General features: G+C 74.5%; 33 protein-coding genes (1 of these 33 cut by a window edge). 22 read left to right on the top strand and 11 right to left on the bottom strand.

Annotation, left to right across the window (positions count from 1 at the left end; translation table 11 throughout):
• Positions 1 to 52: 52 nt before the first annotated feature.
• Together ACFVVL_RS29210 and ACFVVL_RS29205 are read right to left on the bottom strand one after the other, a co-directional pair.
• A complete protein-coding gene (locus ACFVVL_RS29210; RefSeq protein ID WP_387680468.1) occupies positions 53 to 1,831 on the bottom strand; it encodes a glycoside hydrolase family 3 protein in 1,779 nt (592 codons plus the stop codon).
• Complete coding sequence (locus ACFVVL_RS29205; RefSeq protein WP_387680465.1) at positions 1,828 to 2,586, bottom strand: tyrosine-protein phosphatase; 759 nt, start codon at positions 2,584 to 2,586, stop codon at positions 1,828 to 1,830. The genes ACFVVL_RS29210 and ACFVVL_RS29205 overlap by 4 nt, the downstream gene beginning before the upstream one ends.
• Positions 2,587 to 2,771: 185 nt before the next feature.
• Between ACFVVL_RS29205 and ACFVVL_RS29200 the strand changes: the two genes are divergently transcribed.
• On the top strand, positions 2,772 to 3,569 hold the full coding sequence (locus tag ACFVVL_RS29200; protein WP_380287568.1) for a GntR family transcriptional regulator: 798 nt from the start codon (positions 2,772 to 2,774) through the stop codon (positions 3,567 to 3,569).
• A gap of 4 nt (positions 3,570 to 3,573) precedes the next feature.
• On the opposite strand, the gene ACFVVL_RS29195 is transcribed toward ACFVVL_RS29200, so the two are convergent.
• The gene (locus ACFVVL_RS29195) at positions 3,574 to 4,206 is read right to left on the bottom strand and encodes a TetR family transcriptional regulator (protein WP_380287569.1); all 633 of its coding nucleotides are present in this window, start codon (positions 4,204 to 4,206) and stop codon (positions 3,574 to 3,576) included.
• 236 nt (positions 4,207 to 4,442) lie between these two features.
• Here ACFVVL_RS29195 and ACFVVL_RS29190 point away from each other — a divergent pair, with 236 nt between their 5' ends.
• From ACFVVL_RS29190 to ACFVVL_RS29160, 7 genes are all read left to right on the top strand, one after another.
• Entirely contained in the window at positions 4,443 to 6,017 is a 1,575-nt protein-coding gene (locus ACFVVL_RS29190) for an ABC transporter substrate-binding protein (RefSeq protein WP_387680462.1), read from the top strand.
• The gene (locus ACFVVL_RS29185; protein WP_387680459.1) at positions 6,014 to 6,985 is read left to right on the top strand and encodes an ABC transporter permease; all 972 of its coding nucleotides are present in this window, start codon (positions 6,014 to 6,016) and stop codon (positions 6,983 to 6,985) included. Before ACFVVL_RS29190 ends, ACFVVL_RS29185 begins: the two co-directional genes overlap by 4 nt.
• The gene (locus tag ACFVVL_RS29180; protein ID WP_387680456.1) at positions 6,972 to 7,835 is read left to right on the top strand and encodes an ABC transporter permease; all 864 of its coding nucleotides are present in this window, start codon (positions 6,972 to 6,974) and stop codon (positions 7,833 to 7,835) included. The genes ACFVVL_RS29185 and ACFVVL_RS29180 overlap by 14 nt, the downstream gene beginning before the upstream one ends.
• Positions 7,832 to 8,851, top strand: a complete 1,020-nt coding sequence (locus ACFVVL_RS29175) for an ABC transporter ATP-binding protein (protein WP_387680453.1) — start codon at positions 7,832 to 7,834, stop codon at positions 8,849 to 8,851. The genes ACFVVL_RS29180 and ACFVVL_RS29175 overlap by 4 nt, the downstream gene beginning before the upstream one ends.
• Positions 8,848 to 9,876 carry an ABC transporter ATP-binding protein gene (locus tag ACFVVL_RS29170; protein WP_387680450.1) on the top strand — a complete coding sequence of 343 codons (1,029 nt, stop codon included), beginning with the start codon at positions 8,848 to 8,850 and terminating at the stop codon, positions 9,874 to 9,876. The genes ACFVVL_RS29175 and ACFVVL_RS29170 overlap by 4 nt, the downstream gene beginning before the upstream one ends.
• Positions 9,877 to 10,003: 127 nt before the next feature.
• Entirely contained in the window at positions 10,004 to 11,125 is a 1,122-nt protein-coding gene (locus ACFVVL_RS29165; RefSeq protein WP_380287575.1) for a PucR family transcriptional regulator, read from the top strand.
• 186 nt (positions 11,126 to 11,311) lie between these two features.
• Positions 11,312 to 11,770: a hypothetical protein gene (locus ACFVVL_RS29160; RefSeq protein ID WP_387680447.1), complete on the top strand. Its 459-nt coding sequence runs from the start codon at positions 11,312 to 11,314 to the stop codon at positions 11,768 to 11,770.
• A 58-nt stretch (positions 11,771 to 11,828) separates the two neighbouring features.
• Here ACFVVL_RS29160 and ACFVVL_RS29155 read toward each other — a convergent pair whose 3' ends face one another.
• The gene (locus ACFVVL_RS29155; RefSeq protein WP_387680444.1) at positions 11,829 to 13,442 is read right to left on the bottom strand and encodes an FAD-dependent oxidoreductase; all 1,614 of its coding nucleotides are present in this window, start codon (positions 13,440 to 13,442) and stop codon (positions 11,829 to 11,831) included.
• Between the two features lie 50 nt (positions 13,443 to 13,492).
• On the bottom strand, positions 13,493 to 14,410 hold the full coding sequence (locus ACFVVL_RS29150) for a diiron oxygenase (protein WP_380287578.1): 918 nt from the start codon (positions 14,408 to 14,410) through the stop codon (positions 13,493 to 13,495).
• A 254-nt stretch (positions 14,411 to 14,664) separates the two neighbouring features.
• On the opposite strand from ACFVVL_RS29150, the gene ACFVVL_RS29145 reads away from it, so the two are divergent.
• Complete coding sequence (locus ACFVVL_RS29145) at positions 14,665 to 17,208, top strand: SpoIIE family protein phosphatase (protein ID WP_387680442.1); 2,544 nt, start codon at positions 14,665 to 14,667, stop codon at positions 17,206 to 17,208.
• A 100-nt stretch (positions 17,209 to 17,308) separates the two neighbouring features.
• Entirely contained in the window at positions 17,309 to 17,545 is a 237-nt protein-coding gene (locus ACFVVL_RS29140; RefSeq protein ID WP_380287631.1) for a chaplin, read from the top strand.
• A gap of 184 nt (positions 17,546 to 17,729) precedes the next feature.
• Here the strand turns inward: ACFVVL_RS29140 and ACFVVL_RS29135 are convergent, their stop codons facing one another.
• Positions 17,730 to 18,467, bottom strand: coding sequence for a TetR/AcrR family transcriptional regulator (locus ACFVVL_RS29135; protein ID WP_387680439.1), 738 nt, complete (start codon positions 18,465 to 18,467; stop codon positions 17,730 to 17,732).
• Positions 18,468 to 18,614: 147 nt separating this feature from the next.
• Here ACFVVL_RS29135 and ACFVVL_RS29130 point away from each other — a divergent pair, with 147 nt between their 5' ends.
• Both ACFVVL_RS29130 and ACFVVL_RS29125 read left to right on the top strand, forming a co-directional pair.
• On the top strand, positions 18,615 to 19,853 hold the full coding sequence (locus ACFVVL_RS29130; RefSeq protein WP_380287580.1) for a glycoside hydrolase family 1 protein: 1,239 nt from the start codon (positions 18,615 to 18,617) through the stop codon (positions 19,851 to 19,853).
• Between the two features lie 43 nt (positions 19,854 to 19,896).
• Entirely contained in the window at positions 19,897 to 22,158 is a 2,262-nt protein-coding gene (locus ACFVVL_RS29125; protein WP_387680436.1) for a glycoside hydrolase family 3 C-terminal domain-containing protein, read from the top strand.
• A 9-nt stretch (positions 22,159 to 22,167) separates the two neighbouring features.
• Here the strand turns inward: ACFVVL_RS29125 and ACFVVL_RS29120 are convergent, their stop codons facing one another.
• The 4 genes from ACFVVL_RS29120 to ACFVVL_RS29105 form a co-directional block, all read right to left on the bottom strand.
• Entirely contained in the window at positions 22,168 to 23,049 is an 882-nt protein-coding gene (locus ACFVVL_RS29120; RefSeq protein WP_387680478.1) for an ABC transporter ATP-binding protein, read from the bottom strand.
• A 44-nt stretch (positions 23,050 to 23,093) separates the two neighbouring features.
• Complete coding sequence (locus tag ACFVVL_RS29115; RefSeq protein WP_387680433.1) at positions 23,094 to 25,934, bottom strand: hypothetical protein; 2,841 nt, start codon at positions 25,932 to 25,934, stop codon at positions 23,094 to 23,096.
• A gap of 43 nt (positions 25,935 to 25,977) precedes the next feature.
• On the bottom strand, positions 25,978 to 29,313 hold the full coding sequence (locus ACFVVL_RS29110; protein WP_387680430.1) for an FtsX-like permease family protein: 3,336 nt from the start codon (positions 29,311 to 29,313) through the stop codon (positions 25,978 to 25,980).
• Positions 29,314 to 29,574: 261 nt separating this feature from the next.
• Positions 29,575 to 30,039, bottom strand: a complete 465-nt coding sequence (locus tag ACFVVL_RS29105) for a hypothetical protein (protein WP_380287584.1) — start codon at positions 30,037 to 30,039, stop codon at positions 29,575 to 29,577.
• Between the two features lie 307 nt (positions 30,040 to 30,346).
• Between ACFVVL_RS29105 and ACFVVL_RS29100 the strand changes: the two genes are divergently transcribed.
• The 8 genes from ACFVVL_RS29100 (at position 30,347) to ACFVVL_RS29065 (ending at position 40,747) form a co-directional block, all read left to right on the top strand.
• On the top strand, positions 30,347 to 30,787 hold the full coding sequence (locus tag ACFVVL_RS29100) for a peptidase inhibitor family I36 protein (RefSeq protein ID WP_380287585.1): 441 nt from the start codon (positions 30,347 to 30,349) through the stop codon (positions 30,785 to 30,787).
• Between the two features lie 112 nt (positions 30,788 to 30,899).
• The gene (locus ACFVVL_RS29095; protein ID WP_387680427.1) at positions 30,900 to 34,670 is read left to right on the top strand and encodes an endonuclease/exonuclease/phosphatase family protein; all 3,771 of its coding nucleotides are present in this window, start codon (positions 30,900 to 30,902) and stop codon (positions 34,668 to 34,670) included.
• A 132-nt stretch (positions 34,671 to 34,802) separates the two neighbouring features.
• Entirely contained in the window at positions 34,803 to 36,155 is a 1,353-nt protein-coding gene (locus ACFVVL_RS29090; protein ID WP_387680424.1) for an NAD(P)/FAD-dependent oxidoreductase, read from the top strand.
• 99 nt (positions 36,156 to 36,254) lie between these two features.
• Complete coding sequence (locus tag ACFVVL_RS29085) at positions 36,255 to 37,343, top strand: hypothetical protein (RefSeq protein WP_387680421.1); 1,089 nt, start codon at positions 36,255 to 36,257, stop codon at positions 37,341 to 37,343.
• A gap of 33 nt (positions 37,344 to 37,376) precedes the next feature.
• Positions 37,377 to 38,246 (top strand): DUF3592 domain-containing protein, encoded by an 870-nt coding sequence (locus tag ACFVVL_RS29080; protein ID WP_387680418.1) that lies wholly within the window; start codon positions 37,377 to 37,379, stop codon positions 38,244 to 38,246.
• A gap of 239 nt (positions 38,247 to 38,485) precedes the next feature.
• The gene (locus ACFVVL_RS29075; protein ID WP_387680475.1) at positions 38,486 to 38,947 is read left to right on the top strand and encodes a DUF2199 domain-containing protein; all 462 of its coding nucleotides are present in this window, start codon (positions 38,486 to 38,488) and stop codon (positions 38,945 to 38,947) included.
• Positions 38,948 to 38,949: 2 nt separating this feature from the next.
• Positions 38,950 to 39,960, top strand: coding sequence for a hypothetical protein (locus ACFVVL_RS29070; protein WP_387680415.1), 1,011 nt, complete (start codon positions 38,950 to 38,952; stop codon positions 39,958 to 39,960).
• Between the two features lie 301 nt (positions 39,961 to 40,261).
• The gene (locus tag ACFVVL_RS29065; protein ID WP_387680412.1) at positions 40,262 to 40,747 is read left to right on the top strand and encodes a hypothetical protein; all 486 of its coding nucleotides are present in this window, start codon (positions 40,262 to 40,264) and stop codon (positions 40,745 to 40,747) included.
• 243 nt (positions 40,748 to 40,990) lie between these two features.
• Here the strand turns inward: ACFVVL_RS29065 and ACFVVL_RS29060 are convergent, their stop codons facing one another.
• Positions 40,991 to 41,287 (bottom strand): helix-turn-helix transcriptional regulator, encoded by a 297-nt coding sequence (locus ACFVVL_RS29060; RefSeq protein ID WP_387680409.1) that lies wholly within the window; start codon positions 41,285 to 41,287, stop codon positions 40,991 to 40,993.
• 288 nt (positions 41,288 to 41,575) lie between these two features.
• On the opposite strand from ACFVVL_RS29060, the gene ACFVVL_RS29055 reads away from it, so the two are divergent.
• Both ACFVVL_RS29055 and ACFVVL_RS29050 read left to right on the top strand, forming a co-directional pair.
• Positions 41,576 to 42,322: a hypothetical protein gene (locus ACFVVL_RS29055; protein WP_387680406.1), complete on the top strand. Its 747-nt coding sequence runs from the start codon at positions 41,576 to 41,578 to the stop codon at positions 42,320 to 42,322.
• Positions 42,319 to 43,121: the start of a hypothetical protein gene (locus tag ACFVVL_RS29050; RefSeq protein ID WP_387680403.1), read on the top strand. 943 nt of this gene lie beyond the right edge of the window; 803 of the gene's 1,746 nt are visible here — the first part of the coding sequence; its start codon is at positions 42,319 to 42,321; its stop codon lies beyond the right edge, outside the window. Before ACFVVL_RS29055 ends, ACFVVL_RS29050 begins: the two co-directional genes overlap by 4 nt.

The raw sequence follows: 43,121 nt of genomic DNA, 5'->3' as shown, positions 1-43,121 counted from the left end.
GGGGCGGGACGTCGGCCGGTCCGACGTCCCGCCCCGGTTCGCGCGGCGCGGCTCAGGCCTCGCGCGGGGCGGTCGGGTGGCCGAAGCGGAACAGCGGGTCCGCGGTGTCGAAGGGCACGTCCTCGCGGGCGGCGTCGACGGCGGCGTCCGAGCGGGGCAGGTCGAACGGGAGCGAGCCGGTCAGCGGGGCGCGGCCGAACACCGCGTCCAGCACGACGTCGTCCGCCGCGCCGAACTCACCGACCAGCAGCGCCGCGTGGGGCGCCAGCGGGGTGAGCACGGCGGGGCGTTCCAGCTGGGCGACGACGGCGGTGGGGACGGCGTCGGCCAGGGCGGCGACGCGGGCCGCCTCGGCCGGCTCGAACTCCAGCGAGCCGCTGTGGAAGGCCTGCTCCAGCAGTCCCTCGCGCTTCTCGTACGGCGTGGCCAGGCGCAGCACCGCGACGTCGGCGTCCTCGGGGCGCTCGACGACGGTCCCGTAGCGGGCCGCCACCCCGGCGTCCACGCCCTCGACGTAGATCCGCCCGCCCGCCAGCGGTCCGCCGGCCAGCCGGACCAGCGAGCGGGTCTGCACCCGGCGGCCGAGTTCCCGGCCCTCGGGGGTGCCGACCAGCTCGACGGCGGCGTCCGCGTCCACGTACGGGTCGTCGAACAGGCCGAGGCGGAACTTGTCGCGCAGGATGCGGCGCACCGACTCGTCGAGGCGGGCCTCGGTGACGGCGCCGGAGCGGACCACGCCGAGGATCAGCTCGGGGTCGGTCTCGCCGCCGAGCTGGTCGGCCCCGGCGTGCAGGGTCATCGCGACCTGCTCGGGCACCGACAGCTCCTCGACGCCCCAGTGGCGCGGCGGCAGGCTGACGATGCCGGGGACGTCCATGCCGGTGATGGCGTTGAAGTCGGTGCAGACGACGCCGTCGAACCCGTACCTGCCGCGCAGCAGGCCGGTGATGACGTCATGGTTGAAGTTGGCGCCGACCTCGGCGAGCCCGGAGCCGGAGGGGATCGCGTAGGCGGGCATGATCTGCGCGGTGCCGGCCTCGAAGGCGGCCTCGAAGGGGCGCAGGTGCTGGTCCAGCGCGCCGCCCGGGTAGACCAGGCGCCGGCCGGCCGCGAAGTGCGAGTCCTCGCCCTTGTGCTGCGGGCCGCCGCCGGGGAAGTGCTTGGTCATGCAGGCGACACTGTGCGGGCCGACGGACTCGCCCTGCAGGCCGCGGATGTAGGCGGCGATGATCCGCGAGGCGCGCTCCGGGTCCTCGCCGAAGGTGCCGCTGATCCGGGACCAGCGGGGCTCGGTGGCCAGGTCGGCCATCGGGTGGATGGCGATCCGGATGCCGACGGCCCGCAGTTCGCGGCCGATCAGGGCGGCGTACTCCTCGACCAGGGCGGCGTCGTCGGTGGCGGCCAGGCCGATCGGCTCGGGGCCGGTGGAGAAGCCGCCGCCGGTGAAGGCGGTGGCGGGGTTGGAGACGAAGCCGTGCCGGGGGTCGGAGGCGAGGGTGACCGGGATGCCGAGGCGGCTCGCCGCGGCGAGATCCTGGACGTGGTTGTTCCACTCGGCCATCGTGCGGGCGTCGGGGACGGCCATCATGCCGAAGGCGGTGAGGCCGCGCTCGGTGATCAGGTGGGCGTTGGAGGGGAACGGGCCCTGGTCGCCGGGGAGCATCCGGCCGTGCAGCATCTGCGCGGCCTTCTCCTCCAGGGTCATCCGGGACAGCAGGTCCTCGACGCGCTCCTCGACGGGCAGCCGCGGGTCCTCGTAGGGCTCCATGGTGCCGTTGTGGTTGAGGTCGCGGAACGGCGTGCCGTCGGTGTGGTGCAGCACGGCCCTCATGCCGTCGCCCCGGCGGTCTCGGCGGCGCCGGCGGCGGCCTTGGCGCGGAAGGCCTCGATGGTCGCGGCGTCCACCCCGCAGTGGGCGAGCAGGCCCTCGGTGCCGCCGTAGCGGGCGTCGACCAGCTCCAGGAAGGCGGCCATCGCGCCGGCCGGGGCCTCCAGCAGCGGGCGGGGGACGGTCAGCGAGCCCGCGTTGTAGTCGTTCAGGGCGTTGCGGTTGCGCTCCGCCAGGCCCTCGAAGATCTGCGCCAGCGCCTCGGAGGTGCGGGCGTAGTCGGCGACGATCTCCTCGGCAGGGACCCCGAGCAGGTCGAGCAGCAGGGCGGTCAGCCAGCCGGTGCGGTCCTTGCCCGCGGCGCAGTGCACCAGCAGGCCGCCGGGGCGGGTGGCGGCCTCGACGGCGAGCTTGACCGCCTCCGGGGCGGACTCCACCATCAGCACGTAGAAGGCGCCGAGGTCCGCGTCGGTGACGATGTCCATGAGGGCCGCCTCCAGCTTCCCGTCGGTGGGCTGGACGCGGGCGGCGACCACCTCGATGCCGGCGGCCCGGGACTGCGCCCAGTCGGCGTCGTCCGCCTCGGCGGCGCCGCGCAGGTCGATGATCGTGCGGATGCCGGCGGCGTTCAGCTGCTCGACGATCGAGGCGTCGTCGGCCGGGAACGGCTGGGCCGAGCGGTGCAGCACGCCCGGGCGCACCCAGCGGCCCTCGGGGTCGGCGAGGGCGGCGGGGTCGCGGAAGTTGACCAGGGTCATGACGGGGCCTTTCGGTGCGGGAGAACGGGGGTGGGGAGAACGGGGGTGGGGGACGACTGCGGGGGTGGGACATCTAGACGTCTAGATGTCTACCTGCCGAGTGGGGCGCCGGGCAAGCGACGACGAGGTGAACTTCCGGACAACCGGGGACGGAAGGCGCCACCCGGCTCCGTAGGATCTGGCCCGTGGCGACGCACCGAACCGAGACCCCGCTGTACCGCCGGCTGGCCCGGCAGCTCCAGGAGCGCATCGACGCCGGGACGTACCCGGCGGGCTCCCGGCTGCCCAGCGAGCCGGAGCTGAGCGCCGAGTTCGGCGTCAACCGGCTGACCGTCCGGCAGGCGGTGGCCGAGCTGGAGCGGGCCGCGGTGCTGGAGATCCGGCGCGGCGTGGGGACCTTCGTGCGCCCGCCGGCGGTGCGGGTGTCGATCACCGTCGACCCGCGCAGCCAGCGCTTCGACCTCGGCAGCGTGCACACCGGGCTGCCACTCGGCGCGCAGGCGCCGGAGCAGGCGCAGGACGGCGAGTTCGTGGTGGCCGCGCCGCCGGTGACCGGGAGCCCGGAGGACGTCGAGGCGGCCCGTCAGCTGGGGCGCGACAGCGCGGAGCTGTCCCGGGTGGACACGGTGATCCGGCTCGGCGGCCGGCCCCGGGTGGTGAGCAGCTACTGGGTGCCGTCCGGACCGCTGCCGGCCGACCTGCTGCGGCCGGGCCGGCCCGGCAACATGGTGCTCGACCTGGCCCGGGCGGCCGGGGTGGAGCTGGAGTACGACTGGCGGGCGTTCGGCGCGGTCGGCGCGGACCTCGCCGACGCGGAACTGCTCGGGGTGCCGCCGGGCACGGCGCTGCTGGTCCGCGAGGGCGTCAGCTGCACGCCGGACGGCACGCCCGCGCTCTACCTGCGGCGGCGGATCGACGGCAGCAGCGCACGGTTCGTGCTGCACTACCGCGAGCCGGGCGGCGGATCCGGGCCGGCGCGGTAGGCGCTCACCGGACGGCCCCGGCCGCGGCCGCCCGGTCGAACGCCCCGAGCACGTCACGGAAGGCCGCCACCCAGTCGCGCAGCGCACGGACCTCCGCGCCCCCGACGATGCGCTGGCGGGTCATGCCCGCGAGCAGCGCCGCGAACGCCTGCGGCCGCAGGTCGACGGCCGGGTCCACGCCCAGCCGTTCGGCCGCGATCGTCACCGCCCGCTGCGAGAAGGCGTCGATCACGGTCAGCCCGAAGTCGTGCACGCTGCGGACCTCGATGAACCGGCGCCGCAGGGCCCGGCGCCGCACGCTGTGCTCGGCCGGCTCCTCCAACTCGCCGTCGGTGGTGGCCACCGCGTGGTCGAAGGCGGCCCAGAGGTCGAGCCCGGCGGGCGCGTCGGCGAAGGCGTCCAGGACGGCGGCGCCGAAGTCCATGCCGAACAGCAGCGCCTCCTTGCACTCGTAGTAGCGGAAGAAGGTGCGGTGGGCGATGTCGGCCCGCCGGCAGATCTGGTCCACCGTCGTGCTCTCGAAGCCCTGCTCCTCGAAGAGGTCGAGCCCCGCCGTGCGGATGGCCTGCCTGGTCCGCGCCCGCTTGCGGTCGCGCAGCCCGGGCTCCGCCACGGTGTCCGTCCCCTGCCCCTGCATCCTGCTCGCTCCTCGTCAACTGCTCTGCCGCGCACGGCCGTGGTGGTACCGAATCACGCCCGGCGTGGCCCGCTCAAGCCGCGCGCCAAGTCGTCGACATTTCGTCATCCGGAGTTTGCACAACTGCCAGTTGGCAGTTGTGCCACTTCCAAAAGGTGGTGTCCGGCGGCCACCGGTCCGGCTGCGCCCGCCGGTCTCCCCCCTCCCCCGTAGCCCCCGAATCCCCCCGAGGAATCATGAAGCGGCACACCCTCGTCCTGGCGTCCACGGTCTGCACGGCGGCCCTCGCCCTCACCGCCTCCGCCTGCTCCGCGTCCGACGACACGGTCTCCGGTGGCGGCGCGGCCACCGCCGCCGCCGAGGACGACGGCCCCGCCGTCGACGGCGGCACCCTGAGAATCGGCCTCGACCGCCCGTTCACCAGGCTCGACCCGGCCGAGACCACCCTCACCTCGATGCCGATGATGATCCTGGCCAACGCGCTCTACGACCCGCTGATGGTCAACGGCGACAACGGCGCCGTGCAGCCCTACCTGGCCAAGTCCTTCACCGCCGCCAACGCCGACGCCACCGCCTGGACGCTGGAGCTGCGCGAGGGCGTCACCTTCAGCGACGGCAAGCCGCTCGACGCCCAGGCCGTGGTCGACCACGTCAACCGGCTCGCCAAGCCCGAGGCCAAGTGCTCCTGCGCCACCGACGCCGCCACCATCGGTGCCATGACGGTGAACTCCCCGACCTCCCTCGGCTTCGCCCTCAAGTCCCCCAACGCCACCTTCCCCGGCCTGTTCACCCGCTCCCTCGGCTACGTCTCGCAGGCCCCCGCCGGCGCCGACACCCCCGCCGGCGGCTCCGGCCCGTACACGGTGGACAGCGTGCAGCCGGGCGTCTCCGTCACCCTCAACCGCAACCCCTCCTACTGGGGCGCCAAGGGCCACGCCGACAAGCTGGTCTACAAGGTCCTGCCGGACGCCGACAGCCGCTACCAGTCGCTGCGCTCCGGCGACGCCGACGCCATCTGGGCCGAGACCCCCGCCCAGCTCAAGCAGGCCGCCACCGACGGCCTGCGGGTGGCCGCCGGGCCCGGCGCCACCTCCACCGTGATCTTCAACACCAAGGTCGCGCCGTTCGACGACCCGAAGGTGCGCAAGGCGCTGCAGCTCGCCGTGGACCGCTCGGCCGTGGAGAAGGTCGTCTACCTCGACCAGGGCAAGGTCTCGGACGGCCCGATCGGCTCCGCCTCCCCCTACCGGGCCGCCGGCGGCACCTCCGGCTACCCCGCGCACGACCCGGCCAAGGCGCGCGCCCTGCTCGCCGAGGCGGGCCACTCCGACCTCTCCTTCGAGTACCTCGTCGACAGCCGCCCCGAGGGCCAGCAGCGGGCCACCGTGCTCCAGCAGATGTTCGCCGAGGCCGGGGTGAAGATGACCATCAAGCCGCTGGACCCGGCGGGCCTGGGCACCGCGATGTTCCAGCGCAAGTACCAGGTGATGGACTTCGTCACCAGCATGTTCGGCGACACCGACACCGCCATGGCCAGCCTCTACGTGCCCGACGGCCCGTACAACTTCACCGGCTGGAACAGCCCGAAGGCCGGCCAGGCGATCGCCGCCGGGCGCGCCACCGTCGACCCGGCCGAGCGCGCCCGCTCCTACCAGGAGGCCGCGCAGGAGGTCGTCGACGACGCCCCGATGCTCTTCCTGACCGAGAACAAGACCGGCCTGCTGGCCTCCACCAGGATCGGCGGCCTGCCCGACGTCTCCAAGCGGACCGTCGTCAACGTCTCGCCCGCCTCGCTGTGGGTGAAGAAGTGACGCCCACCGCCCTCCGCACCGCGGGACGCACCGCCGGACGGCTCGCACGGGCCGCCGCGGTGCTCCTGCTGGTCACCGTCGCGGCGCTCTCCCTGCCGCACCTGATGCCCGGCTCCCCCGCCCTCGCCGCGCTCGGCCCCACCGCCACCCCGGAGCAGGTCACCGCCTACGAGGCCAAGCTCGGCCTGGACGAGAACGTGCTCGCCGCCACCTGGCGCTGGATCGGCGACGCCCTCCAGGGCGACCTCGGCCACTCGCTCTCCACCGGCGTCTCGGTCACCACCGAGCTCGCCGACCGGATCCCGGTCACCCTCGAACTGTTCATCGCCGCCCAGGTGGTGGCGCTCGGCCTGGCCCTGCCGGTCGCGCTCTGGTCGGCCTGGCGGCCGGGCGGCGCCGTCGACCGGATCGCCACCGCCGGCGCCTTCGTCTGGCTGGCCGTGCCCGGCTTCGTCCTCGGCCTGCTGCTGATCTGGCTCACCGCCGTCCAGCTGCGGATCCTGCCGGCCACCGGCTGGACCCCGTTCACCGAGGACCCGCTGGAGAACCTGCGCCACCTGGTGCTGCCCGCGCTCACCCTCGGCCTCACCGAGGCCGCCGTCTTCACCCGCACCCTGCGCGGCCAGCTGCTCGACACCCTCGACCAGACCTACGTCGCCGCCGCCCGCAGCCGCGGCATGGGCACCGTGCGGCTGCTGCTGCGCCGGGCGCTGCGGCCCTCCTCGCTGCCGCTGGTCACCCTGGTCGGCATCGGCATCGGGACCTCGCTCGGCGGCTCGGTGCTCGTCGAGACGCTGTTCGCGGTGCCCGGCGTCGGCACCTGGGTCTCCGGGGCGATCAACGGCCGCGACTTCCCGGTGGTGCAGGGGGTGGTGGTGGTCAGCGCCGTCGCCGTGGTGGCGGCCACCTTCGCCGTGGACCTGCTGTACCGCACGATCGACCCGAGGATCGCCGATGAGCGCCGCTGAGACCGTCCCCGCCCCCGCCGCCGCGGCCCCGCGCAGGAAGGCGGCGCGCCGCCGCCCCTCCGCCGGGGTCCTGGCCGCCGGCACCTGGCTGGCCGTCGTCGCGCTCGCCGCCCTGCTGCTCCCGCTGCTGCCCGGCTTCGACCCGCTGCACGGCGACTTCGCCAACCCCGCCGCCGCCCCCGGCCCCGGCCACTGGCTGGGCACCGACGCCGCCGGGCGCGACGTCCTGCAGCGGACCGTGGCCGGCGCCCGTGCCTCCTTCACCGTCGCCGGGCTGACCATCGCCGTCGGCCTGCTCGGCGGCGGGGCGCTCGGCGTCGCGGCCGGCTGGTTCCGCGGGCCGGTGGACAAGCTGATCGGCTTCGCCACCGACCTGCTGATGTCCGTGCCCACCCTGATCCTGGTGATGATCACGGTCTCGCTGCGCGGGCCCGGCCTGACCCTGATCGGCTCGCTGATCGGCCTGTTCACCGTGCCGCACTTCACCCGGGTGGTGCGCGCCGTCGTGCTGTCGCTCAGCGAGCGCGGCTTCGTCCAGGCCGCCCGGATGATCGGCACCGCTCCGCTGCGGATCCTGGGCCGCGAGGTGGTCCCGCACGTCGCGCCCGCCGCGCTCACCTTCGCGTTCACCGCCACCACGGTCGCCATCGTCGCCGAGGGCTCGCTCAGCTTCCTCGGCTTCGGGCTGCGCCCGCCGGAGCCGTCCTGGGGCGGCATCATCGCCGAGGGCCGGACCACCCTCGGCAGCGCCCCGTGGATCTCGCTCGCCCCGGCGGCAGTGCTCTGCCTCACCGTCCTCGCCCTCAACTACCTGGGCGAGAAGCTCCGTTCGAAGGGAGGGCGAGGATGACCAGCCCGGTTCTGGAGGTCCGTTCGCTCGACACCACCCTGCACACCCCCGACGGCCGGGCGCTGCACGTGCTGCACGGCATCGACCTGACCATCGACGCCGGCGAGTGCCTCGGCGTCGTCGGCGAGTCCGGCTCCGGGAAGTCCGTGCTGGCCCGCACCGTGCTCGGCGTCCACCCGCGCACCACCCGGGCCACCGCCACCGGCGAGGTGCTGCTGAACGGCGAGGACCTGCTCACCGCCGGCGCCGCCCGGCGCGCCGAACTGCTCGGCACCGGCGTCGCCATGGTCCACCAGGACCCGATGACCTCGCTCAACCCGGTCGTCCGGATCGCCGACCAGGTCACCGAGTCGCTCACCAACCGGCGCCGCATCCCGCGCCGCGAGCGGCTGCGCACGGCCGCCGAACTGCTCGCCGCCGTCGACGTCCCCGACCCGGCCCGCCGGGCCCGCGCCTACCCGCACGAGCTGTCCGGCGGCCTGCGCCAGCGCGTCGGCATCGCCGCCGCACTGGCCGGCTCCCCCGCCCTGCTGCTCGCCGACGAGCCCACCACCGCCCTGGACGTCACCGTCCAGCGCACCGTGCTCGACCTGCTCGACCGCCACCGCGAGACCCGGGGCCTGGCCACCCTGCTGATCACCCACGACATCGGCCTGCTCTACGGCCGCGCCCGGCGGATCGCCGTGATGTACGGCGGACGGGTCGTCGAGACCGGCCCCACCGAGGCGGTCACCGAGAACCCCGCCCACCCGTACACCGCCGCGCTGCTGCGCTCGGTGCCCCGGGTCACCGGGCCGCTGCGCCGCACCCTGCCCGCCGTGGCCGGCTCGCCGCCGGACCTCTCCAAGCCCATCCCCGGCTGCCCGTTCGCGCCCCGCTGCGAGCGCGCCGAGGCGGTCTGCTCGACGGACGCGCCGCCGCTGCACCGGGCCGGGGCCGGGCACACCGCCGCCTGCCACTTCCCGCTCACGCCGTCGGCCGCGCTGCCGGCGAAGGCCGAGGAGACCGCCGCATGACCCCCACCCCCGCCCCGGACGCCGACACCCCCGTGGTGCTGCGGGCCACCGGGCTGTCCGTGGTCCACCGCACCCGCTCCGGGCCGCTGCACGCCGTCAGCGGCGTCGACGTGGAGCTGCGCGAACGCCGCACCCTCGCCCTGGTCGGCGAGTCCGGCTCCGGCAAGAGCAGCATCGCCAAGGCCCTGCTCCGGCTGCCCCCGCCCACCACCGGCACCGTCACCCTGGACGGCACCGACCTCGCCGCGCTCGCCCCGCGCGCGCTGCGGGCCCTGCGCCCCCGGATGCAGATGGTGTTCCAGGACCCGGTCTCCTCGCTCAACCCGCGCCGCACCGTGCGCGACCTGGTCGCCGAACCGCTGGACGCCCACCGGGACCCGTCGGTCGACCGCGAGGCCGTGGTCGAGCAGCAGCTGGAGGCCGTCGGCCTGCCGGCCGCGCTGTTCGGCGACCGCCGGCCCGCCCAGCTCTCCGGCGGCCAGGCCCAGCGGGTCGCCATCGCCCGCGCGCTCGCCGCCGGGCCGCGGGTGCTGATCGCCGACGAGGCCGTCTCGGCCCTGGACGTCTCCGCCCAGGCCACCGTGCTCAACCTGCTGCGCCGGCTCACCGAGGAACGCGGCCTGGCGAGCCTGTTCATCTCGCACGACCTCGGCGTGGTCCGCGCGGTCAGCGACGACGTCGCGGTGCTCCACCTCGGCCGGCTCTGCGAACAGGGCCCCACCGAGGAGGTGCTCGCCGCCCCCGCCCACCCCTACACCGCCGCCCTGCTGGCCGCCGTCCCCGAGCCCGGCCGCCCGCTCGGCGACACCGGCCTGCTGCCCGCCGACCCGCCGTCCCCGCTCGACCCGCCCTCCGGCTGCCGGTTCCGCACCCGCTGCCCGTTCGCCGACGACCGGTGCGCGAGCGAGGTGCCGGCGCTGCGGGAGGTCTCGCCCGGGCGACGGGTCGCCTGCCACCGGCCGCTGACGCCGCAGCAGCCGGGCGCCGCCGTGGACGCCGCAGCGGCCGGGGCGCCGACCGGATAGCATGCCCGGGCTGGGCAGCCGGCAGCCCGACCGACGGCGGAACGCACCGGCTGACCAGGCAAGGAGCCGATCGGCGGGCACGCCGGCCGGCCGGACCACACCGACGGACCGGGCGGGACACGACGACATGACGGTGGCCAACGGAAGCGGCGCCCCCGACATCCCCAACGAGCTGGCCCACCACTGCCTGGACCTGCTCACCGACGTCTCCCGCACCGGCCGCCTGCTGCGCCGCGCCGAACTGGAGCGGCTGCGCGACCTCGGCGAGCGCGGCGCCGAGGCCGGCCACGGCCTGCGCGACCTCGTCGGCGCCTGCCTCGGCGCCACCCGCGCCGCCTGGCAGACCCTCCCCGGCCTCACCTCCGCCACCGCCGCGGAGCTGCGGCGCACCGGTGACGCCCTGCTGGCGGGCATCCAGGCCGCCCTGGGCGCCCTCGCCGAGGGCCACGAACGCGCCCAGCGGATGGCCGTGCGGCAGGAGGAGGCCAACCGGCGCGAGCTGGTCAACGACCTGCTGCACGGCCGCTCCGACCTCGGCCGGCTCGCCGAGCGCGCCGAGCGGTTCGGCCTGCGGCTGGCCGCCGGGTACACCGTCGCGGTCGCCGTCGCCGCCGAGCCCTACCTGGAGGGCGCGCCCGCCGCGCACCGGGTGCTGCGCGAACTGACCGGCCGTTACGACGACCGCACCCTGCTGCTGGCCGCCCGCGACGGACGGCTGGTCTGCATCGCCTCCGACGGCGAACAGACCGTGCTGACCGCCTTCACCGAGCTGGCCCTGCGGCCCGGCCCCGGGTACCCGCCCGCGCAGCGGGTGGCGACCGGCCGGCGGCACGCCGGCACCGGCGGCATCGTCCGCAGCTACGAGGAGGCGCTCGCCACCCTGGAGTACGCGCAGCGCCTGGAGCTGCCGGCGCAGCGGCTGCGCGCCGAGGAACTGCTGGTCTTCCCGGTGCTGATGCGCGACCGGGCCGCGATGGCCGACCTGGTCACCACCGTGCTGGGCCCGCTCACCGCCGCGCGCGGCGGCGCCCGTCCGCTGCTGGAGACCATCACCGTCCAGGCGGAGGCCGGGTACGTGAACGCGGAGACCGCGCGGCGGCTCGGCCTGAGCGTGCGGGCGCTCGGCTACCGTCTGGAGCGCATCCGCGATCTCACCGGCTACGACCCCGCGGACGCGCTGCACCGCTACACCCTGGAGACCGCCGTGATGGGCGCCCGGCTGCTCGACTGGCCGGCTCAGCCGCTCTGACCGGGACGTTGCGTCTTGAACGTTTCAGCGGGCCCTGCGTTGCGTCGGGTTTCCGGATATTTTCCGGTGTCAAAGCACCGACAAGATTGCCAGGTCCTGGCAGTGTGCGGACGCTTTCGTCCTGACAGGATCACCACGGCGCCCGGGGGGTCCGGCGCCCGGAGGAAAGTCGGGGGGAACGGGCGGATGCGGGGGGAATTCAAGGCCGCGCCGGGCTTTCCGACCCTGGTGGTGACCGCCGAGTACTGGATGCTGGCCCTGCTCAGCGGCCTCGGAGCCGACGCCGTGTCCGGGGGGCACGGCGTCGTCCGGCCCACCGGCACCCGGAACGGGGGGCGTGGCGTCGGTCCTCACACCGACGCCGCGCCCGGGGAGCTTCCCGACGACCTGCCCGGTGACCTCCTCGCTTCCGAACCCTTCCCCCTGGTCGGCCGCGCCTGCGTGGTCCTCCCGGGCGGCGCCGGAGCCCACTCCGGCTGGGCCGAGACCACGACCGACGACGGTTCTCCCGCCCTGCTCGCCGTCCGCACCCCGCCCGGTGACCCCGCCGTCCCGGCCGGGCGCACCGCCCTGCTGCACGCCCACGACCCGGCCACCGGCGTCTTCTTCATCACCCCCCTCGACCTCGGCGTCCTCTTCAGCTGAGCCCGCCTCCCGCCGGGCCGGCCGTCCGGCCGGGGCGGGGGTCAGCGCCGGGCGGGGGTCAGCGCCGGGCGGCGGCGAGGAGGGCGGGGACGGTGGGGAGTTTGACGCGGGGCCGGCCGGTGGCCTCGCCGCGGGCGCGTTCGGCGCGGTCGATGGCGCGCAGCTGGCGCAGGCCGAGCGCGTCGGGGCGGCGGGCGCGGACCAGCCGCTCGAAGGACCTGCGGTCACCGGCGGGCACCGGCAGGACGCCCGCGACGGCGTCGTCCAGCAGGGCGTGGACGGTCTCCTCGGCACAGGCGCGGTTGGCGCCGATGCCGCCGGAGGGGCCGCGTTTGGCCCAGCCGACCAGGTAGCTGCCGGGCAGCGGGCGCCCGCTCGCCGGGTCGACGATCCGCCCGCCGGTGTGCGGCACGGTGCCGGCGGCCTCGTCGAAGGGCAGCCCGGGGACGGGCACGCCGCGGTGGCCGATGGAGCGGACCACCAGGGCCGTGCGCAGCAGTTCGCCGCTGCCGGCCAGGCGGACCGCCTCGACCCGGCCGTCGCCGAGGAAGCGCTCGGGCGCGGCGTGGAAGCGCAGCACGATCCGCCGGCCGGGCCGGGGCGGCGCGGCGCCGTCCAGGCGCTCGCGCGGGAGGCCGGCGAGCAGTCCGGTGGCGGCGGCCTCGGGGTCGTCGTCCACCACGACGTCCACGCCCGGCAGCCGGGTGAGGGCGAGGAACTCCGGCGGGCTCCAGGCGGCGTGCTCGGGCCCGCGCCGGGCGACCAGGACGACCTCGTGGACCGGGCTGCGGCGCAGGGCGGCGAGCGCGTGGTCGGCGATGTCGGTGGCGGCGAGCCGGTCGGGGTCGGTGAGCAGGATCCGCGCGATGTCGACCGCGACGTTGCCGTTGCCGATCACCACCGCCCGTCCGGCGCCCGGCCCCGGCCCGGCGTCGAGGGCGACCGCGTCGGCCGGCACCGTGGGTTCGGCGTTGTACCAGCGGACGAAGGTGGTGGCCGGCAGGCTGCCGGGCAGGTCCTCGCCGGGCACGCCGAGCCGGCGGTCGGCGGCGGCGCCGACCGCGTAGACCACCGCGTGGTGGTGGGCGGCGAGTTCGGCGTGACCGAGGTCGGTGCCGACCTCGACGTTGAGGTGGAGCCGCAGCCGCGGGTCGTGGAGGACGGACGCGAAGCTCTCGGCGATCCGCTTGGTGGACTGGTGGTCCGGGGCGACCCCGTACCGCAGCAGCCCGCCGGTCACCGGCAGCCGGTCGATCATGGTGACCTCGGCGCCGGTGGAGCGCAGCAGCGCCTGCGCGGTGTAGCTCGCGGACGGCCCGGTGCCGACGACGGCGACCCGCAGCGGGCCGGCCCCGAGGTCGAGGCCGGCGGGCAGGCTGCGGGGGAAGACCGGCGCGCCCCAGGCGTGGTCGGCGGGGTGGTCGCGGAACCAGTCGCGGTTGAGCGCGCCGTAGACGGCGTCGGGCCCCGTCAGCCGGTCGACCGGGAAGACCGCGTCGACCGGGCAGGCGTCCGCGCAGGCGCCGCAGTCGATGCAGGCGGCCGGGTCGATGTACAGCATGTCGGTGCGGCCGAAGTCCGGCTCGTCCGGGGTGGGGTGGATGCAGTTGACGGGGCAGACGGACACGCACGAGGCGTCGTTGCAGCAGGTACGGGTGATCGCGTAGGCCATGACGGGGGTGGGGTCCTCGCTGCGGGGGGTCGGGGGCGGGGAAGGGCCGGTCAGAGCATGTGGATGCGCCGGTAGATCTTCGCCGCGGCGCCGGTGAGCAGGCCGTTCTCGGCGAGGAACGCCATCAGGTGGCGGCTGCTGGTGCGCATCATGGCGCGCCGGTGCTCGCTGGCCCGGGCCTCGGCGAGCGCCCGGCCGACGTCCAGCCCGGCGGCCCGGTACACGGACGGGTGCACCATGCTGGTGACGATGACGTAGGCGCCGGCCGCGATGCCGAAGGCGGCGTTGCGGCGGCGCAGCGGGCCGGCGCCGCGCAGCCGTTCGCGGATCTCCTGGCGGGCGAACTTCATGTGCCGGGACTCCTCGACCACGTGGATCCGGGACGTCCCGCGGACGATGTCGAGGACGTCCTCGCCGCGCATCCAGTCGCGCTGCATGACGTCCAGTACCTCCTCGGCCACCAGGATGCCGCCGTAGGCGAGTTCGCCCCGGGCGAGCGACTTGTAGGCGCGTCCGGCCTGGGCGATCAGCCGGTTGGGCCGGTACTGGGGGACGCCCATCCGCTCGCAGGCGCGGGCGAACATGATCGAGTGGCGGCACTCGTCGGCGATCTCGGTGAGGGCGAAGCGGAACTCGGCGCCGGTGGGGTCCTTGAGGTACTGGTCGCGCAGCACCATCTGCTGCAGGATCATCTCGAACCAGATGCCGGTGGTCATGATCGAGCCGACCTCGTGGCGGGTGAGGGTGACCCGCTGCTCCTCGGTCATCTCCGTCCAGAGCGCGGTGCCGTAGAGGGTGCTCCACTCCGGGTTGAGCCCGTAGTGCCCGGGCGGGAGCGGGGCGTCCCAGTCGATCTCGACGGCCGGGTCGTAGGAGAGGAGCGCGGCGGAGTCGAGGAGCCGCCTGGAGACGTCGTCGTCGGCCGCGGTGTGGGTCCGGGTGGGGTTGCGTTCCGCCGGGTGAGCCATGGCTGCCTCCGTCAGGTGCGTGGCCTGCGCGGGAACCCGCACGCCCCGCTTATTGACGGAGATTACAATAAGAGCGGGTGTCCGAGAACCCCCCGCGCGCGGCCTCGTCGTCCCGCGCCCTCGACCGGCGCGCAGACTCGACGACCGGCGCGCACCGCCCGCCCGCACGCCGTCCGGGACTGGCGGGCCCGCCCGGCCGGGGGATGATGGAGGGGTCGCGGCAGCGAACCCGCGGACGGAGAGGAGCGGACCGGATGGACACGGCGGACGCCCTGTACCGCGGCCGATCCCCCTTCGTCGTCAACGCCATGGGCGCCCTGCTCGACGCGGACGGCCGCATCGTCCGCTGGACCCCGGAGGCGGAACGGCTGCTCGCCCTCGGCGCCGCACAGGTCCACGGCCGGCCCGTGCACGACCTGCTCGCCGACCCCGCGGAATGGCCGGCGATGTCCGAGCTCAGCGCGGAGCAGCGGAACGAGGGCTGGTCCGGCGAGGCGGTGGTGCGCTCCGGCCGGGGCGAGCGGCTCGCGCTCTCCTACCAGGTGCTGCCGCTGAACGCGCCCGAGGCCAGCGACCCCCCGGGGCCGGTCACCGGCACCCCCCGCTACTTCGTGCTCGCCGCCCCCACCCCGCTGATCGCCCGTTCGCGCCAGGACCAGGCCTTCACCCGCGAGCTGTTCCTCCAGGACCGGGTCGGCCTGGCCGTCTTCGACGAGCGGCTGCGCCTGGTCCGCACCAACACCCATCTGCTCCCCTACAGCGGACTGCCGCCGGACCTGCGCGGGCGGCGGCTCGGCGACTTCCTCCAGCCCCAGGACGCCGCCGCCGTCGAACGCGGGCTGCGCGACGTGCTGCGCACCGGCCGGCCGCTGATCGGCGCGGAGGAGATCGTCCGCACCATCGAGGACCCGGCGGGCGGTGCGGTGATGGCGATCTCCGCGTTCCGGCTGGCGGCCCCGGACGGCCAGGTGATCGGGGTGACCGCGCTGTTCACCGACGTCACCGAGCTGCACCGGTCCGGCGAACGGCTCGCCCTGCTGCACCGGGCCACCGCGGCCGTCGGCGGCTCGCTGTCGGTCACCGGGACGGTGGAGGAGCTGGCCGCCGTCCTCGCCGCGCCGCCGCCGGCGGCCCCCGGGGGCGGGGCGGAGGCGGACGGCGGGGCGGCGCCGGGGCTCGCCGACCTGGTGGTGATCGACGTCGCCGAGGCCGTGTTCACCGGCGCGGAGCCGTCGCCGGGACGCGACGGCCGGGTACCGCTGCGCCGCGCCGCCGTCGCGGCCGCCGGGCCGGGCGGCCGGGGGGCGCCGGAGCCCCCGCCCGCCGGGGTGACCGTGCACGCCGACCCCGGCGAGCAGACCGCGCACACCGACGTCCCCCCGTCGATGACCGTCCCGCTGCGGGCCGGCGGCAGCCTGCTCGGCCGGGTGAGCGTCCACCGCGCGCCGCACCGGCCGCCGTACCTGCCGGCCGACCTGGAGCTGCTGCGCGAGATCGCCGACCGCGCCGCCCTGGCCCTGGACAACGCCCGCCGCTACGCGCGCGAGCACCGCGCCGCCGTCGGGCTGCAGCGCAGCCTGCTGCCGCCCTCGCAGGCCGAGACCACCGCGGTCTCCACCGCCAGCGTCTACCTGCCGACCGACACGGCGAGCGGGATCGGCGGCGACTGGTTCGACGTCATCCCGCTGTCCTCCGCCCGGGTCGCGCTGGTCGCGGGGGACGTGGTCGGCCACGGGCTCGCCGCCAGCGCCACCATGGGGCGGCTGCGCACCGCCGTCCGGACGCTCGCCGACCTCGACCTGGAGCCGGACGAGCTGCTGGTCCACCTCGACGACCTGGTGGCCCAGTTGATGGTGGAGGCGGAACGGCCGGAGGAGGACGAGGACGGCCTCGACCCGGGCCCCGGGGCCGCGGCCGCCCTGCGGCCCCCGGTGAGCCACGGGGTGTGGAGCGACGCCGGGCACGACACCCCGGACGAGCAGCAGACCGTGCCCTTCGGCGCCACCTGCGTGTACGCGGTGTACGACCCGGTCTCGCGGCGCTGCGCGGTGGCCTCGGCCGGGCACCCGCCGCCGGCCGTCGCGGCGCCGGACGGCCGGGTGACCTACGTGTCCCTGCGCCCGGGGCCGCCGCTCGGCGTGAGCGGGCTGCCGTTCGAGGTGACCGAGGTGGAACTGGAGCCCGGCAGCCTGCTCGCGCTGTACACCGACGGGCTGCTCCTCGGGTACGCGGACGACCTGGACGAGGGCATGGACGAGCTCGCCCACCGGCTCGCCGCCGCGGCCTCCCCGCCGGACGGCGCCGTCCCGCCGGCCGGGCCGGCGCTGCGGGAGCTCGGGCGGGACCTCGTCGCCGACCTCCCGGCCCACCGGCTCACCGACGACGTCACCCTGCTGCTGGCCCGCACCCGGGAGGTGCCGCCGGAGGCCACCGCGGGCTGGACGCTGGACGCCGACCCGGCGGCCGTCGCCCGGGTGCGGGAGGCGGCCACCGCCCAGCTGCTGGCCTGGGGGCTGGAGGAGCTGGCGTTCACCACCGAACTGGTGCTCAGCGAGCTGGTCACCAACGCGATCCGCTACGCGGGCGGCCCGGTCGGCGTCCGCCTGATCCGCGCCGAACGGCTCACCTGCGAGGTCTCCGACCCCAGCGCCACCCAGCCCCGGATGCGCCGGGCCCGCCTCACCGACGAGGGCGGCCGCGGCCTCTACCTGGTGGCCCAGCTCACCACCCGCTGGGGCAGCCGCTACACCCGCCAGGGCAAGACCATCTGGGCCGAGCAGGACCTCCCGCCCGCCTGACGCCCGGACACGCCCCCGTTCCGACCAATGCGGGGCGATTCGGACTCTCCACCGGTGTGATTGGTGCTCTGATCTGCCAACTCATCTCTTAAGGAGAGACATGCGTACTCGTACCGCGCTCGCCGCCGGTGTCCTCGCGGCCGCCGCCCTGCTGGCCGGCGGCGGGACCGCCGTCGCCGACTCCGTCGCCGAGGGCGTGGCCGCCAACTCCCCCGGCGTCCTGTCCGGCAACCAGATCCAGATCCCGGTCCACATCCCGGTGAACGTCTGCGGCAACTCGATCAACATCATCGGCCTGCTCAACCCGGCCTTCGGCAACACCTGCATCAACAAGTAGCACCCCGGCACACCGCGACGCGGGTCCGCCCTCCCGGGCGGGCCCGCGTCCTGCCGTCCGCGCCGCACGTCACAGAACGGCGGGCCGTTCCGTCCGGCGACCGGTACCGCTTCGAAGGGGCGGAAACCGGCGTGAGCAAGGCCGAGGAGGCCGAGGAGCCGCGGCCGCCGCTGTTCCCGATCGCCTACCGGATCCTGGGCAGCGCGGCCGAGGCCGAGGAGGCCGCCCAGGAGGCCCGGCCGCGCCACGACGCCTCGTCCACCCGGCCGGAGTCGGTCACGGCGTTCCCGTCCACCACGGTCGGGCGGGCCCGCCGCGCCGGGTCGTGGCCCCCGCTCAGGCCGGCGGTCCAGTGCGGGCCGACCAGGAGCTCGCCGAGGCGCTCGATGTCGGCGGCCATGTCGATGTCCGGGTCGAGCAGCCACTGGAGCTGGATGCCGTCGGCGGCGGCGATGAAGATCCGGGCGAGCCAGGCCGCGTCCACGGCGGCGGGGTCGTCGACGCCCTGCTCGATGCGCTCGGCGAGCCGGATCCGGAACCGCTCGTAGCGCTGTTCGAAGAAGTCGCGCGCCGGGTGGTCGGGCTCGGCGGCCGCCGCCGCGAGGTCGACGAAGAGCTTCACCAGCCCCGGGGTGGACGCGTTGTGCCGCAGGACCGCCGAGTGCGGCGGCTCGGTGCTCCCGGACCCGGGGCCGAAGCGGTCCTCGGCCGCCGCGTCCCGGGCCTCCAGGACGGCCGTGAGCAGGGCCTCCTTGCTGCCGAAGTGGTGCATCACACCGGCGTAGGTCATCCCGACCCGCTGGGCGATGTCGCGCAGCGAGACATGACGGCTGCCGGCCTCCGCGTAGGCGGCGAGGGCGGCGTCGATGATCTGCTGCCGCTTCGCCGAGGTCTTGGCGTACGGCCCCCGAGGCTTGCTCATGGGGCGGAGTCTACCGGCCGCGACACAAAAACAGATCAGCGCCAGGTTTTCACCGGCGAAAGCATTGTGCTGTCAGGTTTTCGTGCTTATGGTGAGGCCACCCCCGCCTCCCGGGCGGCGGAACGCACCACGGAAGAGAGACCCGGCATGACCAGCTCGCCGATCACCCCCCTGCCCGAGGGCTTCCTCTGGGGCGCCTCCACCTCCGCCCACCAGACCGAGGGCGGGAACACCAACAGCGACTGGTGGCCGATGGAGCGCAGCGCGGGCGCGGGCGGCCACCTCCAGGAGCGCAGCGGCGACGCCTGCGACAGCTACCACCGCTGGCGCGAGGACATGGACCTGCTCGCCGGACTCGGCTTCACCGACTACCGGTTCAGCATCGAGTGGGCCCGCATCGAGCCCGAACCGGGCGTGTTCTCCCGCGCCGCCCTCGCCCACTACCGCCGGATGGTGGAGGGCGCCCGGGAGCGCGGCCTGCGGCCGATGGTGACCCTGCACCACTTCACCTCGCCGCGCTGGTTCGCCGATCGCGGCGGCTGGAGCGCCCCGGACTCCGGCGAGCTGTTCGCCCGCTACGCCGAGGCCGCGGCCCCCGTCTACGCCGACGGCGTGGACCACGTCTGCACCGTCAACGAGCCCAACATGATCGCCGTCATGGCGCCGCTGCTCGACCTGATGCTCGGCCGCGTCTCCGCCGCCGAGCTGGCGATCCCCCCGGCCGGCCTGCCGATGCCGGGCGCGCAGGTCACCGAGGCCCTGGTCCGGGCCCACCGGCTGGCCGTCGAGGCGGTCAAGTCCCGCGCGCCGCACGTGCGCACCGGCTGGTCGGTGGCCAGCCAGGTGAGCCACGCGCTGCCCGGCGTCGAGGGCGCCGAGGAGGCCCGCGCCGCCTACCTGCGCCCGCGCGAGGACGTCTTCCTGGAGGCCGCCCGCGGCGACGACTGGCTCGGCGTGCAGTCCTACACCCGCACCCTGATCGGGGCCGACGGCCCGCTCCCGGTCCCGGAGGACGCCGAACGCACCATCAAGGGCTGGGAGTTCTACCCCGCCGCGCTCGGCGACGCGCTGCGCCACACCGCCGCCACCGCGCCCGGCGTGCCGCTGATCGTCACCGAGAACGGCATCGCCACCGCCGACGACACCCGCCGCGTCGCCTACACCGCGGGCGCCCTGGAGGGCATGGCCGCCGCGATGGCCGACGGGGTCGACGTGCGCGGCTACTTCCACTGGAGCGCCCTGGACAACTACGAGTGGGGCAGCTTCGCCCCCACCTTCGGCCTGATCGCGGTGGACCGGGAGACCTTCGTCCGCACCCCCAAGCCGTCCGCCGCCTGGCTGGGCGCCGCCGGCCGCAACCGGGTGCTGCCCGTCGCCGGGGCCTGATCCGCACCGCCACCGCGACCCCCCGACCCGAAGGAGCCCGACCATGACCGACCGGACCCACCACCCCGCCCTGACGACCGCGCAGCAGGCCGCGCTGACCTCCGGCGGCGACTTCTGGCACACCCGTGCCCTGCCCGAGGCCGGCGTCGAGGGCATCATGCTCACCGACGGCCCGCACGGCCTGCGCAAGCAGCCCGAGGACGGCGACGCCCTCGGCATCGGCAGCAGCGAGCCCTCCACCTGCTACCCGCCGGCCTGCGCCCTCGGCTCCTCCTGGGACCCGGCGCTCGCCGAGCGGATCGGGCGGGCCATCGCCCTGGAGGCCGTCGCCAAGAACGTCTCGGTCGTCCTCGGCCCCGGCGTCAACATCAAGCGCTCCCCGCTCGGCGGGCGCAACTTCGAGTACCTCTCCGAGGACCCGCTGCTCACCGCCCGGATCGGCGCCGCCCTGGTGAACGGCGTGCAGTCCCGGGGCGTCGGCACCTCGCTCAAGCACTTCGCCGTCAACAACCAGGAGACCGACCGGTTCCGGGTGAGCGCCAACGTCGACGAGCGCACCCTGCGCGAGATCTACCTGCCCGCCTTCGAGCACATCGTCACCACCGCCCGCCCGACCACCGTGATGGCCGCCTACAACACGGTCAACGGCGTCCCGGCCGCCCGCAACCACTGGCTGCTGACCGAACTGCTGCGCGGCGAATGGGGCTTCGACGGCGTCGTGGTCAGCGACTGGGGCGCGGTCGCCGACCGGGTCGCCTCGCTCGCCGCCGGACTCGACCTGGAGATGCCGCCCTCCGGCCGGGAGGCCCTGGTCGTCGCGGCCGTCGAGGACGGCTCGCTCGACCCGGCCGCCCTGGACACCGCCGCCCGGCGGGTGCTGGACCTGCTGGCGCGCACCGCCGCCGCCCGGGTGCCCGGCGGCGGCTACGACGAGGACGAGCACCACGCACTGGCCGTCGCCGCCGCCGCGCAGTGCGCCGTGCTGCTCAAGAACGACGGCGGACTACTGCCGCTCGACCCCGACGGCTCCGCGAGGGTCGCCGTCGTCGGCGAGTTCGCCCGCACCCCGCGGTTCCAGGGCGGCGGCAGCTCGCACGTCGTGCCCACCCGCCTGGAGAGCGCGCTGGACGCGATCCGCGCGACCGTCACCGACCCGGAGCGGATCCGCTTCGCCCCCGGCTTCACCCTCGACGGCGCCGCCGACCCGGCGCTGGTCGCCGAGGCCGTCGAGGCCGTGCGGGCCGCCCGCCACGCGGTGCTCTTCCTCGGCCTGCCCGAGACCCACGAGTCCGAGGGCTACGACCGCACCGACATCGACCTGCCCGCCGACCAGCTCGCCCTGCTCGACGCCGTCACCACCGCCGCCGCGGCCTGCGGCACCGACGTCACCGTGGTCCTCTCCAACGGCGCGCCGGTGCGGCTCACCCCGTGGCAGGACCGGGTCGGGGCGGTCCTGGAGGGCTGGCTGCTCGGCCAGGCCGGCGGCACGGCGCTGGCCCGGCTGCTGTTCGGGCTCGACAACCCCTCGGGCCGGCTCGCCGAGACGATCCCGCTGCGGCTGGAGGACAACCCCAGCCACCTCCACTTCCCCGGCGCCGACGGCCAGGTCCACTACGGCGAGGGCCTGTTCGTCGGGTACCGCTACTACGACACCCTCGGCGTGCCGGTCGCCCACCCCTTCGGCCACGGCCTGAGCTACACCACCTTCGGCTACGACGGCCTGGAGGTGACGCCCGCCGGGGACAACCGTTTCGACGTCTCGTTCACGGTCACCAACACCGGCACCCGGGCCGGCGCCGAGGTCGCCCAGCTGTACGTGCACGAGCGCGCCCCGCGGCTGCGCCGCCCCGAGCACGAGCTGAAGGGCTTCGCCAAGGTCCGCCTGGAGCCCGGCGAGAGCACCCGGGTGACCATCGCGCTGGACGAGCGCTCCTTCGCCCACTGGTCGGTGCGCGACCACCGCTGGCGGGTCGAGGGCGGGGAGTTCGAGCTGCGGATCGGCGCCTCCTCGCGGGACGTCCGGCTGCGCGCCGCGGTCGAGTGCGCCGCCGACGGCCACCGCCCCGTGCTCACCGCGGAGTCCACCGTCGGCGACTGGCTGGCCGACCCGGTCGGCGCGCAGATCATCGGCGCGGCGATGCGGGCGATGGCGGACTCGGTCGGCATCGACACCGACGACCCGCTCACCGCCGCGATGGGCGCGAGCCTCCCGATCGGCCGCATCCCGGCGTTCGTGAGCAGCGTGACGCCCGAGGACATCGACCGGCTGGTCGCCGCCCACCGCGAGCCGACCGCCCGGGGCTGAGCGGCCCGCTCACCGGTGCGGCCGGTCCCGGTCCGGCCACACCTCGATGTGGTCGTCCTCCAGGACCAGCCGCACCCGGTGCGCCAGGCCCAGCGACTCGGTGAACTCCCTCGGCAGCTGGAGCCGGCCGACCCGGTCCAGGACGGTGTACTCCTGCGCCGCGAGCGCCCCGTCCGCGCCGGTGGCGTCGGTGCGGCGCAGCACCTCGGTGGCGGTGCGGCCGTCCCGGATCCGCACCGTGCGGCGGACCTGGTCGGCCACCAGGGCGTCATGGGTGACGATCAGCACGGTGGTGCCCAGCTCGCCGTTGGCGGTGCGCAGGGCGCCGAAGATCTCCTCCGAGGTGGCGGTGTCCAGCTCGCCGGTGGGCTCGTCGGCGAGCAGCAGCCGGGGTTCGTTGGCGAGCGCGACCGCGATCGCCACCCGTTGCTGCTCGCCGCCGGAGAGCGCGGCGGGGGTGCGGTCGGCGGCCGCGGCGATGCCCATGAGGTCGAGCAGTTCCCCGGCCCGGGCGGCCCGCCGGCGGCGCGGCACGCCCGCGTAGCCCATCGGCAGCTGCACGTTCTCCCGGGCTGTCAGGTACGGCAGCAGGTTGGCGGCGGTCTGCTGCTGGATCGTCCCGACGGTGCGGCGCCGGTAGGCGGTGCGCGCACGCCCCTTGAGCGTGCCCAGGTCGGTGCCGGCCACCTCGGCGGTGCCGGCGCTGGGGCTGTCCAGGCCGGCCAGGATCCCCAGCAGGGTGGACTTCCCGGAGCCCGACGCGCCCACCAGGGCGAGCAGTTCGCCCTCCCGCACGGCCAGGTCGAGCCCCTGGAGGGCCTGCACCTCGACGCCGTCGCGGCCCCGGGTGCCGGTGCGGAAGATCCGCACCAGGTTCTCGCAGAGCACCATGGGCCGCCCGCCCCCGGCGGCGGGCCCTTCGGTCGGCCGGACGCTCACAACGCCTCCCCCAGTCGTAGCACGGCGCCCAGTCCCCGGCGCCGGGCGATCGCCGCCTCCAGGGCGGCGGCCGTCGTCATCAGCACGGCCAGCGCGACGCCGAGCCCCGCGGTGACCGTCCAGTCGATGTGTGTCGCGGGCTCGAACGGCCCGCCGGTGACGGCCCCCAGCCGCAGGCCGGGGCCCAGCACGGAGGGCAGCAGCAGGCCGAACGCGGTGCCGCCGAGCGCCGCCGCCAGCACCAGCGGCAGCAGTTGGAGCAGCTGCAGGGCGAACACCGCGCGTCCGCCGGTGCCCAGGGTGCGCAGGCAGGACGTCGTCCGGGCGCGTTCGCCGGCCGTGAGCAGCAGGTCCAGGGCGAACGCGGCGAGCCCGAGCAGCAGGCCGAGCACCGTGGTGACCCGGAAGGCCAGGTCCAGCGCGTGGGCCAGCCCGTCCGCGCCCAGTGCCTCCAGCTCGTGCGCACGGTCCCGCAGTTCGGCCTGCGGCCCGGCCGCTCCGCTGGGCGCGAGCTGGGTGGCGGCGGCGGCCCGCACCGCGGCCGGGTCCACGGCCGGTCCGCCCGCGGCCGGGTGGAGCAGGACGGCGGACGGGTCCGTCTGGGCGGGCAGCCGCCGCGCCGACGGGCCGGTGAACACCAGGACCGCGCCGCGCTTCGGCGCGCTGCCGAGCACCGGTCCGAGCACCGGGTCGCGCATCGCCTCCCGGGGCAGGGCGCCGACCACCCGGACCCGCGCCCGGGGCATGCCCAGGGCGGAGAGCACGAAGTCGCCGTCGGGGGCCAGGGCGGCGAGGCCGGGGTCGGCCAGCGCGGTGAGCACCGGAGCGTCGTCGCTGCCGCCGACCGGCGCGTCGGCCCCGGGGGCGGCCGCCAGGGCGCGGGCCATCGGGGAGGACGGCCGGGCGGCGCCGAGGGCGGCGGCGTCCAGCCCGACCAGCCGGGTGCCCTCGAAGGCGGTGCCGTCGGACTGCGCGACGAGGTCGCCGGTCGCGCCGGTGACGGTCACCTGGTGTCCCACGGTGGGGACCTTCGACAGGTCGCCGGCCAGCCGCTCCTTCGAGCCGACCAGCGCGACGGGCGCCCCGCCGGTGCGCCAGTCGGCGAGCTGCTCCCGGCCGTCGGCCAGGGTGCGCGGGATCAGGCCGCCGTAGACGCCGTAGCCCATGGCCGGCACCAGGACCAGCAGGGCGAGCGCCGCCGCGCCGCGCCGCTGCCCGGCGCGGGCCAGCGCCACCAGCGGGACCAGGCCGCGCGAACGGCGCGCCCCACGGCTCGCCCGGCGCAGCGCCGGCGGCAGCAGGCGCAGCAGCAGGCCCACCACGACCAGCGCCAGGAGCACCGGGGCGAAGGCGAGTTGGGGGTCGATGCCGGAGCTCGCGAAGGCGCCGCGGGTGCGCAGCGCGGCCAGCCCGCCGACGGCCGACAGCAGCACCAGGCCCTCCAGGACGAGCCGGCGCGAGCGCGGCCGCGGGCGGCCCCGCCCGGTCCGGGCGAGCAGGACGACGGCCGGCGCGCACCAGACCAGCAGGGCGGCGACCAGGACCGGACCGGACGGACCGAGCCCGGCGCCCGGCGGCGCGAGCGCACGGCCGATCGCTTGGCCCACCGCGACGCCCGCGCCGACCGCCACCGCGGACTCCAGCAGCAGGCGGCCCGCGATGCCGGCCGCACCGGCGCCGCGCGAGCGCTGGAGCGCGAAGGCGCCGGCCCGGCGGTGGACCCCGAGCCTGGCGGCGGCGAAGGCGGTGGCCACCACCACGGCGAGCAGGCCGGCCAGCGCGAAGCCCTGGAGCTGTTCGGTGCGCAGCCGCTGGGCGGCGAAGGCGTCCAGCTCCGGGGTGAGCCGGTCGGCGACGGAGAGCGTGCGCACCTCCTGGCCGGCCAGCAGGCAGGGATCGCTGCGGGAGGCGTCGCAGAGCCGGTCCGAGGGCGTGGCGCGCCACGCGGCCAGGTCCTCGCGTGCCGCGGCGATCCCGGCCGCGGTGGCGCCCGGCCCGGAGCGGTCGACGGTCAGCGGCAGCTCCCAGGTGACGTCGAAGCCGTGTTTCTGCCGGGCGAGCAGCTCGATCCCCCCGGCGCTGGTGAGCAGTTGGGCGTCCATCTCCCACTTGGTGCCGTTGCCAGCCGCGGCCAGCACGGGCCAGGGCCGGACCAGGAGCGGGGAGCGCTGCCAGAGCCGTTGCGCGCCGCGGTCGGTGCGGAAGACCCCGACCAGCACCGCCTCGGTGGACCACTCCGCCCCGGTCAGCTCGAACGGCTGCCCCAGCGCCAGGTTGAACTTCTCCCGGGTCGCCTCGGAGGCCGCGACCTCGACCGGTGGCGGCTTCTCACCCGGGATGCCCGGGGCCAGGTCCTCGGCGGGCTGCTGCGGCGCGCGGCCCCGGAGGTACTCGACCGGCCCGTCCGGGCCGTCGTGCTGGGCGTGGACCAGGGTCACGCCCGGCGGGTCGTCGCCGTAGAACGTGGCCACCCCGGGCCCGCGCACGCTCGCCAGGCCGGTGGTCACCCGGGCCCACGGGGTGCCGAGTACGGCGGTCCGCCGCAGACCGGCGGCGGCGCGCACCGCCCCGCCGATCCGGTCCAGGTCCCGGTCGAGCGTGCCGGGGGCCGGTGCCGGCCGCCACGGCGCCGGAACGGTGACGACGCCGGCGGAGAGCACCGGCCGGGACGGCTCCGCGCGGTCCACCCGGTCCGCGAGCGTGCCCGCCGCCAGCCGGTCGAACCGGGGCGGCCAGCTCAGCGGGACCGCCGTCAGCAGGACGGCGAGCAGCGCCAGCACGGCCGCGACCGGCCAGGCGGTCCGCGCCTCGCGCCGGATCAGGCGCAGTGTCAGCATGCCGGGCTCCCCCCGTCGAAGCGTCCGTCCGCAGGTGCGCCGCTCATCCGTCCTCCCCCGCGCGCAGGGCGCGGACCAGGTCGACCCTGGCCAGCAGCCGGGTGAGGACGACCACCGCGAGGGCGAGCAGCAGCCCGGCGACCAGCGCGGTGAGCACGGCGGCGGGCCGCCCCGGGGCGGTGGCCATGACCGGGAAGAGCGGGCCCGCGTTGTCGTCCAGCACGGTGAACTCCGGCAGCAGCGCGGCGAGCACCAGGCCCAGCAGCCCCCCGAGCAGCACCGGGGGCACGGTCACCGCCACCTGTTCGGCGCGCAGCAGCGCGGTCAGCTCGCCGCGCCGCACGCCCAGCGCGCGCAGCACCGCGAACTCGCGGCGGCGGGAGCGGGCGGTGCTCACGGTGTGCAGGGTCAGGGCGGTCACCGCGAACAGCGGCGCGGTGACCAGGACCAGCAGCCAGGCGCAGCGCAGTCCGGTCCGGAACGGGCCGTCCGCCAGGGCGGCGGCCACCTCCGGGACGCTCTGCGGGCGGCCGTACGCGCCGTGATCGTTCACGGCCGCCCAGGTGGCCGCCGGATCGTCGCTGGCCAGCCACCAGCGGGTGGCGGTGGGCGGGGGCGCCCCGGTGAGCGACCGGGCGGCGGCGACCGCGCGAAGGTCCAGCAGCAGGTGGCCTTGGGTCCGGTCGTAGCCGGGCAGCGCGTCGACGACTCCGGTGATCCGGACCTTCTGGGTGCCGCTCCCGTCGTGCTCCCAGGCGAGGTCGACGGTGTCGCCGGCCCTGGCGCGGACGGCGTCGAGCAGCGCGCGGTCGGCGAGCACGGGCAGCACCGGGAGTTCGGGGGCGCCGGTGCCGGTGCCGGGCCGCACCGTCAGGACCACGCCCGTGCGGGCGGCCCCGTTCAGCTCCTCCTGGGAGCGCAGCACCGCGTGCAGCAGATCGGCGCCGTCCGACTCCAGGGCGCAGGCGTCGGCGTGGTGGCCCGAGGCCGACGGGCGGCCGTCACCCCTGGGCGCCCCGGTGCCGGGGCAGCCGAGTGCCGCGGGCTCGACGGGGGCCGTGTCGGCGCGGGCCCAGCTGCGCCCCGGTGGCAGGGCCAGGTCGGTGCGCTGCCCGCCGGTGACGGCGCCGATCCGCTCCACGCGCAGGTCGAGGGTGGTGCGGGTGCGCTGCCGGCCGGTGAAGTCGACGCCGAGCCGGCCCAGGGTCAGCGGGTGGGCGCGCGCCGCGCCGTCGGCCAGCGGGACGGTCACGGTGTGCGGGTACCCGTCGGCCGTCAGCGGGACGCTCAGCTGCTCGGTCAGCCCGTCGGCGTCCTGGAGCCACAGCCGGAGTTCCGGGCCGGGCGCCGGGAGCGGACGGTCGGCGCTCGCCGTCACGGTCACCTCCAGTGCGCCCGGCTCGCCGGGCACCGGGATCCCCTGGGCGGGGGCGGCGGCGGTCAGCGGGGCCAGCAGCTCGGGGACCGGGCGGTCGGCGAGGTCCCGGCGCAGGAACGGCAGCCCGGCGGCGGAGGCGGCCGCGGTGTCGACGGCGACCGTCTGGACCACGGAGGAGCCCACGAAGGCCGACTGCTCGGCGACCGGGGTGAGCGCCGTGACGCCCGGCAGGGCGGCCAGTGCGCCGTGCTGGCGCACCGGCGGGCCCGACACCCCGGTCAGCCGCAGATCGGCGCCGACCGTGTGGGTCGCCCGGTCGCGGTCGCCGGCCGGCAGCGCGGCCAGCACCCCGGCGGCCAGGCTGCCGGCGGCCACCGCCAGCAGGGTCACCAGCACCGGCACCGCCTGACGGCCGGTGTCGCGGCTCAGCCGCCAGGCCCCCAGCGGCAGCACCAGTCCGCGGGCCCGGGCGGCCGCCCGTTCCAGCAGCCGCCCGGCCACCGGCAGCACCCGCAGCAGCAGGACCGCGCCGGCCACCGCCAGGGCGGCGGGGGCGAGCACCAGCGTCGGGTCGGCCCAGGAGTCGAACCCGGCGTCCGCGCCGCCGGCCACCACGCCCCGGTAGCGCCGCAGTTGGACGAAGCCGAGGGCCGCCACGGCGAGCAGCGCCAGGTCCGCGCCGGCCCGCTGAGGCCCGAGCAGCCGCGGCCCGCGCCGGCGCAGCGCCCGCAGGGCGCCCGGGTCCAGCGCCTGCCGGGCGAGCGGCAGCAGCAGCGCCGCACCGTGCACCAGCAGCACGAATCCCGCGGCCCACCGGACGGTCCCGCCGTCGTCCGCGGCAAGGCCCCGGGCCCCGGCGGCGTGCAGCACCCCGGCGAGCAGCGGCCGGGCCAGCAGCAGCCCGCAGAGTGCCGCCGGCACCACCGCCACCGCCCACTCGCCGGCCGCCGCCGCGAGCAGCCGGACCGCGCCCGCGCCCCGGGAGCGCCGCAGCGCCTGGTCGGCGGCGAGGACGTCGGCCAGCCGGCGGGCCGTCAGCACCAGGACCACCGCGGCGAGCAGCGCGAGCAGGGCGCCCGGGACGGCGACCTCGGAGCGGACCGTCAGGGCCGGCAGCACCTGGCCGTCGACCGCGGCGGGCAGGGTGCTGAAGACCGCGGTGTCGGCCAGCGCCGGTTCGGCGCCCCGGTAGACCGAGCGGCCGGTGTCCGAACGGGTGAGGACGGCCACCCGGCCGCGCAGCGCGGCGAGTTCGGACAGGCTCGACCCGCCGGTGTCGGGCAGGGCCAGCCAGACGGCGAGCGCCCGGTCGCCGTAGCGGGGCAGCGCGGTCAGTGCGGCGCCGTCGGTCAGCATCAGCGGGCGGCCCGCGCCGTCGGCGCCGCCGAGGCCGGTCCAGAGCGCGGCGGCGTCCGGGTCGGGCCGGTAGACGCCGGTCACGGCGAGGGTGAGCGGTTCGCCGGTGCCCGGGTGCCGGACGGCCAGGGTGGCGCCGCTGTCCACACCGAGCCGGTCGGCGGCGTCGGCGGGCAGGGCGACGCGCAGCGCGCCGTCGGCGGCCGGGGCGGTGCCCGGGGCGTCCGGCCAACTGCCGCTGCGCAGACGGGCGTAGCGGTCGGCGCCGGGCAGCGAGACCGGGACGGCGGCGAGCACGGTGTCGTCGGCCCGCTGGCGGGCGGCGGGCGGCAGCGGCAGGTTGACCGCGGCGGCGCCGCGCACCGCGGTCTCGGTGCGGAACGGGGTGCCGGCCATCGTCCGGGCCAGCGCCGCGCGCACCGCCGGGTCGGCGGCGGGCAGCCCCTGCGCCGACCAGCGTCCGCTCACCTCGACCGCGTGGCCGGCGTCGGCGGCGAGCCGCTCGCGCACCCCGGCGGTGGCGGCCGACCGGGCCAGCCCGGCCACCGCGGCGAGCACCGCGGTGGCCACCAGGACGCTCACGGCCACGGCCGCGAGCACCGGTCCGCGCCGCCGGATCCCGCGCCCGACTCCCACCAGTAGCATCCGCCGCTCCCCTCGCCGCCCTCCCCACCGAAGGGGCGGACCGCGCCACGGTCCCCTCTGTGGCTCGGAGTTGAGGTTCTACCACAGTGACCCGCATGTGGTCTGTACCAATCCTGGCACGAGCCCGGATTCTGCCCGACGGACCGACAGGTCACCTACGGGAAGGGCGGTTTGTGTCCGTCCGGGCCGACTCCCTGCCCGGACGGACCGGCTGCGGACGGACAGGCTGCGGACGGACCGCGCTGCGGGCCGGCTGCCGGATCAGGGGGTGGTGGGGAGGGCCGGGTCGAGAACCGGCCCTCCCGGGACGAGAACAGGCCCGTTCGGGTCGACGACGGGCCCGGTCGGAACCACCGGCCCGCCCGGGTCGACGGTGGTGTCGGACGGGACGTAGTGCAGGTCACCGGAGAAGAAGATCTGCGCACCGGTCGCGAGGGTGGTCGGCGCGCTGAGGCAGACCTTCAGCTGGGTGACGGCGAACGGCCCGCCGCCGACCCAGTAGTTGACGTTGTAGGCGTTCCTGCACTGCTGCTGCCGCGAGAGCTGCAGCATCGAGGGGAACGACGGGAGGGTCGCGAAGCCGGGATCGGGCGCCTGGGCCACGTTCACGGGCCCGGGATCGGTGGCGGGCCCCTGTGCGGCCTGCGCGGTCCCGGCGGCCAGCGCCAGCAGCGGGGCCAGCACGGCCGCGGTGGCCGCCGCGGAGACCGATCGGCGAAGACTCATGGGAGAACGCTCCTTCGGGAGGACGGAATCGCCGGCGCCCGGCGCCCTCTCGGCGGCCGGCGCCACGGACCGAAATCCTCGCGGTCCCGGCCGGTTCGGCGGTATCCCATGTTTCTGGTCCGTTTCCCGGCGCGACGCATCACCGCCTCGGGCGCCTTGGCCGTCCGCAGTCATTTGACTGATGCCGCGGCCCGCGTCCGGGCGGCAGTCTCGTGGTGCGGCGAGCCCGGCCCGGGGCCCGTCGCGCCCGAGCACTGTCATCCGCCTGTGCCACAGCCGCAGGCAGACCCGGAAAGCGAGTCCCATCGTGGCCCTCAAGTCCTCCAAGCCGGCGACCGTCCTCGCGGGCGCGGTCGCCGCGGCGGCCCTGCTCCTCACGGCGACGCCGGCGTCCGCCGCCAACCCCCCGTACGACGGCTGCCCCGGCTGGGCGCTCTGCCTCTACCAGAACGGCGGCGGCACCGGCTCGAAGGCGATCGTCACCGCGCCGCCGGCCGGCAGCGGCTCGATCGTGCGGCTGACGCAGGTCCACTTCCTGAACGGGGACCTGGCCAACAACCAGGTGTCGTCCTGGATCAACAACACGCAGTGCGGGATCGAGTTCTGGGACGACCCCTACGGCGAGCTCCACCCCTCCATCCTGGACTACGCGCCGGCCTGGAGCTGGGGCTACAAGGGCGACTACGACGCCGGCACCAACCACAACTACCTCAACGACCGGATGTCCGGTCTGCGCTTCTCCTGCTAGCGACCGCGTCCGGTCCGCGGGCGCCGACCCGCCGGACCGGACCGTTCGCCACCCGCCCCCGTCCCGCAAGGAGCCGGGGGCACTTCCGTGACTCCCCCCGGAACGAGGTCCCGTGAAACGTCCACGTCCGACGGCCGCACTGCTGTCCGGCCTGCTGCTCTCCGCCGTCCTGCCCGCGCTCGTCCCCACGGCTCCGGCCGTCGCGGACCCGCTGCCGGCCGGCACCGTCACCGCCGGTCCCGGAGCCGAAGGCCCGGACCTGAGCTTCGCCAACCGCACCGGCCCGGCTCCGGGCATGCCCGACTGGTCCCGCGCGGGCTTCCGCGGCGGCCGGCAACTGCCCGGCAGCGGCGGCCTGACCGGTGACGCCGGCTGCCGCATCACCCCGGACAGGCTCGCCTCCCAGTACTCCGTCCGGCCCGACGACGGGGTCGACGACACCACCGGCCTGCAGCGGGCGATCGACGACATCAAGGCCAACTGCTCGCCCAACGCCAACTTCGACAGCCTCTCGCTGATCTCCCTGCCGGCCGGCCGGATCGACCTCTCCCGGCAGATCTACGTGGACGCCGACTACCTCGTCCTGCGCGGCCAGGGTTCCGGCGCCGGCGGCACCCGCCTGGTGTTCCGCCCCGACACCAACACCCGCTACGACACCCTGGTCAACGGCCGCTGGGACCAGGACAGCATGAAGGCCGGCAGCGGCAGCGACGTCGGCACCGGCGGCTGGATCTGGCCCGGGCGCGGCCTGTTCCGCGTCCAGACCCGGGACATCGCCGAGCGCTACCAGGACGACTGGGCCGCCGCCCCGGCGAACCGCAAGGACATCTTCGAGGGCAGCGTCAACCAGCACTGGGCCTCCGGCATCAAGGTCGCCGCCAAGGCCGCCGACCCCGGCTGGGCGGCCCGCCAGGGCCAGGACGTCGTCCAGCTGGACCCCAAGGCCGACATGAAGAAGTTCGCCCCGGGCGGCTACGTCTGGGTCGGCGCGGCCAACAGCGTCAAGTTCTACGAGCAGCAGGGCGTCTCCGACCGCAGCCAGATGGACAACCTCCACATGCGGCAGCAGATGTTCCGCGTCAGCGCGGTCGACGCCACGGCCAGGACGGTCACCCTGGACCGCCCGCTGGAGTGGGACCTGCCGGTCGACTCCACCTCGGACGGCTCCCCCGCGCTCGGCGACAAGCCGTACGCCAGCAAGGTCACCCCGCTGAAGGTCGTCCAGGGCGTCGGCTTCGAGGACTTCGCCTTCACCCAGGACATGAACGGCCTGCCCAGGCTCGGCGGCGGCAGCTACAACCTGACCCCCGACCAGGCCGTGCACAACTACGGCAACATGGCGCCCGAGTACGCGATGCACGGCATCGTCTTCAAGTGGGCCGCCAACGACTGGGCGCGCGGGCTGAAGGCCGAGATGACCGGCTCGCACCCGATCGTCACCGAGGACGCCCGCAACCTCCAGATCGAGCGCAACAGCTTCGACGGCGCCTGGAACAAGGGCAAGGGCGGCAACGGCTACCTGCGCGGCAGCCGGGTCTGGGACTCGCTGTACGCCTACAACCTCAGCCGCAACCTGCGCCACTTCACCTTCCAGTGGTCGGCCGGCGGCAACGTCGCCTTCCGCAACGACCTCGACTCCGACCTCAACCTGCACGGCGGGTGGGAGCACAACAACCTGTTCGAGCAGAACACCCTGCGGGTCCCCTACGAGCACCGCTCCGGCAACTGCCAGACCAACTGCGGCGGCGAGGGCGGCGAGATCGACGAGGGGACGTGGTACCCGGTCTGGTGGGCGGCCGGCCCCAAGGCGGTCAAGTGGTCCGGCTCCTCCGGCCCGCAGAACGTCTTCTACAACAACACCATGGTCAAGCAGGCGACGCCGGGCGGCCCGTTCGCGCCGTACGCCCCGTACGGCAGCCAGTCCGGCACCGCCTTCCAGTTCGGCTCCGCCAACGGCAACCCGCAGCGGTTCCAGCCGCTGAGCCAGGGCGGCCGGGCGATCCCGGACTGGACCGGCCGGGAGACCCTCGACTTCGCCGGCCAGGGCGTCGTCCCCACCGACGTCGGCAAGCGGCCCTCGCTGTTCCTGCGGGACACCGGCGGCGAGCTCGACCCCCGGACGAACAACCGCCGCAAGATCGCCACCTGGAACATGCAGGGCGCGGGCACCGGCGGCGGGACGGGCGAGGGCTCCGCCGCCTACGAGAGCAAGTACACGCTGGGAGTGAACCAGCTGGCGGTGCAGAACCGGGCCGACATCATCGCCCTCCAGGAGGCCGGTGCCCCGCCCAGCGGCGCGACGTTCTCGCAGGACATCCCGCAGAACCCGGAGGTGTTCTTCGACTGGATCGGCCACGCGCCGCCGGTCCGCGAGTACCGGTACGGGGGGACGGCCGCCAGGCCGCAGAACTACCTGTACTGGCTGCACACGGACACCGATCCCAACACCTCGACGGGCCGGGTCAACCTGGCCATCATGACCCGCTCCCAGGTCCCGTCCCAGGACGTGTACGTCGTCGGGGCCGGGCTGTACAGCGGCTCCACCGGCCGGCCCGCGCTCGGCGTCAACGTCGACGGCGTCGTGTACTTCACGGTGCACGGCCTCTCGGGGAGCGGCGGCGACGATCCCGACCTGCTGCGGAACATCCGGACGCGGATGGCCACCGCCGGACCCAACGGGACCCCGCTGCCCTGGATCGCCCTCGGCGACTACAACCGTGCGCCGCTGCCCCCGGCCGACCCGACCGAGCCGGACAGGTCGCTGGCCACCGCGGTCGCCGGTGAGTTCACGGTGCACGCCCCGGCGGTGCCGACCCATCCGACCGTCCGGCGGCTGGGCTCGAACACCCCGGACCGCGTCCTCGACTACGCGGCCGTTCCCGTCGGCAACGCGAATCCCACCGTCCTCGGGCTCAACCGGGCCGACATCCTGCTGTCGGACCACTACCCCGTCGTGATGGAGGTCGGCAACCTGCCGAACCCGCCACGGTCGCAGACGGTGACGGTGCCGGTGCCGAACTCCGCCGTCCTGCGCAACGCCGCCACCACCAACGTGGCCGCCCCCGGCAGCAGCACCCACGTGGTCAGTGACCAGCCGGTCAACCGGGCCAACGTCCAGGGACAGGTGTTCAGCCTGACGCCCGACCCCGAGTACAGCGGCTACTACCGCCTGTTCCACGCCACCGTGCCCTACCCCGGCCGCTACCTCGGGCAGGAGGGCGGGGCCCGCGACGCCCGGACGGTGCTGTGGCCGAGCCCGGCGCTCGACCAGCTCTGGCAGCCGGTCTCCCACGGCGACGGCACCTGGACCCTGCAGAACTACGTCACCCGCCAGTTCCTCACGGACCTCGGCCCGGGCCTCGGCGTCGTCGGCCTCGACCAGACCGGCTCGGCGGCCCAGCGCTGGTTCCTCCAGGACCCCCAGGAGAGCACCCGGCTCACCGAGATCGTCGCGACGGACTCCGGCGACGCGAACACCACGCTCTCGGTCGACGGCATGGACACCGCGCCCTACCCGGTCTACCTGGCCCCGGACCTGCACGGGAACAACCAGCGGTTCAGCACCATCGCCGCAGGACCGGACGGCGACGACAACTGCGTGTACCTCGTGTACGGCCGCCAGTACGTCAACTCCACGACGGCCCACCCCGGGACCCCGCAGAACGGCGACGTCGTCACCATGGGCGACTACCGCCCCAACGACAACGGCTACCTGTGGTGCAGGACCAACGACGGCCCGAACGGGACGCTGCTGTCCAACTTCTCCAGCCCCTACGAGCACCTCGACCTGACCCGCAGCACCGTGGTCGACACGGTCACCATCACCCGCCCCGGACTCGCCACCGCCCGGCTCCACTGGCTCTTCCGCTCGGTCACCCAGTAGCCGGCGGGTCCCCGGGGCCGACACGGCCCCGGGGACCCGACCCCGGCAAGGCGTGGCGCACGGTGAACATTCGCACACGCACCGTAGGCTTCGGGGCAGTCGGGCCGCCCGCCGCCCGCAAGGAGGAGCGTCATGTCGAAGTTCAAGGCCACGATCTCGGCGAAGACCAAGGACAGGAAGGTCGAACGGATCAAGCGGTACCTGGAACTCAACGACTACGACGTCGAGTTCTCCCCCAGCCTGGACGCGGACATCGTGGTGACGGGCGTGGGCCCGGCGCCTCTCAAGAACCCCACGATCGCCAAGCTTGCCGAGCAGCTGGGCCTGCTGCTCCCCAGGACGAAGGAGGCGTACGACCTCGTCGTGATCGGGGGCGGCCCCGCCGGCCTGGCCGCGGCCATCAACGCCCGGAGCCTCTACGGCCTCACCACGCTCATCATCGAGCAGTACGCCCCGGGCGGGACGGCCGCCACGTCGATCAACGAGATCGACAACTACTTCGGGTTCGATGACGGAATCGAGTCCAGGCTGCTGTGCCACAAGGCCGTCGTCCAGGCGAAGAAGTTCGGGGTCGAGTGGCTGCCCGGCTACGGTGTGACGAAGCTGGATCTCAGCAAGGATCCGAAGACGACGAAGCACAAGATCACCGCGACCAACCCCGAGGGCTCCCCGGACGTCACGGTGGAGGCCTCGCTGGTCCTGCTCGCCACCGGTCTCGTCCCGCGCAAGCTGACGCAGAAGACCGCCGCCGACTTCGAGGACCAGGGCATCTCCTACTACGCCCTGCCCGGGGACGCGGAGGGCGTGACGAAGAAGGACACGATCATGGTCATCGGTGGCGGCGACTCCGCCGGACGGGCCGCCCTGATGTTCTCCGCCACGGGGGCCGACGTCATCCTGCTGATCCGCGGCAAGACCGCGGGCGCCGACATGCTCAAGGTGGTCTACGACAAGGTCAAGGAGGACAAGAACATCAAGGTCGTGGCCGACACCGAGGCCATCGAGTTCAAAGCCGCCACGTCCGCGAACGCGAAGCTGACGGTGAGCACCGGCGAGACCGGCAAGACCATCGTCACCAAGTCGTACGACGTCACCGCCGTCTACGCCGTCATCGGTGCCGACCCCGACACCAAGTGGATCGAGGACGCGGGCGTCACCGTAGTCCGCAAGCGGAAGCCGGACGGCACGAAGGCGAAGTACGGACTGGTCGCCACCGACCTGGACATCTACTACGACGCGATGAGGGACGGCACGTTCGACCCCAAGACGCACGCGGAAGAGCTCACGAACGTGACCGCCATGGCCACCAACAAGCCCGGCGTCTTCGCGGCCGGCGACGTCCGTTTCCGCAGCGAGCGCCGCATCCCCAGCGCCGTGGGCGAGGGTACGGCCGCCGCCCTGGCCATGAGCAACTACCTGCTGGGCAAGCCCGAGGTCCTCTACGCCCTGGTGCGCCGGGCGGCACCCGCCTACTACCTGTCCTGATCTCCCGTTCGACCGGCAGAGAACGGACCGGACGGTCCCCACCGACGAGGTCGTCCGCGAGCCTGTCGGCCGTCACCCGCACCGTGCACAATCAGCCGTATGACGATCACCACGGTCGCGCCACCCTCGCGCACCACGCCCGCGGGCCTCGCCCTGGGGTTCCTGACGGGTGGCGCGATCGGGGTGTCGGTGACCGCGTTCATCGGCGGGTGCGTCGTCGGGAAGGCGCCGCTGATCGTCCTGGGGCTGGCTCTGCCCGCGGTCTACGGCCTGGTCTTCCACCTCTGCACCCTGCCGCGCCGCTCCCGTGAGAGTGCCGTCGCGCCGCGCACGGCGCTCGCGATGATCGAGAGCCTGGAGGCCGTCGGGAGCGACACCAGTGACGTGCCGGTGCGGTTCGAGCTGACCGTCGCACCGGACGACGCGCCGGCGTACCGGGTCGAGATCCGGCAGGACGTCAACCTCGTGGAGCTGCCCGACTACCGCCCGCGCGGGATCGTGGTGGTCGAGTACCAGCCGGACCGGCCCTGGAAGGTCCGGATCGTGACGCGGCCGACACCGGCGTGGGAGGAGCGGGCGGCCGGCGCGCGCCTGGACTCGGCGCCCGGTCCGGCCATGAGGAACGATCCCCCGGAGAGCCGTGCCGGTGGGTTCCTCACCCTCCTCGGCCTGCTGCTCGGCGTGGCCGGCGTACTTCTGTTCTTCCGCGCCGACCTGTTCGGCCACGGGGGAAGCGGCGCCGCCCCGAATCCGCCCGTCTCCTCCTCGTCGTCCTCGTCGTCCACGACCACCGTCACGTCGGCGACCGGCACGGTCACCCTCGGGCCGGACCAGTCGATGCTCGACCGCGGCGAACTGCGCAAGGCCGTCGAGTCATTGACGCAGGACGGGGACACCCGCCAGGCACTCACCGTCGTCGTGCAGGACCGCCTGCTGACGGTCGTCTTCTCCCCCACCGGCGTGCGGACCGCCGGGTTCGACCCCCGCTCGCTGCCCTTCGATCGCGTCGCCGCGCTGGTCGAGGAGGCCAGGACCGGCCTCGGCGTCGACTCCCCGCGAAGCTGGCAGCTGACCGCCGACGCCGTCGGCGGCTCGCTCACGCTCAGGGTCGTGGTGACCGGCGACCGGGGCACCGGAAGCCTGGAAGCGGACGGGCAGGGCACAGTACTCCGGCACAACGGCAGTTGACCGGATCGGACCGGATCGGCCGGAGGAGAACGCGTGGGGTGGCATGAGTCACTGGTGCTGTGGTGTGCGGTGTGGGGTGCGGCGGCGCTGATCGGGGTCGGCATGTCGCTGGCCGGCGTGACCAAGGCGCAGCGGACGGTCCGGCTCACGGGGCGGATCGACCGGGTGCGGGCACCCCGGCACGGCGGGTCCCGGTCGGGCGGGATATCGGTGGTCGTCTCCTACCGCGACCCGGCCTCCGGGCAGGACGTCATCGTGACGAACGACGGTGAGCGCGGCGAGATGATCACCTCGGCGTGGGAGGGCCGGGAGATCGGGCTCAACCATCCGCGGGGCAGGCCGCACGCCTACCGGTTCTCCGACGTCCCCGAGAAGCCCGCGCGCGGGCTGGGCCTGCCGAGCTGCGCGGCCTTCCTGGTCTACGCCGGGCTGGTGGTCCTCGCCTCGGTCGACTGGGGGTGGCCGTGGGCGCTGATCGGTTCCGGCGGGCCGCTGGCACTCCTCGGCGCCGTTCAGCTGCCCGGGGCGGTGCGTGCCGGGAACGACCGCCTCGGCAGGCTGGCCGCGATGGAGACCGTGCAGGGGCGGGTCGTCGCCGTCCTGAAGGACGTCAGCGTCGACCAGGACGACGGCCACACCACGACCACGATCACCCCTGTCGTGTCGTTCGTGACGCGCGGGGGCACCGTCGTCACGGCCCACTGCACGTCACACCTCCCGGACCCCGCCGGCGCGTACGGCCGTGAGGTCACGGTCCACTACACGGCCGCCGACCCGGCCGAGTTCACGCTGGACCGTGCCGCGGAACGCCGCTCGGAGCAGTGGGACGTGCGGATTCACGCCCTGGTGATCGCTGTGCTCGCGGCGGTGGCCGTGGCGGGCGTGGTGTTCCTTCGGGTCTGAGAAACAGAACGGCCGGTCGATCCGAGGATCGACCGGCCGTTCTCTGTGTGGGGCACCGACGAAACTCCCTGATCAGGGCATTTGCAAGCGCTGAGCGGAGCGTGTTCCCGCGCTGTACGTGATCGTTTCCCGCTCCGAACCCGCTCTGGGTGTCCGATCTGATCATTAGGCTTCCGCCCATGACCAGTGACCCCGGGTTCACCTGCTCGTGCTGCGGCGAGCACCACGCAGAGCTGCCGATGAACTACTCGACAACGGCCCCCTACACTTGGGACCCGAGCTACGACGAGGCCCCTGACTGCCTGCTCTCATCGGATCAGTGCGTCATCAAAGCACAGCACTACTTCGTCAAGGGCCTGATCGAGATACCAATCATCGGCAGCAGCGACGTCTTCTCCTGGGGCGTCTGGGTCTCCCTGAGCCGCGAGAACTTCGCCCGCGCCGCAGACCTCTGGGACACGCCAGGGCGCGAATCCGAGAAGCCGTACTTCGGCTGGCTGACCACCGAGCTACCCATCTACTCGCCCAGCACCATCAACCTGAAGACCAACCTCCACACGAGGCCGGTCGGTCAACGTCCCCTCATTGAGCTCGAACCCACCGACCACCCCCTTGCCGTCGAACAGAGGACGGGCATCACCCGCGATCGCGTGCGCGAGATCGCCGAGGCCGTTCTCCACTCCGCCAACGACGGCTCCTGACCATGACCGGCCAGGATTGGGAGGACGACCCGGCATACCGGGAGGTGGTGCGAGCATTCGTGGACGGGGATCCGCTCAACCAAGTGGATGGGCCCCTCGACGTTCGCGCAGTGGTGGCGGGTATTCATCCGAAGGCCAAAGGCGGGTTCCTGCTGGAGGAGGTGCCATGGGACCGCTTCCCGGAGGGCGCCAGGGTTCGGGAAGTCATGGAGCGGATGCGCTCGGGCGACGACGCCGCCGTTGACAGGGCGCTCGGCGTGCTGATCGGCCTGTGTGCCGACGACATGAGGGCCGCGGTCGCCCCGGCGGTGCCCTTCCTGATTCGGATCGGTACCGGTCCGGAGGCCGGCTACCGCGCTGAGGCCCTGACCGTGGTGGGCGAGGCAGCCCGCATGCGGCACCAGGGCGTTTGCACGCGTGCCGACATGCTGCGATTCCGTGACGATGACGAATGGTCCTTCGAGGTCACCGGCTACCTGCAGAACTGGTCGGTGCAGGCTGCCCGCGGCGCGATCGCCGCGGACACAGATCTTCTTCTGCCCCTGCTCGACGACCCCGACCACGCAGTGCGCATCGCCACCGCATACGTGCTGGCAGCCGCCTCCGACCGCGCGCAAGACGTCCTTACCGCGTTCCGCGCCCGCCTGCTCGCCGAGCACAACCCGGCCGCCCGCGCGGGCTTGGTCCTGGCGATCGCGCAACTGGCCCGGGCGCACCAGGACCTGGAGACGATAGCGTGGATGCAGGCCTACTGGTCCGACCCCTCACGATCGCCCGAGGTGCGCGCGAGCGCCGCGCTGGGGTGGCTATGCCTCACCGATCTGCCAGTCCCGAACGAGCTACGCGCCACGGTGGACGATGTCGCCACCGACGAGACAGCCCTGTTGATGGCACCGCTGCCGTGGATACGCGCGGTCGAGACGGCTGTGGGCAACGGCCTCCACCGCTGCCTGCGCAGCATGCTGGACCCCGACATGACTGACATCGAGGGCTGCGACGACCCGTGGTCCTGACCACGGGTCGATCACCAAGCAAGCCTTGCCCGGCAGGTTCCTCAGCAGCAAGGGATCAACGGCCCGCGACAGACATGCATGCAGCGGTGCGGCGCCTGGGCCTGGCAGGCTTTCCAAGGACTTTCCTTTCCTTACCTCCTGTCGATTTTCCGGATATTTCCGGCGCACACATAATCGAGGGGTAGGTCCGCCCTGCCACCCTTGACTACCTGGCATTTCCTTACCCCTGTGCTACTTCTTTCGAGTGGGACCTGGCTGTCGGGTTCGGTTTTTTGATTCTCGATTGGATAGCGTCAGGCTTATGTTTGCTGACCTACCACTGGCCGAAGCTGCCAAGGACCCCGAAAAGTACCTGCCCCAGTTCCAGGAACAGATGGGCGAGACCCGTGACAAGCTCCGGCTCCTCGCCGGTATCGTGCGGGAGCTGCAGAAGATTCAGGCATCCACCGAGAACCTGAAGTACATCGCCGAACACGGCGTTCCGCGACCGCGGGAGAGTACGGAGGGTTCGCGTCGGACCGACCGCGCACGCGGCCAGGAGGCGGGCGCTGACGACTCCGAGGGCACGGAGTCGTCGCCGTCAAGGCGCGAGCAGGTGCTGGTCCTGCTCGGCCAGACACCTCGGCGAAGCTGGAAGGTGCGAGACATCGCCCGCGCCCTGCACATCGAGAACGTGAAGAGCCTGCGGACCAGCATGGATGAGTACGTCCGGAACGGTGTCGTGCACAAGAACCACGACACCTCGACGTACTTCCTCGGAGATTCGACCGCCCAGACGTTCTTCTAGTGCATTTATGCGAGTGTGGCCGCCGCCGGTTTTCGCGGACCGACGGCGGCCGTTGATGCGGAAGCCGCCGACCTACCAAAGTCTGGGTTTCGCGCGTCGCCGTCCACTTTAGCCCCTGGCGGATTTGAGTGGTGCGGCTTCGCGCGGAATCCGTATTCCCTTCGCCCGAAGGAAGTACGAGCCGTGCCGTCATTCTGTTCTTCACCCATGTCCTCCGCCGGTCCACCTGCCCCGGGGGGCGGGTCACATCGCGCGTCCCGGCCACAGATCAGTTTCGAGGGCGCGTTCGAGACTGGCGATGGTCAGCAGGTCCGGCCAGCCGGAGCCAGCGAGGACGTTGGCGATGGTCTGCCGGTTGATCCCGGAGGCTCGGGCAAGCCGGTTGGCGCTGAGGCCGCGGTCGTTCATCGCGCTGGCGAGGCGGCGGGCGAGGGCCTGGGCGACGCGGGCACCGTGGTGCTCGGCCAGTGCGGCATCGGGCCAGGTCCCGGTGAGGACGAAGGCGCGCGGGGAAAGCGCGCGGGGAGAGTCTCCAGGCACATCGTCCAGTCTCTCCCACTCCGATCCTCTGATTCCGCCCCAGCGAAGGATGCTAATCCGCTAGCGTGCGAGTCCATTAGCAACCTTCCTGCCGGCTTCTACCAGTGGCGGTCCGTCATCTCCCGCTACATCGACAACTACACCCCGCGTCCGGCCCCGCCGTCCTGGCCCCGGCTGGCTCCGGAGGTCCGCCGGGTCGTCAAAGCGGCAGAGCCGCTGCTGCCCTACACCGCGCGCGAGCTCCTGGGCCCGCTCGCTCGCCTCGCGGTGTTCGCCGATGGGCAGGGCATGGCGTCGAACGCGCAGTGCTGGCTGTCGCGGGAGGTGATCGAGCGGTTCGTTCTGGTGGGCTGTCCCACGGCCGGAGAGGCAACCCGCGGTAACTACCGCTCGCGGTTGTTGCGGCTCCGTGAGGCCGTGATCGGCCCGGAGATGGCCACGGGGCGCCCCGTCAAGCTGTCCGCATCGACGGCCTCGCGTCCGTACGCCTCCAGCGAGATCACTGCCCTGTGGTCGTGGTCACTCGGCCAGCCCACGGCCGAGCTGCGGCACGGCTGCCGGACTCTGCTGGCGCTGGGCCTGGGATGCGGGCTCGACTCACCGGAGATCGTTCCCTTGAGGGCGCACGACGTGCGGGCCACCGGAAGTGGCATGACGGCGGTCGGGGTCCGTGGCGCCCGGTCGCGCGTGGTGGTGTGCCGTCGGCCCTGGGAGCAGGTTCTTGCCGATGCCGCCCACGAGGCCAGCGCGCCAGGTGCCGCCACCTACCTGTTCCGGCCCGGTGCCCTCGCGCGTGCGAAGAACACCGTCACCAACTTCCTTGCCCGTACCGTGCCGGATCCCGCATGCCCACCGCTGCAGTTGGGTCGGGCCCGAGCGACCTGGTTGGTCGGTCTCATCGACGAGGGCCTGCCGTTGCCGGTGATCCTGGCCAGCGCCGGCCTGGAGACACTGCACGGACTGACCCGCGTGCTCCCCTTTCTCCGCCCTGTCCCCGCCGAGCGAGCCGCCGAACTGTTGCGGGACGGCGTGTGACCGATCGCCCGGCACCACCGCGCTTCCCACGGGTCGCGGATGCCGACGTCGAGCGCGCCCTCGACTCGGTCTGCGACGCGGGTACACGTGCTGAGCTCTCCAGCCTGGTGCACCACGACATGGGCAGGCATCGGCTGCTGACCGTGGAGGGGCTGCTTGCCGGGATGCAGTTGTGCGCCGAACGGCACAACGGCCAGGTCCTGCTCGACCGCACCACCGCAATCCTCCAGTGGGCGGTCAGCCCTCGCATGCGCGACCGCTTCCACATCCCCGAGCGCCCCGACAGCGCTCGCGGCTTCGAGGCGTCCTACGCGGTGGTCCGCCGTCTGTTCCACCAGCTCCTCGCCGCAATGGACCCGTCGGTCCTGCCCAAGAACCGCCGTATCGACAAGGCCGACGCCGCCCGGATCTCAGCCGCCGCCGATACCGGCGATCTGTGGCGGCGCGCTCAGGTCCTGCTTCGGGTCACCAACGCGCTGGTCGACGCCTCTCTCACCGACCTGCGTTCCCATCTGGACCGGCATTGGGACGGGTCGACCGCTGTGGATGCCACACCCATCCGCACCTTCGCGAAGGGCGTACGCACCGCGGGTCCGGAGCTTGCGACCGATCCCGATGCGGGCTGGTACGTCCGGGAGGGCGACCACCGAGACCCCGACACGCTGCCTGCAAAGGCCTCGCCCAAGCGCAAGGGCGCCAAGGCAACCGAAGGGCAGGCCCGCCGGAGACGCAGTGCGAAGACCCTGTTCGGCTACGACGCCACCCTGGCCGTCGCCCGCAATCCTGCCCACGACGGAGC

Origin of the sequence: Kitasatospora sp. NPDC058115 (assembly GCF_042884635.1) — a bacterium.
In the GTDB taxonomy this organism is placed as follows: Bacteria; Actinomycetota; Actinomycetes; order Streptomycetales; family Streptomycetaceae; genus Kitasatospora.
The sequence above is the reverse complement of the archived record's forward strand: the minus strand, read 5'-3'. Positions and strand labels throughout refer to the sequence as shown.

Excerpts from the sequence above, each read along its gene's own strand:
- ACFVVL_RS29115 (WP_387680433.1), bottom strand. The coding sequence starts at position 25,934 with ATGCTGACACTGCGCCTGATCCGGCGCGAGGCGCGGACCGCCTGGCCG.
- ACFVVL_RS29135 (WP_387680439.1), bottom strand. The coding sequence starts at position 18,467 with ATGAGCAAGCCTCGGGGGCCGTACGCCAAGACCTCGGCGAAGCGGCAG.
- ACFVVL_RS29155 (WP_387680444.1), bottom strand. The coding sequence starts at position 13,442 with ATGGCCTACGCGATCACCCGTACCTGCTGCAACGACGCCTCGTGCGTG.
- ACFVVL_RS29145 (WP_387680442.1), top strand. The coding sequence starts at position 14,665 with ATGGACACGGCGGACGCCCTGTACCGCGGCCGATCCCCCTTCGTCGTC.
- ACFVVL_RS29085 (WP_387680421.1), top strand. The coding sequence starts at position 36,255 with ATGACGATCACCACGGTCGCGCCACCCTCGCGCACCACGCCCGCGGGC.
- ACFVVL_RS29205 (WP_387680465.1), bottom strand. The coding sequence starts at position 2,586 with ATGACCCTGGTCAACTTCCGCGACCCCGCCGCCCTCGCCGACCCCGAG.
- ACFVVL_RS29065 (WP_387680412.1), top strand. The coding sequence starts at position 40,262 with ATGTTTGCTGACCTACCACTGGCCGAAGCTGCCAAGGACCCCGAAAAG.
- ACFVVL_RS29150 (WP_380287578.1), bottom strand. The coding sequence starts at position 14,410 with ATGGCTCACCCGGCGGAACGCAACCCCACCCGGACCCACACCGCGGCC.
- ACFVVL_RS29070 (WP_387680415.1), top strand. The coding sequence starts at position 38,950 with ATGACCGGCCAGGATTGGGAGGACGACCCGGCATACCGGGAGGTGGTG.
- ACFVVL_RS29105 (WP_380287584.1), bottom strand. The coding sequence starts at position 30,039 with ATGAGTCTTCGCCGATCGGTCTCCGCGGCGGCCACCGCGGCCGTGCTG.
- ACFVVL_RS29090 (WP_387680424.1), top strand. The coding sequence starts at position 34,803 with ATGTCGAAGTTCAAGGCCACGATCTCGGCGAAGACCAAGGACAGGAAG.
- ACFVVL_RS29160 (WP_387680447.1), top strand. The coding sequence starts at position 11,312 with ATGCGGGGGGAATTCAAGGCCGCGCCGGGCTTTCCGACCCTGGTGGTG.
- ACFVVL_RS29170 (WP_387680450.1), top strand. The coding sequence starts at position 8,848 with ATGACCCCCACCCCCGCCCCGGACGCCGACACCCCCGTGGTGCTGCGG.
- ACFVVL_RS29175 (WP_387680453.1), top strand. The coding sequence starts at position 7,832 with ATGACCAGCCCGGTTCTGGAGGTCCGTTCGCTCGACACCACCCTGCAC.
- ACFVVL_RS29195 (WP_380287569.1), bottom strand. The coding sequence starts at position 4,206 with ATGCAGGGGCAGGGGACGGACACCGTGGCGGAGCCCGGGCTGCGCGAC.
- ACFVVL_RS29190 (WP_387680462.1), top strand. The coding sequence starts at position 4,443 with ATGAAGCGGCACACCCTCGTCCTGGCGTCCACGGTCTGCACGGCGGCC.
- ACFVVL_RS29165 (WP_380287575.1), top strand. The coding sequence starts at position 10,004 with ATGACGGTGGCCAACGGAAGCGGCGCCCCCGACATCCCCAACGAGCTG.
- ACFVVL_RS29120 (WP_387680478.1), bottom strand. The coding sequence starts at position 23,049 with ATGGTGCTCTGCGAGAACCTGGTGCGGATCTTCCGCACCGGCACCCGG.
- ACFVVL_RS29210 (WP_387680468.1), bottom strand. The coding sequence starts at position 1,831 with ATGAGGGCCGTGCTGCACCACACCGACGGCACGCCGTTCCGCGACCTC.
- ACFVVL_RS29110 (WP_387680430.1), bottom strand. The coding sequence starts at position 29,313 with ATGCTACTGGTGGGAGTCGGGCGCGGGATCCGGCGGCGCGGACCGGTG.
- ACFVVL_RS29075 (WP_387680475.1), top strand. The coding sequence starts at position 38,486 with ATGAACTACTCGACAACGGCCCCCTACACTTGGGACCCGAGCTACGAC.
- ACFVVL_RS29130 (WP_380287580.1), top strand. The coding sequence starts at position 18,615 with ATGACCAGCTCGCCGATCACCCCCCTGCCCGAGGGCTTCCTCTGGGGC.
- ACFVVL_RS29140 (WP_380287631.1), top strand. The coding sequence starts at position 17,309 with ATGCGTACTCGTACCGCGCTCGCCGCCGGTGTCCTCGCGGCCGCCGCC.
- ACFVVL_RS29125 (WP_387680436.1), top strand. The coding sequence starts at position 19,897 with ATGACCGACCGGACCCACCACCCCGCCCTGACGACCGCGCAGCAGGCC.
- ACFVVL_RS29055 (WP_387680406.1), top strand. The coding sequence starts at position 41,576 with ATGGCGTCGAACGCGCAGTGCTGGCTGTCGCGGGAGGTGATCGAGCGG.
- ACFVVL_RS29180 (WP_387680456.1), top strand. The coding sequence starts at position 6,972 with ATGAGCGCCGCTGAGACCGTCCCCGCCCCCGCCGCCGCGGCCCCGCGC.